The organism is Sutcliffiella halmapala (assembly GCF_050107295.1).
Classification (GTDB): domain Bacteria; phylum Bacillota; class Bacilli; order Bacillales; family Bacillaceae_I; genus Sutcliffiella_A; species Sutcliffiella_A halmapala_A.
On sequence record NZ_JBNIKR010000003.1, the window covers coordinates 288,357 to 346,027 of the forward strand.

At 46.9% G+C, this 57,671-nt stretch carries 57 protein-coding genes and 1 pseudogene (2 of these 58 cut by a window edge); 6 read left to right on the forward strand and 52 right to left on the reverse strand.

Features of this window, described 5'->3' with window-relative positions; genetic code table 11:
- The 30 genes and pseudogenes from nuoH to spoIIR form a co-directional block, all read right to left on the reverse strand.
- Positions 1-272: the start of an NADH-quinone oxidoreductase subunit NuoH gene (gene nuoH, locus ACQCT5_RS07230; RefSeq protein WP_499640448.1), read on the reverse strand. 742 nt of this gene lie to the left of the window's left edge; only the first 272 of its 1,014 coding nucleotides appear in the window; it begins with the start codon at positions 270-272; its stop codon lies off the left edge, out of view.
- Positions 272-1,372, reverse strand: a complete 1,101-nt coding sequence (locus ACQCT5_RS07235; protein ID WP_499640449.1) for an NADH-quinone oxidoreductase subunit D — start codon at positions 1,370-1,372, stop codon at positions 272-274. Before ACQCT5_RS07235 ends, nuoH begins: the two co-directional genes overlap by 1 nt.
- A gap of 3 nt (positions 1,373-1,375) precedes the next feature.
- A complete protein-coding gene (locus ACQCT5_RS07240; RefSeq protein ID WP_499640451.1) occupies positions 1,376-2,626 on the reverse strand; it encodes an NADH-quinone oxidoreductase subunit C in 1,251 nt (416 codons plus the stop codon).
- A 2-nt stretch (positions 2,627-2,628) separates the two neighbouring features.
- Positions 2,629-3,141 (reverse strand): NuoB/complex I 20 kDa subunit family protein, encoded by a 513-nt coding sequence (locus tag ACQCT5_RS07245; RefSeq protein WP_204413003.1) that lies wholly within the window; start codon positions 3,139-3,141, stop codon positions 2,629-2,631.
- On the reverse strand, positions 3,132-3,506 hold the full coding sequence (locus tag ACQCT5_RS07250) for an NADH-quinone oxidoreductase subunit A (RefSeq protein WP_499640454.1): 375 nt from the start codon (positions 3,504-3,506) through the stop codon (positions 3,132-3,134). Before ACQCT5_RS07250 ends, ACQCT5_RS07245 begins: the two co-directional genes overlap by 10 nt.
- Positions 3,507-3,962: 456 nt before the next feature.
- Positions 3,963-4,082 (reverse strand): annotated as a pseudogene (locus ACQCT5_RS07255) (endonuclease); the annotation flags it as partial.
- A gap of 549 nt (positions 4,083-4,631) precedes the next feature.
- Positions 4,632-5,735 (reverse strand): endonuclease, encoded by a 1,104-nt coding sequence (locus ACQCT5_RS07260; RefSeq protein WP_499640570.1) that lies wholly within the window; start codon positions 5,733-5,735, stop codon positions 4,632-4,634.
- Between the two features lie 241 nt (positions 5,736-5,976).
- On the reverse strand, positions 5,977-6,303 hold the full coding sequence (locus ACQCT5_RS07265) for a TM2 domain-containing protein (protein ID WP_417898644.1): 327 nt from the start codon (positions 6,301-6,303) through the stop codon (positions 5,977-5,979).
- A gap of 191 nt (positions 6,304-6,494) precedes the next feature.
- Complete coding sequence (locus tag ACQCT5_RS07270) at positions 6,495-6,896, reverse strand: F0F1 ATP synthase subunit epsilon (RefSeq protein ID WP_386642195.1); 402 nt, start codon at positions 6,894-6,896, stop codon at positions 6,495-6,497.
- A gap of 25 nt (positions 6,897-6,921) precedes the next feature.
- Positions 6,922-8,340 carry a F0F1 ATP synthase subunit beta gene (gene atpD / locus ACQCT5_RS07275; RefSeq protein ID WP_417898642.1) on the reverse strand — a complete coding sequence of 473 codons (1,419 nt, stop codon included), beginning with the start codon at positions 8,338-8,340 and terminating at the stop codon, positions 6,922-6,924.
- Between the two features lie 45 nt (positions 8,341-8,385).
- Positions 8,386-9,246, reverse strand: a complete 861-nt coding sequence (locus ACQCT5_RS07280; protein ID WP_204413008.1) for a F0F1 ATP synthase subunit gamma — start codon at positions 9,244-9,246, stop codon at positions 8,386-8,388.
- A 115-nt stretch (positions 9,247-9,361) separates the two neighbouring features.
- A complete protein-coding gene (gene atpA, locus ACQCT5_RS07285; protein ID WP_417898641.1) occupies positions 9,362-10,873 on the reverse strand; it encodes a F0F1 ATP synthase subunit alpha in 1,512 nt (503 codons plus the stop codon).
- An 18-nt stretch (positions 10,874-10,891) separates the two neighbouring features.
- Positions 10,892-11,434, reverse strand: coding sequence for a F0F1 ATP synthase subunit delta (locus ACQCT5_RS07290; RefSeq protein WP_499640458.1), 543 nt, complete (start codon positions 11,432-11,434; stop codon positions 10,892-10,894).
- Entirely contained in the window at positions 11,431-11,976 is a 546-nt protein-coding gene (atpF, locus tag ACQCT5_RS07295; protein ID WP_499640460.1) for a F0F1 ATP synthase subunit B, read from the reverse strand. The genes ACQCT5_RS07290 and atpF overlap by 4 nt, the downstream gene beginning before the upstream one ends.
- Positions 11,977-12,176: 200 nt before the next feature.
- Positions 12,177-12,392 carry a F0F1 ATP synthase subunit C gene (atpE, locus tag ACQCT5_RS07300; RefSeq protein WP_499640462.1) on the reverse strand — a complete coding sequence of 72 codons (216 nt, stop codon included), beginning with the start codon at positions 12,390-12,392 and terminating at the stop codon, positions 12,177-12,179.
- 58 nt (positions 12,393-12,450) lie between these two features.
- Entirely contained in the window at positions 12,451-13,203 is a 753-nt protein-coding gene (gene atpB, locus ACQCT5_RS07305) for a F0F1 ATP synthase subunit A (protein WP_499640572.1), read from the reverse strand.
- Between the two features lie 6 nt (positions 13,204-13,209).
- Positions 13,210-13,593 carry an ATP synthase subunit I gene (locus tag ACQCT5_RS07310; protein WP_499640464.1) on the reverse strand — a complete coding sequence of 128 codons (384 nt, stop codon included), beginning with the start codon at positions 13,591-13,593 and terminating at the stop codon, positions 13,210-13,212.
- A gap of 1 nt (position 13,594) precedes the next feature.
- Positions 13,595-13,816 (reverse strand): AtpZ/AtpI family protein, encoded by a 222-nt coding sequence (locus ACQCT5_RS07315; protein WP_499640466.1) that lies wholly within the window; start codon positions 13,814-13,816, stop codon positions 13,595-13,597.
- A 604-nt stretch (positions 13,817-14,420) separates the two neighbouring features.
- A complete protein-coding gene (locus ACQCT5_RS07320; RefSeq protein ID WP_499640468.1) occupies positions 14,421-16,736 on the reverse strand; it encodes a S8 family serine peptidase in 2,316 nt (771 codons plus the stop codon).
- A gap of 256 nt (positions 16,737-16,992) precedes the next feature.
- Positions 16,993-17,622, reverse strand: a complete 630-nt coding sequence (gene upp, locus ACQCT5_RS07325; RefSeq protein WP_386642163.1) for a uracil phosphoribosyltransferase — start codon at positions 17,620-17,622, stop codon at positions 16,993-16,995.
- Between the two features lie 174 nt (positions 17,623-17,796).
- A complete protein-coding gene (gene glyA, locus ACQCT5_RS07330) occupies positions 17,797-19,038 on the reverse strand; it encodes a serine hydroxymethyltransferase (RefSeq protein ID WP_499640471.1) in 1,242 nt (413 codons plus the stop codon).
- Positions 19,039-19,286: 248 nt separating this feature from the next.
- Positions 19,287-19,832 carry a TIGR01440 family protein gene (locus ACQCT5_RS07335; protein WP_499640472.1) on the reverse strand — a complete coding sequence of 182 codons (546 nt, stop codon included), beginning with the start codon at positions 19,830-19,832 and terminating at the stop codon, positions 19,287-19,289.
- 80 nt (positions 19,833-19,912) lie between these two features.
- A complete protein-coding gene (rpiB, locus tag ACQCT5_RS07340) occupies positions 19,913-20,350 on the reverse strand; it encodes a ribose 5-phosphate isomerase B (RefSeq protein ID WP_499640474.1) in 438 nt (145 codons plus the stop codon).
- A 194-nt stretch (positions 20,351-20,544) separates the two neighbouring features.
- Entirely contained in the window at positions 20,545-20,784 is a 240-nt protein-coding gene (locus ACQCT5_RS07345; RefSeq protein ID WP_499640476.1) for a hypothetical protein, read from the reverse strand.
- A 113-nt stretch (positions 20,785-20,897) separates the two neighbouring features.
- Entirely contained in the window at positions 20,898-22,187 is a 1,290-nt protein-coding gene (locus ACQCT5_RS07350) for a methyl-accepting chemotaxis protein (RefSeq protein ID WP_499640478.1), read from the reverse strand.
- 60 nt (positions 22,188-22,247) lie between these two features.
- Positions 22,248-22,676 (reverse strand): low molecular weight protein arginine phosphatase, encoded by a 429-nt coding sequence (locus tag ACQCT5_RS07355; RefSeq protein ID WP_499640480.1) that lies wholly within the window; start codon positions 22,674-22,676, stop codon positions 22,248-22,250.
- Between the two features lie 323 nt (positions 22,677-22,999).
- Entirely contained in the window at positions 23,000-23,554 is a 555-nt protein-coding gene (locus ACQCT5_RS07360; RefSeq protein WP_499640574.1) for a manganese efflux pump MntP, read from the reverse strand.
- Between the two features lie 101 nt (positions 23,555-23,655).
- Positions 23,656-24,705 (reverse strand): L-threonylcarbamoyladenylate synthase, encoded by a 1,050-nt coding sequence (locus ACQCT5_RS07365; protein WP_499640482.1) that lies wholly within the window; start codon positions 24,703-24,705, stop codon positions 23,656-23,658.
- 211 nt (positions 24,706-24,916) lie between these two features.
- Positions 24,917-25,357, reverse strand: a complete 441-nt coding sequence (locus ACQCT5_RS07370) for a GNAT family N-acetyltransferase (protein ID WP_499640484.1) — start codon at positions 25,355-25,357, stop codon at positions 24,917-24,919.
- A 66-nt stretch (positions 25,358-25,423) separates the two neighbouring features.
- Entirely contained in the window at positions 25,424-26,167 is a 744-nt protein-coding gene (spoIIR, locus tag ACQCT5_RS07375) for a stage II sporulation protein R (RefSeq protein WP_499640487.1), read from the reverse strand.
- 207 nt (positions 26,168-26,374) lie between these two features.
- Between spoIIR and ACQCT5_RS07380 the strand changes: the two genes are divergently transcribed.
- A complete protein-coding gene (locus tag ACQCT5_RS07380; protein WP_499640489.1) occupies positions 26,375-26,680 on the forward strand; it encodes a hypothetical protein in 306 nt (101 codons plus the stop codon).
- A 108-nt stretch (positions 26,681-26,788) separates the two neighbouring features.
- Here ACQCT5_RS07380 and prmC read toward each other — a convergent pair whose 3' ends face one another.
- The 13 genes from prmC to ACQCT5_RS07445 all read right to left on the reverse strand — a co-directional run bounded on the left by prmC (position 26,789) and on the right by ACQCT5_RS07445 (position 40,336).
- The gene (prmC, locus tag ACQCT5_RS07385) at positions 26,789-27,646 is read right to left on the reverse strand and encodes a peptide chain release factor N(5)-glutamine methyltransferase (RefSeq protein WP_499640491.1); all 858 of its coding nucleotides are present in this window, start codon (positions 27,644-27,646) and stop codon (positions 26,789-26,791) included.
- A gap of 8 nt (positions 27,647-27,654) precedes the next feature.
- On the reverse strand, positions 27,655-28,725 hold the full coding sequence (gene prfA / locus ACQCT5_RS07390; protein WP_499640493.1) for a peptide chain release factor 1: 1,071 nt from the start codon (positions 28,723-28,725) through the stop codon (positions 27,655-27,657).
- Between the two features lie 370 nt (positions 28,726-29,095).
- On the reverse strand, positions 29,096-30,667 hold the full coding sequence (locus ACQCT5_RS07395) for an alkaline phosphatase family protein (RefSeq protein ID WP_499640495.1): 1,572 nt from the start codon (positions 30,665-30,667) through the stop codon (positions 29,096-29,098).
- Positions 30,668-30,703: 36 nt separating this feature from the next.
- Positions 30,704-31,213 carry an undecaprenyl-diphosphatase gene (locus tag ACQCT5_RS07400; protein ID WP_499640497.1) on the reverse strand — a complete coding sequence of 170 codons (510 nt, stop codon included), beginning with the start codon at positions 31,211-31,213 and terminating at the stop codon, positions 30,704-30,706.
- Positions 31,214-31,319: 106 nt separating this feature from the next.
- The gene (locus tag ACQCT5_RS07405) at positions 31,320-31,754 is read right to left on the reverse strand and encodes a hypothetical protein (protein ID WP_499640499.1); all 435 of its coding nucleotides are present in this window, start codon (positions 31,752-31,754) and stop codon (positions 31,320-31,322) included.
- 95 nt (positions 31,755-31,849) lie between these two features.
- A complete protein-coding gene (locus tag ACQCT5_RS07410) occupies positions 31,850-32,455 on the reverse strand; it encodes a thymidine kinase (protein WP_499640501.1) in 606 nt (201 codons plus the stop codon).
- Positions 32,456-32,592: 137 nt separating this feature from the next.
- Positions 32,593-32,838 carry a type B 50S ribosomal protein L31 gene (locus ACQCT5_RS07415; protein WP_204413054.1) on the reverse strand — a complete coding sequence of 82 codons (246 nt, stop codon included), beginning with the start codon at positions 32,836-32,838 and terminating at the stop codon, positions 32,593-32,595.
- Between the two features lie 471 nt (positions 32,839-33,309).
- On the reverse strand, positions 33,310-34,581 hold the full coding sequence (rho, locus tag ACQCT5_RS07420) for a transcription termination factor Rho (protein WP_386642121.1): 1,272 nt from the start codon (positions 34,579-34,581) through the stop codon (positions 33,310-33,312).
- Between the two features lie 491 nt (positions 34,582-35,072).
- Complete coding sequence (glpX, locus tag ACQCT5_RS07425) at positions 35,073-36,041, reverse strand: class II fructose-bisphosphatase (RefSeq protein WP_204413056.1); 969 nt, start codon at positions 36,039-36,041, stop codon at positions 35,073-35,075.
- Positions 36,042-36,482: 441 nt separating this feature from the next.
- The gene (gene murA / locus ACQCT5_RS07430; protein ID WP_499640505.1) at positions 36,483-37,775 is read right to left on the reverse strand and encodes a UDP-N-acetylglucosamine 1-carboxyvinyltransferase; all 1,293 of its coding nucleotides are present in this window, start codon (positions 37,773-37,775) and stop codon (positions 36,483-36,485) included.
- Positions 37,776-37,961: 186 nt separating this feature from the next.
- Complete coding sequence (gene fsa, locus ACQCT5_RS07435) at positions 37,962-38,606, reverse strand: fructose-6-phosphate aldolase (RefSeq protein ID WP_386642112.1); 645 nt, start codon at positions 38,604-38,606, stop codon at positions 37,962-37,964.
- Positions 38,607-38,764: 158 nt separating this feature from the next.
- A complete protein-coding gene (locus ACQCT5_RS07440) occupies positions 38,765-39,622 on the reverse strand; it encodes a class II fructose-bisphosphate aldolase (protein ID WP_204413066.1) in 858 nt (285 codons plus the stop codon).
- A gap of 336 nt (positions 39,623-39,958) precedes the next feature.
- On the reverse strand, positions 39,959-40,336 hold the full coding sequence (locus ACQCT5_RS07445) for a response regulator (protein WP_204413068.1): 378 nt from the start codon (positions 40,334-40,336) through the stop codon (positions 39,959-39,961).
- Positions 40,337-40,604: 268 nt separating this feature from the next.
- On the opposite strand from ACQCT5_RS07445, the gene ACQCT5_RS07450 reads away from it, so the two are divergent.
- Together ACQCT5_RS07450 and ACQCT5_RS07455 are read left to right on the forward strand one after the other, a co-directional pair.
- Entirely contained in the window at positions 40,605-41,159 is a 555-nt protein-coding gene (locus ACQCT5_RS07450) for a DUF2529 domain-containing protein (RefSeq protein WP_499640508.1), read from the forward strand.
- A 51-nt stretch (positions 41,160-41,210) separates the two neighbouring features.
- Positions 41,211-41,735, forward strand: a complete 525-nt coding sequence (locus ACQCT5_RS07455; protein WP_499640510.1) for a GNAT family N-acetyltransferase — start codon at positions 41,211-41,213, stop codon at positions 41,733-41,735.
- A 63-nt stretch (positions 41,736-41,798) separates the two neighbouring features.
- Here ACQCT5_RS07455 and pyrG read toward each other — a convergent pair whose 3' ends face one another.
- Positions 41,799-43,415, reverse strand: a complete 1,617-nt coding sequence (gene pyrG, locus ACQCT5_RS07460) for a CTP synthase (RefSeq protein WP_499640512.1) — start codon at positions 43,413-43,415, stop codon at positions 41,799-41,801.
- Positions 43,416-43,737: 322 nt separating this feature from the next.
- On the opposite strand from pyrG, the gene ACQCT5_RS07465 reads away from it, so the two are divergent.
- Entirely contained in the window at positions 43,738-44,028 is a 291-nt protein-coding gene (locus ACQCT5_RS07465; protein WP_499640514.1) for a hypothetical protein, read from the forward strand.
- 45 nt (positions 44,029-44,073) lie between these two features.
- Here ACQCT5_RS07465 and rpoE read toward each other — a convergent pair whose 3' ends face one another.
- The 8 genes from rpoE to ACQCT5_RS07505 all read right to left on the reverse strand — a co-directional run bounded on the left by rpoE (position 44,074) and on the right by ACQCT5_RS07505 (position 55,790).
- Positions 44,074-44,631: a DNA-directed RNA polymerase subunit delta gene (gene rpoE / locus ACQCT5_RS07470; RefSeq protein WP_499640516.1), complete on the reverse strand. Its 558-nt coding sequence runs from the start codon at positions 44,629-44,631 to the stop codon at positions 44,074-44,076.
- Positions 44,632-45,029: 398 nt separating this feature from the next.
- The gene (gene icmF / locus ACQCT5_RS07475) at positions 45,030-48,275 is read right to left on the reverse strand and encodes a fused isobutyryl-CoA mutase/GTPase IcmF (RefSeq protein WP_499640518.1); all 3,246 of its coding nucleotides are present in this window, start codon (positions 48,273-48,275) and stop codon (positions 45,030-45,032) included.
- Positions 48,253-48,909: a TetR/AcrR family transcriptional regulator gene (locus ACQCT5_RS07480; protein WP_499640520.1), complete on the reverse strand. Its 657-nt coding sequence runs from the start codon at positions 48,907-48,909 to the stop codon at positions 48,253-48,255. Before ACQCT5_RS07480 ends, icmF begins: the two co-directional genes overlap by 23 nt.
- Positions 48,910-48,925: 16 nt before the next feature.
- Positions 48,926-50,065, reverse strand: coding sequence for an acyl-CoA dehydrogenase (locus ACQCT5_RS07485; protein WP_499640522.1), 1,140 nt, complete (start codon positions 50,063-50,065; stop codon positions 48,926-48,928).
- Positions 50,066-50,132: 67 nt separating this feature from the next.
- Entirely contained in the window at positions 50,133-51,269 is a 1,137-nt protein-coding gene (locus ACQCT5_RS07490; RefSeq protein WP_499640524.1) for an acyl-CoA dehydrogenase, read from the reverse strand.
- A gap of 25 nt (positions 51,270-51,294) precedes the next feature.
- Positions 51,295-52,149 (reverse strand): 3-hydroxybutyryl-CoA dehydrogenase, encoded by an 855-nt coding sequence (locus ACQCT5_RS07495; protein ID WP_499640526.1) that lies wholly within the window; start codon positions 52,147-52,149, stop codon positions 51,295-51,297.
- A gap of 21 nt (positions 52,150-52,170) precedes the next feature.
- Complete coding sequence (locus ACQCT5_RS07500) at positions 52,171-53,349, reverse strand: acetyl-CoA C-acetyltransferase (RefSeq protein ID WP_499640528.1); 1,179 nt, start codon at positions 53,347-53,349, stop codon at positions 52,171-52,173.
- A gap of 281 nt (positions 53,350-53,630) precedes the next feature.
- Positions 53,631-55,790, reverse strand: a complete 2,160-nt coding sequence (locus ACQCT5_RS07505; protein WP_499640530.1) for a (Fe-S)-binding protein — start codon at positions 55,788-55,790, stop codon at positions 53,631-53,633.
- 270 nt (positions 55,791-56,060) lie between these two features.
- Between ACQCT5_RS07505 and cls the strand changes: the two genes are divergently transcribed.
- Positions 56,061-57,263, forward strand: a complete 1,203-nt coding sequence (cls, locus tag ACQCT5_RS07510) for a cardiolipin synthase (RefSeq protein WP_499640533.1) — start codon at positions 56,061-56,063, stop codon at positions 57,261-57,263.
- Positions 57,264-57,362: 99 nt separating this feature from the next.
- Positions 57,363-57,671: the 5' portion of a UV DNA damage repair endonuclease UvsE gene (gene uvsE / locus ACQCT5_RS07515; protein WP_499640535.1), read on the forward strand. The gene runs 645 nt beyond the window's last position; 309 of the gene's 954 nt are visible here — the first part of the coding sequence; it begins with the start codon at positions 57,363-57,365; the stop codon falls past the right edge of the window.

The window sequence follows — 57,671 nt, forward strand, 5'->3', positions numbered from 1 at the left end:
GCCAAAATGTATAATGGTCGATCCGCATCCTTAGGGATGGTATCTTCCTTAATTAACAGTTTCAGGACGTCGGCCACAGTTTGCAGGAGGCCCCATGAACCCCCAACCTGGTTTGGTCCCATACGTCCCTGCATGAAACCCATTACTTTACGCTCAGCGAGGATTCCGTATGTAACGAAGCCAAGCACCGCAAGCAAAAGGGCCGTTGCGAGTCCGAAGAATATGAAAAAGTTCGTCCAGGACGGTGATGATTCCAGCAGATTTTGTATCATTAACCATCAACCTCCCCAAGAACGATATCAATTGCCCCCAAAATGGTGATCAGGTTCGCCATGTTCTCCCCTTCAAGCAGCTTCGGTAAAATCTGCAGGTTGTAGAACGATGGGCGGCGGAACTTCAGGCGGTAAGGCTCTTTTTTCCCATCGCTGGCAATATAGCAGCCGATCTCCCCACGTGGAGATTCGATTCGAACGTACGCCTCACCCTTTGGAGCCTTGATGATCCGCGGCACCTTTGCCATGATCTCACCTTCAGCCGGGAATTGCTCCACCGCTTGTTCAATGATCTTCAAGGACTCCTCGATTTCCTCCATGCGGCAATGGTAGCGTGCCCATGCATCCCCGCCATCACGGGTCGGCACGTCAAACTCAAAGCGGTCATAGATCGAATACGGTTCATCCTTGCGCAGATCCCATTTTACGCCGGTACAGCGCAGGTTCGCTCCACTAAGTGAGTATGCAAGTGCATCTTCCTTCGTATAGCGTCCTACTCCTTTTACACGGCTCATGAAGATCTCGTTCCCTGTCACCAGGTCGTGATAGCCCTTCAGCTGCTCCCTCATATAAGGAACAAACTCGGCAACTTTCTCGATCCAGCCCTCCGGTGCGTCCCACTTCACGCCTCCAACACGCATATAGTTGAAGGTCAGCCGGGCACCTGACAGCTCATTCAAAAGATTGATGATCATTTCGCGCTCACGGAACGCATACAGGAATGGACTTACTGCCCCGATATCGAGGAGGTACGTTCCATACCAGACAAGGTGACTCGCCACACGGCCAAGCTCCATCGCAAGCACGCGAAGGTACTCGGCACGGTCCGGGATCTCAAGCCCCATCATCGTCTCCACTGCGTGACAAAGCACATAGTTGTTTGTCATCGCAGACAGGTAGTCCATGCGGTCCGTATAAGGGATGATCTGTGTGTATTGCAGGTTCTCCGCTAGCTTCTCCGTCCCGCGGTGCAGGTATCCGACGACAGGTGTAGCCTCCTTGATGATCTCTCCATCAATCTTGACCACCAGACGGAACACCCCGTGCGTACTCGGATGCTGCGGTCCTACATTTAAAAGCATTTCCTCCGTGCGAATCATCTGCTACACCTCCACATCGTACGGCTCATAATCTTTTCGAAGCGGATGACCGACCCACTCATCCGGCATCATGATCCGCGTCATATTCGGATGACCGGTAAACTGGACCCCAAGCAGGTCATACGTTTCACGCTCCGGCCAGTTCGCTCCCTCCCACAATGGCACAAGGGATGGGATGACAGGATTGTCACGATCTATTTTCACCTTCAATGCCACTGACTGACGATTCTTATAGGAGTAAAAATGATTGTATATCTCCATATGCGTCTCAAAATCAGATCCGTGCATCTCCGACAAATATTCAAACGTCAGCTGTTCATTATATCTTAAAAATTCTGCTATTTTAAAATAGGTCTCCGATTTGGCAACCAAAGTCGGCACATCTTTGGAAAGAGCATTGATATAGGAATCTTCTAAAACGTCCTCGCCGAGATGGTCGTTTATTACTTTGACGTACTTGTCCAAGTACTTCTGGTTCGGGGATGGCTCTGCTGATGGTGCATCTGCATCCTCCGTTGCCCCTCCGCCCGCTTTAGCTGCTGCAGTCGCTTTCGCCTTTGCTGCCGCTGCTGCTTTGGCTTTCGCCGCTGCGATTGCTTTTGCTTTTTCTTTGGCTAGGTCATCGCCTTCAGCAGGCTGTTCTGATGCTCCACCTTCGCGGTTCTGCTTTGCGAGTGCCGCTGCCTTTGCCTTGGCGGCTGCCGCTGCTTTGGCTTTGGCTGCTGCGATCGCTTTTGCTTTTTCATCAGTTCCTGCGTCACTTGCGTCGGCGTTTTCACCGTTTTGCTTCGCTAGAGCGGCCGCTTTGGCCTTCGCTGCTGCTGCGGCTTTCGCTTTTGCAGCGGCTGCCGCTTTTTTCTTGGCGAGGTCGAGGTCGTCCGAGTCTCCTGCTGGTTCTGCTGGTTCAGCCGTTGCTTCCTGCTCTTTCGCTTTTTGCTTAGCTAGTGCAGCTGCCTTTGCTTTCGCTGCCGCTGCGGCTTTCTTTTTCGCAAGCTCTTTTGCGTCATCCTCAGCTGGTGCTACTGTTTCTTCCGGTGGTGTTGCTCCCTGCATTTCTTTCGCCTTTTGCTTCGCAAGTGCCGCTGCTTTGGCTTTTGCCGCCGCAGCCGCTTTCTTTTTCGCAAGGTCCACGTCATCGGCTGAATCGCCGCCCGCTTCTTGCTCCTGCTTCGCTTTCAATTTTGCCAGGGCTGCTGCCTTCGCTTTCGCCGCGGCTTCCCTCTTTTGTTCCTCTAGGCTTTTTTCATCGCTCACTACTAGATCACCTGCTTCCCTGTCTTAGCTTCGTGGCGAATTTTCTCTCTCAATTTATTGATTCCATAAATAAGAGCCGCTGGATTTGGCGGGCATCCCGGTATGTACACGTCTACAGGTACAATCTGGTCCACTCCTTTGACAACGGCATAGGATTTGATATATGGACCACCTGCAGTAGCACAGGATCCCATTGCAATGACCCACTTCGGCTCAGGCATCTGATCATATAGGCGTTTCAGGACTGGTGCCATCTTCTTCGTCACGGTTCCTGAAACGATCATACAGTCCGATTGGCGCGGAGATGTACGGAAAAAGGATCCAAAGCGATCCAAATCGTAATGAGAGGAACCTACCCCCATCATCTCGATCGCACAGCAGGCCAATCCAAATGTCATCGGCCACATCGAGTTGGAGCGCGCCCATGCTTTCAGCTCTTCTAAAGTTGTCAGGAAGACGGTCTGCTTGAGCTCTTCCATTTCCTCTGGTGATATACTCTCTAGATTTAGATCCATTTCAACACCTTCTTCTTCCAAGCATAGATTAATCCGATCAGCAGCATCACTACGAAAATAAGCATCTCAATCAATGCAAAGATACCTAATTTCTCATATGCCACCGCCCATGGATAAAGGAAAACTGTCTCTACGTCAAAAATGACGAACAACAGAGCAAATATGTAATAACGAACATTAAACTGGACACGTGAATCATGAAAGGGATCAATTCCGCTTTCATAGGTTGTCTGCTTAGCTGCACTCGGTTTATGCGGACGCAACACTCTTCCTATTGCCAGCGCAACGACCGGTAGTAAAATCCCTAGAGCCAAGAATACAACCACGATCAAATAGTTATTTTGATATAAGTTTAGTAGATTCATGCCCGCCCCCTCCGAAGCTTTCTATTTTTCAGACTGCTCTCAATATTTAAATTTGTAACCGATAACAATTATATCAAATACCAATATCTGTGTCACCATCATATATCCTTATTATGACTATTGCTTCGCGTGTGGAAATTTGTTGTTTGTTATTTCACATTTAATTGAAGTATGTAAGAAAAAAACGTTGAACGCCGCTGTTGATTTCCGCAATAGGCTGCGCTTTCCGCGGGGTGTTTGTTGAGCCTCCTCGGCTTCGCCTGTGGGGTCTCCACTAAACGCTGTCTTCCGCAGGACAAGGAAGGCTTTGGATGCGATACATCGCACGCAGAAAATGCTCGCATTTTCAAGGAGTCTTCGCCTATTGCTCCAATCAACAGCTAGCAACCTTTTTTACCGCTATTCTTAACAAAGCCATTGATAAAAGACGCTTGGGAGCTTCCAAGCGTCTCTTCTCTACCAAATCATATCCGCAAATTCCGGGTGGTCGATGAACGGGTTGCGGTTGCCCTGGTAATCTTCAAAAATAATGAGGTTCCGTCTGACTTTAAGGACATCAACTGGGTTTTTCACATTTAGTACGAAGTAAGGTATTGTTTTAGGAATTCATTTGAGACCACGATATTCTTTTTTAGCTCGGTCGTTGTCTCAATCTGTGGTTTTGAGACCACGATATTCTTTTTTGCTCTCGATCGTGGTCTCATTCCGCTTCTTTGAGACAACCATTTCCTGTTTTTCGCCCGATCGTGGTCTCATTCCACCTTTTTGAAACCGCGATATTCTGTTTTTCGCCCGATCGTGGTCTCATTCCACCTTTTTGAAACCGCGATATTCTGTTTTTCGCCCGATCGTGGTCTCATTCCACCTTTTTGAAACCGCGATATTCTGTTTTTCGTTCGATCGTGGTCTCATTCCGCTTCTTTGAGACCACCATTTCCTGTTTTTCGCCCAATCGTGGTCTCATTCCACCTTTTTGAAACCGCGATATTCTGTTTTTCGTTCGATCGTGGTCTCATTCAGCATCTTTAAAACCGCAATATCCTTTTTCGCGCTCTATCGTGGTCTCATAACCTTTTAATCTCAACAAATATAAAAGACGCTTGGGAGCTTCCAAGCGTCTCTTCTCTACCAAATCATATCCGCAAATTCCGGGTGGTCGATGAACGGGTTGCGGTTGCCCTGGTAATCTTCAAAAATGATATTATTCCGTCTGATTTCACGGGAATCAACTGGATCCTCCTCATGCCACTCTAGCAGGACGGACATTTTCCCGTGGTACGGGGCACTTCCATTGTTCACATTATTGTTCAACTCCAGGTCGAGTTCTCCGCTGTCCCCTTCATAACGAACTGCCATATAAAATAACATGCGAGCGACGTCGCCTTTCACTTCATCACGAGGCTCCCAGGAATCGCTGTCGTAAAAATTGCCAAGAGCCTCTGAATGCTCCCTGCCCCCGTTGTCAAAATCAAGGTTACTGCGTGAGGAGTTGACTGAAGCATCTGTCGGTCGCAAGTGATGGAGATCGGTGCCTGGCCCTCTCGCTGTCCCGAAGTCACCGTGGGATTTTGCCCAGACATGCTCACGGTTCCAATCATTCGCTCCTCCTCCATTTGAGGTTTTCGATTGAGAGCGTCCTGTATAAAGAAGGATGACGTTGTTTGGATTGTTAGGATCTTCATCTGTTTCTCGCAAGGCTGCCCATAACGCGGCATAGGAGAGAGTCTGATGGTCATCGATGATGTTGTGGAGTGCCGTTTTCAATGCTGAGCCTGTTTTGCCTTCTGCGTCGTTATAGTATTCTTCATAGGCCGGTGGAGGGTCAACCGGGTCTTCAGGGTCCGTTGGCGGCGGGTCAGTCGGATCATCCTCTCCTATCAATTCAAATGCTGTTGCCGACTTCAGGCCAGGGTGGGAAAAATAAGCCGTAAGAGAGCCTGTCACTTTAATTTTTTCCCCTAACAGGTCCGGATTGCTTTTTAGGCCGAAGCTTGTTCTGAATGATGAAGGAATTTGTACATATATCATTTTGCTAGTATTAGGTTCGGTGGAGGTGTCTGCCAATGCGAAAGCATAATCGTTGGGAAAATTGCCCGTGACGACCGTTGTCGTGGATGTCGGCTGCCCCACTATATACCCTTCCACTGTTTGCGTGGATCCATTTTGACTGGATATTGCCTGGTTGACTGTCAATGGTGATGTCCAGGAACCAGACCCATCTGCATTCATCTGACTTGGTGACACTTGGCCACATGCAATGGTAAAAGAGAAAAGAAGAGCAATGATGCTGAGGATTTTTCTGTTCAAATAATCCGCCTCCTTGAGTGTTCTGCATATTTAGCGTACAACATCCGGTGTAAAAATAGGATGAATTTTGTGTAAATGGATGAAAATGAGTCTAATGGAGTAGAAGGATTGGATATTTCAAAATGAAAAAAAGCCCCAATAAGGAGCTTCTTAGAATGGTTTATTATGCAGTTGCGTTGCCAGGTGCATTGGCATATAGCTTTACTTTTTCGATGATCTTTCTTTCAATCTCATCGTTTTTCTCTTCCAATCTACGACCAATGAAGAATACGTCTACTAGATTCCAAATGAATAAAGTAAAAATACCGAATAATAGCATGCAAACAGCGTAGCCCGTATCTCCAGCATAGAAGCGATGTCCTGCAAAAGTACCTGTAAACCACCATAAAACATAACCAAGCGTCTTCGATTTTTTCTTTTTATCCATCTCAGACTGTACCATGGCTAATTGCTCAGCCGTCAAACCTTGCTTTTGTAAAATTGAGCTCATTCTAAAAGATCCCCCTAATGGATTAGTTTTCCAACTAATTATAGTTTTTAACCAGTTAAAAGGCAATATGAATTTTCAATTTACTGGAATTGAATAGTCGTTAGGATCATTCTTCCGCTATATCACAGCAAACAAAAAACCCCCACTACCAAAAGTGGGGGTCATTCTATCTATACACGGGTCACCAAAAGTTACCCTCTTTTTGCTACATTGATGCGGTTGATTGCGCGTTGGAGTGCAAGCTCTGCGCGGCGGTAGTCGACGTCATCCTGTTTGGATTGAAGTCTTTGCTCCGCACGTTTTTTTGCTTCCTCAGCACGAGTAAGATCGATTTGCTCAGCTGCTTCTGCAGATTGGGCAAGGATCGTAACTTTATCAGGACGCACTTCTAGAAATCCTCCACTGACAGCCACTTGTTCTGTAACGCCGCCTTTTTTCATGCGGACGCCACCGATTTGAAGTGGGGCAACCATAGGAATATGTCCAGGTAGGACGCCAAGCTCTCCGCTTTGAGCTCGTGCTACTACCATCTCTACGTCTGATTCATAAACCGGGCCATCGGGAGTAACTACACTGACTTTTAACGTCTTCATTTCATTCCCTCCTAGGTCCCTTTAATTAAACTTCTACACCCATTTGCTTCGCTTTTTCCACTACTTCTTCGATGCGTCCGACTAGACGGAATGCATCTTCAGGTAGGTGGTCGTATTTGCCGTCAAGGATTTCCCTGAAGCCCTTCACAGTTTCTTGAACAGGAACGTAAGAACCTTTTTGTCCAGTGAACTGCTCCGCTACGTGGAAGTTTTGAGATAAGAAGAATTGGATACGGCGAGCACGTTGAACGATCAACTTGTCCTCATCCGTCAACTCATCCATACCAAGGATGGCGATGATGTCTTGTAGTTCTTTGTAACGTTGTAAAGTGGATTGCACTTCACGCGCTACTTTATAGTGATCTTCTCCAACTACTTCCGGTGATAGTGCACGGGAAGTGGAAGCAAGAGGATCCACCGCTGGGTAGATACCCATCTCAGAAAGCTTACGCTCAAGGTTCGTTGTTGCATCCAAGTGAGCGAAAGTTGTTGCTGGAGCTGGATCCGTGTAGTCATCGGCAGGTACATAGATCGCTTGGATCGATGTTACAGAACCTACGGATGTAGACGTGATACGCTCTTGTAATTGACCCATTTCAGTAGCAAGTGTCGGTTGGTAACCAACGGCAGATGGCATACGGCCTAGTAGCGCGGATACCTCAGAACCTGCTTGCGTGAAACGGAAGATGTTATCCATGAAGAAAAGAACGTCCTGACCTTGGTCATCACGGAAGAACTCAGCCATTGTAAGACCTGTTAGTGCAACACGCATACGTGCTCCAGGCGGCTCGTTCATTTGTCCGAATACCATGGCAGTTTTCTTGATAACTCCGGAATCTGTCATCTCGTGGTAAAGGTCATTTCCTTCACGAGTACGCTCACCAACTCCTGCGAATACGGAGATACCACCGTGCTCTTGTGCGATGTTGTTGATCAATTCCTGGATAAGAACTGTTTTACCTACACCGGCACCACCGAATAGACCGATTTTACCCCCTTTGATGTAAGGAGCAAGCAAGTCTACTACTTTGATACCTGTTTCAAGGATTTCAACAGCAGTTGACAATTGTTCGAATGTAGGAGCTTGTCTGTGAATCGGATCACGACGAGAACCTGCTGGGATTGGAGCATCCAAGTCGATGTTTTCTCCAAGTACGTTGAATACACGACCTAGTGTTACGTCACCTACTGGTACAGAAATAGGATGACCAGCATCTTCTACTTCCATGCCGCGAACGACACCATCAGTAGAAGCCATAGCGATTGTACGAACTGTGTTGTCCCCTAAGTGAAGAGCAACTTCAAGCGTTAGAGTAACATCAACTTCGTTAGCGCTACGAGCTTTATGATTAATATGAAGAGCGTTGTATATTTCAGGAAGATGCCCGCTGTCGAACTTAACGTCAACAACCGGACCCATGATTTGAGTAACGCGACCTTTCATCGTATTCCCTCCTAACTTACTTTTGCAATATTTGTTCGATACGTTCTATTCCAGAGCGGAAGCACCAGCTGTGATCTCGGTGATCTCTTGCGTAATCGCTGCTTGGCGGGCACGGTTGTAAGAAAGTGTAAGTCCATGGATAAGCTCTTTCGCGTTATCCGTTGCACTTTGCATCGCTGTCATACGAGAAGCGTGCTCACTTGCTTTTGCATCCAATAATGCGCCGTAAATCAGGCTTTCAGCATATTGTGGCAGTAGTACTTCCAAGATGCCCTCCTGGGAAGGCTCAAACTCATAGGATGTGATTTTTCCTGTTGTAGGAGCGATGTCTGTAAGAGGAAGGAGTTTCTTTTCCGTTACCTCTTGAGAGATGGCACTTACAAAGTGGTTGTAGTACACGTATAATTCATCAAACGTACCATCTGCAAACATGCTTACTGCACGGTTTGCGATGTCTTTGATTTCCGCAAAAGAGACTTGGTCCCCAAGGCCTGTGATTTCTGAAAACACAGGAATGTTGCGTTTTCTGAAGAAGTCGCGGCCAATACGACCGATGGCAATTACTGCGTATTCATCTTGAGACTTATGACGTTTTTGAATAGTTTGATGAACCGTACGTAAGATGTTGCTGTTGTATGCACCTGCAAGTCCACGGTCAGAGGAGATGACGATGTATCCAGTACGCTTGACCGGACGGGTCTGAAGCATTGGATGCGTCACATCTGTGCTTCCCAGTGCGATGCTTGCAACAACCTCTTGAATTTTATTCATATATGGACCAAAAGCTTTAGCATTTGTTTCTGCACGATTTAATTTCGATGCAGATACCATTTGCATGGCTTTGGTGATTTGACTTGTCTTCTTCGTCGAGGTAATTCTCGTTTTTATGTCGCGTAATGATGCCAAAGGTTCTCACCACCTTTTTTAACCCTATTCAGAGCGGTCAGACACATGGAAAGGAGGAATCGAAGGGAATTCGGTTTCCTCCATTACTATGTGCGAAACTCGCTTTGTCGATCTATTACTTTTCAGTAGCTACGAAAGTCTTTTTGAATGCAGTGATTGCTTCAGCCATCGCTTCGTCGCTTGGTAATCCTTTAGTTGTGCGGATTTCTTCCAATAGTTCTTTACGGTTGTGCTCCAACCAAGTCAACATTTCGTCCTCGAAACGAGTAACGTCCTGTACAGGAACATCATCGATGAAGCCTTTAGTCAGTGCGTAAAGAATCGCAACTTGCTTTTCTACTTTAAGCGGCTTGTTCAAACCTTGCTTCAGTACTTCTACAGTACGAGCACCACGGTTCAATTTCGCTTGAGTAGCTTTATCCAGGTCAGAACCGAACTGCGCGAACGCTTCTAGCTCACGGTAAGATGCAAGGTCAAGACGTAATGTACCTGATACCTTCTTCATCGCTTTGATTTGAGCGGATCCTCCAACACGTGATACGGAAAGACCAGCGTTGATCGCAGGACGAACACCGGAGAAGAATAGGTCTGATTGTAAGAAAATTTGTCCATCAGTGATGGAGATAACGTTTGTCGGGATGTACGCGGATACGTCACCAGCTTGTGTTTCGATGAACGGTAAAGCTGTCAGGGATCCAGCGCCTTTTGCATCACTAAGCTTCGCTGCACGCTCTAAAAGGCGGGAGTGAAGGTAGAATACGTCACCAGGGTATGCTTCACGACCTGGAGGACGTTTTAATAGTAGGGAAAGCTCACGGTATGCAGCAGCTTGCTTCGTTAAGTCATCATAGATAACAAGAACGTGCTTGCCGTTGTACATGAATTCTTCACCCATTGTTACTCCAGTGTAAGGTGCTAGGAATAGCATTGGAGCTGGTGCAGAAGCAGATGCCGTTACAACGATTGTGTAATCAAGGGCACCATTTTTACGTAGTGTTTCAACTACTCCACGAACTGTGGATTCTTTTTGACCGATTGCAACATAGATACACACCATGTCTTGGTCTTTTTGGTTAAGAATCGTGTCGATCGCAACAGATGTTTTACCTGTTTGACGGTCTCCGATAATTAACTCACGTTGTCCACGTCCGATTGGTACAAGCGCATCGATCGCTTTGATACCAGTTTGAAGCGGCTCATGAACGGATTTACGATCCATAACACCAGGAGCTTGTGCTTCGATTGGACGAGTTTTTGAAGTTTCGATAGGACCCAAACCGTCAACCGGTTGTCCTAACGCATTTACTACACGGCCGATAAGTGCTTCACCTACCGGTACCTCCATGATACGGCCTGTACGACGTACTTCATCGCCTTCGCGGATTTCTCGGTATGGTCCTAAGATGATAATACCGACGTTGTTTTCCTCCAAGTTTTGGGCAAGACCCATAACTCCGTTAGAAAATTCAACTAGCTCTCCAGCCATGACGTTGTCGAGACCATGAGCACGAGCGATACCATCACCAACCTGGATAACAGTACCAACATCGCTAACTTCGATTTCTGACTGATAGTTTTCGATTTGCTTTTTTATCAGTGCACTAATTTCTTCAGCTTTGATGCTCATGAATTTCACCCCTATCTACTATCTATTCGTTGTAAGTTGACGTCCTAGACGTTCTAATTTTCCGCTGACACTTCCGTCAAAAATGCGGTTCCCGATGCGAATCTTCACACCGCCGATTAATGAGGAATCTACAATATTGCTGATGTTCAAGGATGCTTTACCAACCTTCGCCGCGAAAACAGATGAAAGCGTCGCTTGTTCTGCTTCAGAAAGCTCACGTACAGAATACACTGTTGCGTTTGCCACATTGCGGGCTTCGTTGGAAAGCGTTTGGTACGCATCGATCATGTCGATCACGATGGATTGACGGTGACGATCTATTAAAAGCTTTAACGTATTGACGATAAATGGAGAAGCAGTTGCAAATGCTTCCTGGATGATCTGCTTTTTAGAATCTTTGCGGATCTTAGGATTGCCAAGCACCGTGATCAGATCATGGTTGCTTTCAAATACCTTTTTTACTTCCGCAAGCTCCAAATCGAATTGCCCATAAAGATTATGTTCTTTTGCAAGTTCGAAAAGAGCGAGTGCATAACGCTTTGCTGCTACGTTTTTGCTCATCGCGCTTCGCCTACCTGTTTCACATAATCATCGATAAGCTTCTGCTGATCTTTTTCGTTTAATTCTTTTTCGATTACTTTAGAAGCAATCAGTACAGACAAGGAAGCAACTTGCTCGCGTAATGCGATAACCGCTTGCTCTTTCTCTTGTACGATTTCTTTTCTTGCAGATTCTTTAAGACGTGCAGATTCCTCTTGTGCAGCTCTGATGATGTCTGCCTTCTGATCTTCTGCTACCTTCTTGGCATTCTCTACAAGCGCTTGGCCTTCAAGACGTGCTTCTTTCAATAATGCTCGTTGCTCTTCTACAAGAACGCGAGCTTCTTCATTGCTTCGTTCCGCTGCCTGGATTTCAGTTGCAATGTGATCTTCACGCTGCTTCATCATTCCGATAAGCTTATCCCAAGCAAATTTACGAAGTAAGAATAGTAAGATTAAAAATACAATCAGTTGGTATAGTGCGTCCCCCAAAGTAAGGGCTCCTGCACCAAGAACTAAGTGATCTAAGCTATACAATGCTTTCACTCCCTTCAAGGAATACATAAGAAAAGCGCAAGCACCTTAAGATGTTTTGCGATTGTTAAAGATTCAAAACATGGCGCTTTTGCTAAACGTTTTGCTTTTATCTAGAGTTACAATTAACTTTATTGATTTGAACATTCCTTCATAGTGATATAAAGGAAAGGCGAAGGTTCTCTACTGAGACGGACTTCGCCATTTTGAACCAAAAGATATTTGGTGTATTATTGCGCACCGATTACCATGAACGCGATTACTACCGCGATGATAGGAACAGCCTCAACTAGTGCTACCCCGATGAACATTGTAGTTTGTAGTACGGATTTAAGCTCAGGTTGACGAGCGATACCCTCTACTGTACGACTTACGATTAGACCGTTACCGATACCTGCACCTAGTGCTGCTAAACCAATTGCAATTGCTGCTGCTAAAGCACCCATTGATTATTTCCTCCTTATGTTTAAAAAAATTGTTTTTTTGTTATTGAAGATTTATAAATTAATGGTCATGACTCACTTTGTGTGCCATATAAACCATTGTTAACATGGTAAAGATAAATGCTTGGATAGTACCTACGAAAACACTGAATGCCTGCCATACCAGCATCGGTATGAAAGCTGCCAATGTTCCAAGAACCCCGGATAGGATGCCTGTTTCATAGCCTGTAACTGCTAGTCCTGCCAGTAACCCTAGCAAGATTTCCCCTGCGAAGATGTTACCGTATAAACGAAGACCAAGCGTTAAGGTGTTTGCAAATTCTTCTATGATCTTCAGTGGGAATAGGAAACTCATCGGTTTGAAGAAGTCTTTCCCGTATTCCTTGAAGCCTTTCAGCTTAATCCCATAATAGTGCGTCAAGGCAACAACCATTGCCGCGAGACTAAGTGTGATTACAGGGTCGGCTGTAGGGGATTTCCACCATAAAGTGTGTTCGTCGCCCAGGATGATTGCGAATGGCAGACCTAACATGTTTGAAACGAATACATACATTAATAGAGTCAATGCTAACGCAAGAAATCTTCCGCCTGTTTTGTAATCCATTGTACTGCTAATGATTCCTTTTGCGAAATCTACGAGCCATTCCATGAAGTTCTGCATGCCTGTAGGTCTCAACGCAAGCGTTCTTGTAGCCAGTACAGCTATCAGGAACACAATCGTTGCCGCAATTGTTGTCATTAAAATATTAGACAAATTGAAATGTAGGTCAAAGCCAAATATTTCAAGCGTCCGTATTGGAGCACTGTGATTCAACACTACTCACCTCTCTTCCCCACTGCTTGTAAAGAGTTTAACAAATGAATCTATGATAATGACAATATAGGATGTCATAATCCCTATGATGACACCGTAGAGATTCAGGTATTCCGGAAATCTCACAGCGATGACTACAGCAAGGACTGCAGCAGCCATTCTTGAAAATGATCCTAATGTGTAAGCCTTCGCTCCAGATGCAATTGCGTCTGTGAACTTTTTCACCTTCTGGTACAAAAGCCAGTGGTTATAGAAGCTTACCGCGGTCCCGAGGATCAACCCCAGAAACCAGTCCTGGTAAGGTGTAAACCCCCAACCGAGAACATACAAGGCCAATAAGAACAAAAAGTACTTTATGTGCCTTAAGAGATTTTCTTTTGATTCAGGCATATTATGACTCTCCTGAGAAGAATTGGCGGACTGCATACAACACGCCGTATACTCCGGCTGCTAGTCCTAATAGAAGTCCAATGATCAGAAATAATGGTTCTGTGCCTATTTTGCCATCCAGCCATCTTCCTCCAAATAATCCGACTAAGGTTGGGCCGACAAGGTAGGAAAGGATCGCGGACATCAAGGCCATTGCTTGGAATGGGCGGCGTTTATCATTCATAGAAAACACCCCGTTTTTCATGCGGTAAAATACTGAGGTCTTGCTTCAAAAACGATGCTAAATATGTATAAAAATGGTTGTAAAAGGTTTATGAAAACCTTATCATTTTATACCCTTTGTAAGCATACAATAGCCAAAATTCAATGTCAATGTGTTATACGGAAAAAATCGACAAAGTTTTCTTGGTAAGATTTGCAGGTGAAGCGCTTCAAAATCTCTCCTATTATTACCCAGAAAAAAACAGCCAAATGATGAACGTTTTCCTCATTCGGCTGTTGTATATCAATATTTTAACATAGATATTGTCGGGTTTAACTTTGTCGATTGTGAACATTATGTGACTATTCACGATTTTCAGGTCGGGTTGCTTGACCGGTTTGGGGAAATGTGTCCATGAATGAGGTGTAGCCATTAAACTCCCCTGTTGATTTCCGTTCCAGAGGTTCGCTCTCCGCGGGCGGTCTCGGGAGCCTCCTCGGCGCTATTGTGCCTGTGGGGTCTCCCTCGACGCGCTACTGCCGCATGAGCCTCACCCCTTGCACTACAATCAACAGGGGGCGAATAGGTTCATTCATACTTGCCCCTTTAAACCCCTATAACACCCTCATTCAAAATAAAGATCCGCTTCGACCGAGTCTTCCTTTTCACGCTTTTTCGCGAATACGACTGCCTTTACAAGCCCCTTTACCTTCACTTTATCGGCTGAGATCTGTTTTTTGAAGAGTCCTCTTGGCAGGTCGCGTTCCCAGTCGAGGTATTTGATGAAGTGGAGGGTGTCGGACTCATAGAGGGCAATTCCTAGCTCCTCCGCTCCCTCGGGTAGATACACTTCGTATTGATACTCCCCTTCCTTGTCGCCGTATCCGAACTGGAAGCCCATGATTCTTGGATAGTCAGGTTCTTCTATTATATAGAGGAAAGGCAGCCTTAGCTCCTGGTGGTTCGCTTTTACGATTACCGATCCTTCATGCATTCCGGTGCTCTGCTGATTAGGGGTGATATCGAGTGTTATGGTCGTTTTCTTTTTTTCATTAGGCTTTAGGGTAAAAGAGATCGGGACCTTCCACTGGATTCCTTTTGACGCTTTTGGTGGAGTAAACGTGTACTTTATATCGCGGTCCGATACGTTCTCCACCTGTATCTCGATCACCTTTTCCGTACGGGTATCTTTTTTCTCGAACATGCCGAAGTTGAGCGTACCAGGGTAGATGAGACTGTTGGTGTTCATGGCCTCCTCAAGCTGGATCCGCCCTGTCCCCTGTTCGAGGACGGAATATTGGGTGCCGTCCTCTTTTTCAAGCGGCTTGGTCGTATTCATGAGTGCGGCTTTGATTTGGCTCGGCGACCAGTCAGGGTGGGCCTGCTTGAGCAGCGCACTGGCACCTGCCACATGAGGCGCCGCCATACTCGTTCCCTGGAGCGCAAGATAGCCATTCGGAATTGTGCTGTCAATCGCGACACCAGGTGCGACCACATCGGGCTTTATCTCCCAGTTGTGCGTCACCGGCCCCCTCGAACTGAAGCTTGCGATGTCGTCCTTATGCCACTTATAGGTCGTCCTCACATAGGAAAACTTCCTGTTGATCTGCTTTTTTAGATAGAGGCCGTCCTCCCTTGAAATGGATACAACCGGCAGGTCCATCTCCACCTCGAGGGATCCTGTAAAATTCCCCTCGAGATTATTGTAGATAACAAGCGCCACTGCTTCTTTCTTCCGGGCATTCCACGCTTTTTCCGAAAAAGGGATCTTCCCCCGTTCCATGAGGACAATCTTTCCTTTCAGGTCAACGTCCTTCAAATCGTCATCTTCCCCAAGTCCGACATACTCCATCTTGACCGGTCTGTTGTTGAAAATCCATTTCGCCGACCCTTGAAGCGGAAGCATCTCGATTTCCTTCTTGGAAAAAAACGCTGAAAGATGCGGAATGTTCAAAGGCGGTGTCGAGGCACCTACCGAGATGGCCTGTGCCGAGGTTCCAGGTGACCCGACCGTCCAAAGATTCGGCCCAGAATTGCCGCTTGAGGTCACCGCCACGACACCATGCTCCACCGCTTTGTCGAGGGCCAGGCTTGTCGGCCAATCCGGACCGTTGATAGTATTGCCAAGCGACAGATTCAGCACATCCACCTTGTCATGGATTGCTTTTTCAATTGCGGCAATTACATGTTCACTCGTCCCATGACCACCTGGACCAAGCACCCGGTACGCATAGATCTTCGCTTCCGGCGCTACTCCCTTCAGATGGCCGTTCGCCGCAATGATCCCCGCAACATGCGTTCCATGGAGAGTGGGGATACCCTGTGACTTTTTCGTCTCCATCGGATCCTCGTCCTCATCGACAAAATCATAGCCTCCACCATAACTATGCTTCAAATCCGGATGAGTATAATCTATCCCCGTATCGATGATTCCGACCTTGACCCCTTCTCCGGTCAGCCTATGACCATCCTCATCGTAGAAGCTCCGCATGCGGTCTCCGCCGATGAACGGCACACTCTCATCAATCATCGGTGTATAGTTCGTAACCGGGGACACTTCCACCACGCCATCCTCCTGCTGCAGCCGCTCGAGATCTTTTGTGGGACCCTTGATGGCAAATCCTTTGAACACCGCGGTATAGGTCCGCTTGATATGGAGTTTCGGATAGTCGGTAGTTATCTTCCGCCGCATTCTTTCATGCTCGGACTCTTCCACTATAAGTATGACGGTCTGTTCTTCATCCTCTTTTTCTGATCCAGCTGCAGGTAGAGGCGGACGCTCCGGATATTGCGGCTGCGGCGCGGGCACCATCTGGGCCGGACTAAAGTTTTGTAATGCATCTATCTGCAGTCTATCTGAAGCAATCGTATATGTAGGCAGAGCGGTCGATATGATTCCGCTTGCTAAACAAACTGTCATCATAAAATTCCGTAATTTCACGTCCCTCACCTCTAACAAATAGCATTTGCTTAAGGGTCGGAAATATGCACGAGAAGGTACAGCAAACACCTTGATTTCCCTCTCGCCGAAAAATTCAATTTGTAAAAACAACAAAAAAGGCCTGACCCCCACCACTGTTTTTTTGCATAACAGCGGTGGGGGTCAGGCCCCGTTATTTTAACACTTTAAAGTGTTGAGGGTCAGGCCCCCATTGTTTTATCGCTTTAAAGCGCTGAGGGTCAGGCCCCCCTACCATTTACTTCGTTCCGTACAATCTATCTCCAGCGTCGCCGAGTCCAGGGACGATGTAGCCTTTTTCGTTCAGCTTTTCGTCGAGGGCTGCGATGTAGATGTCTACGTCTGGGTGAGCTTCTTTTACGACTTCAACGCCTTCTGGGGATGCGATGAGGCACATGAACTTGATGTTCTTGGCGCCGCGCTTTTTCAGGGAGTTGATGGCTTCTACTGCAGATCCGCCTGTTGCAAGCATTGGATCTACCACGATGAAGTCTCTCTCTTCCACATCAGAAGGTAATTTCACATAGTATTCAACAGGTTGTAATGTTTCCGGGTCGCGGTATAAGCCGACATGTCCAACTTTTGCAGCTGGGATCAGCTTCAGCATCCCTTCCACCATTCCAAGGCCTGCGCGAAGGATCGGAATGATCCCCAGCTTCTTACCGGAAAGAACATTGGATTTAGAGATAGATACAGGAGTTTCAATTTCTACTTCCTCAAGCGGAAGATCACGAGTAATCTCGAATGCCATTAAACTTGCTACTTCATCAACCAGTTCACGAAATTCCTTCGTACCAGTATTCTTGTCTCGGATGTATGTAAGTTTGTGCTGAATTAATGGATGATCAAAGACGTACACTTTTGCCATTCGAAATCTCTCCTTTTTATTCCATTATTATTGGTTTCATGAGCCGGCTCAAGGCCTGGCTTCCTAATCACACTTCCATTGATTCTACATAAAAAGGGTTGGCGATTCAAGTTAATCTTTCGTTTTTTTACGCAAAAAGAAGAGGTCTAACATCAGACCTCCTCCGTAAAGCTATTATCCTAGTGAAGGATATAATACATATTTTCCAGAAAGTGCTTCTACACGGGACTTCACTTCTTCAAGCTTCGCCTCGTCTTCATGGTTTTTCAGCGTGTAGGCGATTAAAGACGCAATCTCGTCCATATCCTCCAAGCCAAATCCGCGGCTTGTTACAGCAGCTGTACCGATACGGATTCCGCTAGTGACAAACGGGCTTTCCGTGTCAAAAGGGATCGTGTTCTTGTTCACTGTGATTCCCACTTCGTCGAGCACTTTCTCCGCGATTTTGCCTGTGATGCTCATTGATTTTACATCCACCAATAGCAGATGGTTGTCCGTTCCGTCAGAAACAAGGGACAAGCCTTCCTTTTTCAACGCTTCAGCCAGACGGTGTGCATTATCGATGATTTTTTGTGCATATTCCTTGAATTCCGGCTTCAATGCTTCCCCGAATGCTACCGCTTTTGCTGCGATTACATGCATTAATGGACCACCTTGAATACCTGGGAAAATGGATTTATCGATCTTTTTCGCCCATTCTTCACGGCAAAGGATCATTCCACCGCGAGGTCCGCGCAATGTTTTATGGGTAGTAGTCGTCACGAAATCAGCATAAGGAACCGGGTTTGGATGCAATCCTGCTGCAACAAGGCCGGCGATATGTGCCATATCGACCATCAGATACGCTCCCACTTCGTCCGCGATCTCACGGAATTTCGCAAAGTCGATGACACGAGGGTACGCGCTCGCTCCAGCCACGATCAGCTTCGGCTTATGCTGTCTTGCTTTTTCCGCCACATCTTCATAGTTGATCGTATGAGTATCCTTGTCCACTCCATACTCAACGAAATTATATTGAATTCCACTAAAGTTAACCGGGCTACCGTGCGTCAAGTGACCGCCATGGGAAAGGTTCATTCCAAGAACCGTATCGCCTTGCTCAAGGATTGTAAAATAAACGGCCATGTTCGCTTGGGCACCAGAGTGCGGCTGTACGTTCACGTGCTCCGCTCCGAAGATTTCCTTCGCGCGATCGCGAGCGATATTTTCCGCCACGTCCACGTGTTCACATCCACCATAATAACGACGACCTGGGTATCCTTCTGCATACTTGTTGGTAAGCACAGAACCCTGCGCCTCCATTACCGCTTCACTCACAAAGTTCTCAGAAGCAATCAGCTCAATCTTCGTACGTTGTCTTCCTAACTCATCTTGAATCGATTGAAACACTTGTTGATCCTGTTGCGCTAACTTCACTCCGGTATCCCCCTTTAGAAATAAACATCCTATTAATTAGTTTAAAATTGCCACAACTTCTTCTCATTCGGTTTTTCAACCATTACCTCTATCATTTTATCACGGTGTCCACACAATAGAAACAGAAAAGGAAGATTGGTAGCGCTTACTATGAAAAACTTTCGGTTTGGGACTGGGGACAGGTCCCGGGTCCCAAACCACTACTGAAAAAAGGCTCCACTGCTTGGGAGCCTTTCGGAATTGTACGATTATGTCCCCGTATACACCGCACGCGCTCCGCCAATCAGCTTCGGACGTGTTTTTGCCATAGTGACGTGTGCTTCGCCGATGGATTTGACATTGCTTCTGACCGGAACTGCGACATGCTTGATGTGCATGCCGATTAGCGTATCGCCGATATCGATGCCGGCGTCGGCTCTGATATGCTCGACCATAACCGCGTCGTCAAGATGATGATAGGCATGGGATGCCATGGCACCGCCAGCCTGGCGAACGGGAATGACGGTCACTTCATCGAGGTGGAGCCGCTCTGCTGTAGCCCGCTCCACGACAAGGGCACGATTCAAATGTTCACAGCATTGAAAGGCAAGCTCGACCCCAGTGCTGGCACGAAATTCTGCCAAGGCTGCAAAGATGGTCTCGGCAACATTTTCCGTACCCGCTGTACCTATTTTTTCGCCAATCACTTCACTCGTACTGCACCCGATCACAAGCACCTGCCCACTTCGCAACGATGCTTGGGCCTGCAGGTCAGCTAGCGCCTGACTTAATTGCTCTTTCCACTCTTTGTGCATAAGATCCCTCTCCTTTCACAATTAGGATAAACAAAGCAGCCCACGAATGTCCCTATCCTCTGACACCCATGGGCTCCTCATTACTTTTCGATATCGTGGATTTTTTGTACTCTGTTCGCGTGGCGGCCGCCTTCATATTCCGTAGTCAGCCAAACTTTTGCGATCTCCCGTGCTAGCCCTGGCCCGATTACGCGCTCGCCCATTGCCAGAACGTTGCTGTCATTATGCTCACGGGTCGCTTTTGCACTGAACAGATCATGCACCAACGCACAGCGGATGCCCTTCACTTTATTAGCTGCAATCGACATGCCGATCCCAGTTCCGCAAATTAAGATGCCGCGGTCGAATTCGCCGTTTGCCACTTTTTCCGCAACCGGTAATGCATAATCCGGATAATCCACGGACGTTTCACATTCACATCCAAAGTCTTCAAATTCTATATTCAACTCTTTTAAAAGTCCCTTGATCTCTTCACGAATATTGATTCCGCCATGATCTGACGCGATTGCCACTCTCATCTTTTCATCCTCCAAAATTGAAGATTTCGTATTATATGTACATCTTACCCTTGCTCTGCAAAAAAATCCATTGTTGTGGTTGGATTTTGCCTGAATCATAGTTAAAAAGAGATCAATTACCTGCTTTTAAAAGTACTTAATTTATGATGTTTGGGTACTTTTCTGTTTTCGGGCTGACCTTAGCAGCTTTTCAGCTATAAGGAGACAAGTGAAATCCGTAATCTATCCAAAACAGGTCTTAATCTATCCAGTTCATCCAATAATCTATCGACTTTTTGAATTAATTTATCCACTTTAAGACCTAATCTATCCACTTCCCTTGTTAATCTATCCACTTTACAAAAAGTTACAATTACCTTCACACGGAGCCACACCGCTAGACTACCACATGTAGATAATAAAGAAGCCGAAGAGAATGTTCTCTTCGACTCCATGCAACATGCTATCTATTGGTTTCGCCATCCTGCAGGTGCGTGGGACAAGAAAGCTGTCCCCACTGTCCCTTCATGCAGGCGCGCGGGACAAGGAACCTGTCCCACCGTCCCACCTAAACCCGAAACTTCGAAATCGTACGCTTCAGCTCACTCGCTTGCGCCGCCAGCTCTTGTGAAATTTTCTCCACATTTGCGATCATGCTGGCTTGGTCTTGGGTGGTGGCTGTTACTTCTTCGGCTCCGGCTGATGTTTCTTCTGCGATGGCTGCGACTTCCTGGGATTGTCGGGCTGTTACGCGGATACTATCCATCTGCTGGTCGACGAGGCTGGCAATCTGTTTGACCGCGGCTGCCACTTCGAGAACGGAATCTGTCATTTCGGCGATGACGGTGTTGGTGGCGGTTCCTTTTTCCGCTTCTACATTTGCCGCTTTTACCTGGCTTGTGATCTGCGTGACCACATTTTTTACTTCTTCCTGGATGTTCTTGATCAGCTCGGAAATGCCCTGAACCGCTTTGGCACTTTCATCAGCAAGGGAACGGACCTCTTCTGCAACAACCGCAAATCCTCGTCCATGCTCACCTGCACGAGCCGCTTCGATAGAAGCATTCAGTGCCAACAGATTTGTTTGTCCAGCAATGTCTCCAACAAGGGAGATGATATTTTCCACTTCTTTTGCATGCTTTTCCAAACGTTCTACAGAATCGAGCGATTGCTTATTTTCTCCTGCGAGACGTTGAATGCCGGAAACAAGGGAATGAATGACTTCTTTGCTTTCTTCAAGGTCATTTACCATTTCCTCGGACAAGGATTGGGAAGATGTTGCCTTCTCATGCACCTCGTCCGCGATCTTGATCACTTCTTCCACCGATTCAGCCGTATCCTGAATCGAGGCCGCGGAGCTCTCGGCACCTTTTGCAATTTCCTCGATGGTCATGGAGATATTATCAGCCTGCTCGGATGCTTGCATTGATACGTCTGAAATTTCTTCCACTTTACGGTTCGTCTGCTGGAAATGCTGGTCAATCGACGTGACCATTTCACGAAGATTGTGAAGCATCAGATTGAAAGCATCACCTACTGCACTGATTTCATCGCGTGAGCTTGTGACTGGTACATCCTCAGTGAGGTCGCCATTTGCCACCTTCTGCGCCACTTCCTCCAGCTGGTGCAGTGGTTTGGTGATAAACCGCGCAGCGAAAAACGCCAGAATACCTGACCATGCCACACCAAGAACGAGTGTAAGAATCGTGAACACACTAGCACCTATGTAATTTTCCACGTAATTGACTACCACATAAATAAAAATCCCACTTACTGTGTACGTTATTGCTGCCAGGATTGTCGCAAATAAAACCAGCTTATAGCGCAATCCAAACTTATACTTTCGCTTTTTCACCATGATGCTTCCTCCTCCCTTGCTGCTGCAGTCCAAAAGAAAGAAAGCATCACCAAGGTTTCTTTATATGATTTTTTTCATTACCAACTCAATCAGTTCCTGCAATTCTTCAAACGTGCTGCGATATGTATGGACACTGCCTCCATAAGGGTCGGATACCTCGCCGGTTTCGCCTACAAACTGCTTCAGCGAAAATGTTTTACCGGCAGCATGCGGATAACGCTCCTCCAACAACGCCCGGTGATGGCCAGTCATTGTCAAAATAAAATCGGCCCAGTCGATCGACTCCTCCGTCACAAGAGAAGAAGCATGATTGGATGGGATACCGTTTTCCTTCAGCACCTCTTGCGCATGATGGGACGCCGCACTGCCCTGCATGGCGAAAACCCCTGCAGAACGCACCTCTACATCGGTAAGCTTTTTGCTTGCCAAAATTGCCTCTGCCATCGGGCTCCGGCACGTATTTCCGGTACACACAAACAAAATATTCATGACCCCACTCCTCCTTTTTACCCCATTATAGACAAAAGGAAGGAGAAGAAAAATAGTTTACATGTTTTATTTCGGCTATCCTTCTCTAACCTTTAACCCAGAAATGAAAAAAGACCTATGAAAGGTCTCCATTAGTTATTAGCGGCTTTCGCAGAAATTGTTGTTTTTGACGAATACAACATAAACTCGTAAATTTACCTACCATCGTGCTCTTTTCTGTGTTTTAGTTTATTTACTATTCTAATTAAGCGAAGTTAATTGCAGTAAAAAATCCAAAAGCCGATTTTTTACCGTTGCAGGCAACAAAGCTTTACGAAAAGAGCCTAAGTAAAAAATAACAGCTTCAATCCAAACCCAAGCAAAATGCTCCCGCCGAGCGCCTCGCTATACGAACCGAGCCAGCCCTGAAGCTTTTTGCCAAAAAAGAGCCCCATCCAGGTGAGCAGCATGCTGACTGCGCCAAACATGAGAATCGTCAATAGTGTTCGCGCCCCATAAATGCCAAGGCTCAAGCCCACAGAAAAGCTATCGAGGCTGACGCTAAGCGCAAAGACGATCAGCCCCATTCCGACCGGTGTGATCAGCGGACCGTCCTCCTTCTTGAACGAGGAAAGCATCATTTGGACACCTAGCATGATGAGGAGCAGCCCTCCTATCAACGTGGCGATGGAGCCGAACTGCTCCGACAGCACTTTTCCGATACTCATGCCGATTAGTGGCATCACCACATGGAAAACCCCGATGGTGACGCCTATGTAAAAGATCTGGCGCACTCTCAGTTTGATCATCCCCATGCCGAGCCCCACTGAAAATGCGTCCATTCCAAGTGCTATTGCCATTAAAAAGAGTGTCATCCATTCTCCAACCATCACTGCCATCCCCCGCATATCCCTCCCTCAGGACTTGTCTACTTCCAAGATATGCACGGGAAATCCCGATTAGAAGGCAAAAAAAGAGGCAAGTTCCGCTAAATGGGAACCTACCTCTCACTGATGACTTTATGGCCTGCCGCCTTATCCAGGCGGTTCATGATCGCTGCCCCTACCCCGGTTTTCGGGAAGGTTTCGCTGAAAATGATATCCACATCGGTCGAATTGAACGCTCGGAGTGCATCATATAAGTTTGTGGCAACTGTGGATAAATCGCTTCTTGTTCCACAGGTCATCATCACATCGCCTGCTTCACCCATTTCGGATTTCGTCTCCTCTGTCACGAGCAGGCCGACCTTCTTTCCTTCGTTCTGTGCCGCCAGGACGGTTGCTTTCAGAAAATCCAACCCGCCTTCCACTAAAAAGACTGGTGCAAAGGGTGCGTAATGGTTATATTTCATCCCCGGTGATTTCGGCGCCTGGTCCTGCGAGGTCAAGGCAGGATCGACTTCGACCTGTCCGACGACCGCTTCGAGCTGCTCTTTTGTCACCCCACCAGGCCGCAGAATGACCGGAATTTCGGTTGTACAGTCCACCACCGTGGATTCCAGGCCGACTCCTGTTGGTCCGCCATCCACGATTCCGGCAATTTTTCCGTCGAGATCCTCGTCCACATGTGCGGCGGTTGTCGGACTCGGTTTTCCGGAAAGATTGGCGCTCGGTGCAGCAAGCGGAAGGCCTGCCACTTCCATCAGCGCTAACGCTACCGGGTGGTCCGGCATCCGGACAGCAAGCGTATCCAGACCAGCAGTCACAAACTCGGAAACACCATTCTTGCTTTTCAACACAAGCGTAAGTGGCCCTGGCCAGAAAGCCACCATCAATTTCTCCGCAACTTCCGGCAGGTTATCCACAAGGTCTGTAAGTTGTTCTTTTTTCGTAATATGCACAATCAACGGGTTGTCACCTGGACGTCCCTTCGCTTCAAAAATCTTTTGTACGGCCTTGTCTGACAAAGCATTTGCCCCAAGACCATATACCGTTTCAGTAGGAAAAGCCACAACCTCTTCCTGTTGGAGAAGTGCGGCCGCCTCTTTCAGCTGTGGATAATTCATTTTTAAAGGATCTGCGTTATCCACAGTCCATTTTTTCGTCAACATCTTATCTACCTCATTTAAAAATCTATCAACATGTGAATAGAAAAGGATTCATTCCATCAAATATAAACAAATTACCTACATTACACAATATTTATCCACAAATTGTGGATAAGGTATGTGTGTTCGGTGGATAACTTTGTGAATATCATAGGGGGCCTGACCCGCTCCGCATTAGCGTACTAAAGCAAATGGGGTCTGGCCCCTCCTCATTTTATAGTTTACACATCATAAATGTACAGGTTTGTTGTTCGAGTGTTTCTTTTAGGTGTGCTGATTGGGTGATTTCCTTCGGGACGTTGTGGATTTCTTGTGGAAAGAAGCCCAGGAGTTCGAAGAATTGTATGTAGTCCTTCTTGTTGGTCACCAGGAATAAGCGGTCGAGTTCTTTTCGGCGGGCATGCTGCTGGGTGTGCTCGAACAGCTGCAGCAGGTGCATCTTTTTGACAGAAGGACCGATGACAAGGGAGCGCAGCAGGCCGTCCTTTTCTATCTTTTCAATTCCGATGGTTCCACAGATGCCGGTTTCCTCTTCCTCAAGAATGATGTAATCCTCAATTTTCTCTTCCAACCCTATTGTACTAATATTTGCTTGTCTTAAAAAGACCTGCATGGCCCATTGATCTTCTTTTGTTGCAGCGCGCAATTTTTTCATCTCATCCACCTCTTCTAGTATTTTTTCTACTACTACTCTATTGAGGTGGATGAAAAAGTAGAACGATTATGCCGTGATTTTTTCCCATAGAGATGATAGAGCCTCGAATACGAAGAATTTCACTTCCACTTCCTCCGGCTCTTCATCGACAACAAATTCCCGTGGTTCCGCTGATGCGGCTGTTACGCTCATTTCTGTTTCATTTTCAAGGATGCTTGCTCCCGCTGATTTTTTGGACTTGCTTTTTTTTGGAGCAGCACCTGTTTCTTCCTCTTCAAAAGGTGTCGCAGTCGCTTCCCCATTGGAGAAGTCTAGGAAGCATAACGGCGGGAACAGCACACACCACCAGTTGGCTCCTGTTCCTTTACCGAGTGTGATCAGAATCGCTTCATAGTCACCGGCAGGATAGATGAACTTGCCGTACATTTTCGTCGGGAAATCCACTCTGCCAAAGTCTACATTATACTCCTGAACGATTCCTTCTTCCACCATGACTTCCTCTACAATCTTCTCGATCTCCGGGATGTTCCCCTGGATGACTTCACGGGCATTCTCCATGGACGTAAGGCCCTCCACCCAAACTGTGATCTCTTCGTTCACACGGTCGCGGATCTTTCTTTTCAGCTCCTGATCCTCTGTGCTGTCACTGTTGGCCAGGATGCGAAGCCTGATTGCCTCATCCGGAATGACCATTGCCCCGTTCTTCACTTCCACACCGGCTGCAGCCTGCTCCCCTGCCACCGTCACATATGCTCCCATAAACAACAATACTATATATAAAAAGATTACATTCTTTTTTAATGTTCTCATTTCAATTCCTCTCCCCTCTAGGAAACAGTCTGGTCAAAAGTTAAAAATCCTAAACTAGCAAATTTAATTTTTTGAGGAAGATTTTTCTTTTGATAGTTTGCTAGTTAGGAGGTTTTGTACCATGTATGAGGGGGTATAGAAATAGGACGTGCATCCCGTATTCCGGAGCACGATAAGAATACAACTCTCAGGAAAGGAAGACGCAATATGAGATCGTTTACGTGCAACATTGAATCTTTTCGCATTGGGGAAATGAAGAGTGCTTTTAACCATATTAGCATTCCTATTGATTTCGAAATCCTAGTAGGCGGCCGGTGGATGAATGGCAAGGCATTCTACCATCATTATCACCGCAGCATCTCTTACGACTCCAACCTATCCCAATTAATTAACTTTGCAAAAGCGGAGCAGAAGGAAGAAATCCGCCAAGCTATCGTCAGTTATGTGGAAGAAAAGACAAATAGGGGCCTGACCCTCGCCAGACCCCATACGGAAGAAGGAGCTATCATTTAAATCAAGCAATCCATCAACACCTTGCCCCACACCAAGCTGCAAGGTGCCGCTCCTTATTCCCATATATATAATGATGGCGATCGCATCGAAACGACTCGCCAACTCCCCTCATCCTATTTCCGCAAATACCATTCGATCTTTTCCGTTAATGTCCAGTACCACTTCCGCACGCGCTTCAGGGAAAGTCGCAAGCAGCAAGTTTTTCACCGCTTCCCCTTGTCCCATTCCCACTTCAAACGCAACAATGGCACGGTCCTTCAACACCTGTGGCAATTCCTCCATGAAACGCTCGTAGAATTCCAATCCGGAAACACCGCCGACAAGCGCACGATACGGTTCAAAGTCCTTCACTACTATTGACAGGCCTTCGTATTCCTTTTCCGGAATGTACGGCGGGTTGGAAACCACGATATCCACCTTGATGCCCTGCTCAATAAACGGCAAGAGCAGATCACCCTGCAAAAATTCCACATCTGCATGAAGAGCTTCTGCATTGTCCTTTGCAACTTCCAATGATTCACCGGCAATATCGGTTGCCATCACGTTCAGGTTGCTATTTTCAAGCGCAAGCGTCACCGCAATCGCGCCACTGCCTGTCCCAACATCGACGACACTCAATTTTTCTGTAGTGTCAGCAAAATGCCTCTTCACTCTATCCAACAAGCCGACAACCAATTCCTCCGTCTCCGGTCTTGGAATCAGCACCTCTTCACTGACAAAAAAGCTGCGGCCGTAAAACTCTTCTTTTCCCATCAGATACTGCACCGGAATTCCCGCAGCATGCTTATGGACATTGAAAACGAAGGAGCTTTGGGTGTCCATCGGCATCATTTCCTGCATCCGGCTGAAAAGCTGGGCCCGATCGAGCTTCATATGATGGCGCAACAATAATTCTCCCGCATTCTCGTCGCGCTCATTCTTTTTTAAAAAATAAGAAGCCCAGTTCAGGGCTTCGTAAACCTTCATGCTCTTCATCATTTCTCCATCTGTTCCATTCGCAGCGCTTGATCTTCCATGATCAAAGCGTCCACGATTTCCTGAAGCTTCCCTTGCAGGATCTGGTCGAGCTTCTGGATTGTCAAGCCGATGCGGTGGTCAGTAACACGGTTCTGCGGGAAATTGTACGTACGAATACGCTCGGAACGGTCACCGGTACCAACAGCCTGCTTACGGTTGGCATCATATTCAGCCTGGACTTCACGTTGAAACTTATCGTACACACGTGCACGAAGAACTTTCATCGCTTTTTCCTTATTCTTGATCTGTGATTTCTCGTCCTGACAGGAAACCACTGTGTTTGTCGGAATGTGAGTCAAACGGACCGCCGACATCGTCGTATTAACCGACTGTCCACCAGGGCCGCTGGATGCAAACGTATCTACACGGATATCCTTGTCATGGATCTCGATTTCCACTTCCTCCGCCTCTGGCAATACTGCAACCGTCGCTGTGGAAGTATGGATACGCCCTCCGGATTCCGTCTCCGGTACACGCTGTACACGGTGTGCGCCGTTCTCGAACTTCAGCTTGGAATAAGCGCCCTTACCGGTGATCATAAAGATGATCTCCTTATAGCCGCCGACACCTGTTGATGCTGCCTCCATCACTTCCGTCTTCCAGCCATGCGCTTCCGCATATCGGCTGTACATGCGGTAAAGGTCGCCTGCAAACAATGCCGCCTCGTCTCCGCCTGCTGCACCGCGAATCTCCATGATAACGTTCTTGTCGTCGTTCGGGTCCTTCGGCAAAAGAAGGATGTGCAAACGTTCAGCCAAAGCTTCCTGCTGCTCCTCAAGCTCCGAAATCTCCTCTTTCACCATCTCGCGCATGTCCGCATCCATCTTGTCCTCGAGCATCGCTTTCGCACCCTCTAATTGCTCTTTGACATCCTTATATTCACGGTATGCTTCCACGGTTTCCTGAATATCGGACTGTTCCTTCGAATACTCGCGAAGCTTTTTCGTATCACTGATAACTTCCGGGTCACTCAATAGCTCCGTTAATTTATCGTAACGCATTTCTACTGCCTGCAAACGATCAAACACGTGCATTCACCTCTATGTAATGTGTGCAAACCTGAATTAGTCCGCATCTGTATTTTTGTCCTTACCTATAACATTCTAATTATAGTATAGGTTAGGTGGTGCGTCAAAATCAAATAGATGGAAACGGAGTTTGGAAGGCGGTGTCCTGATGCGGCTTCTTGGAGGACTTCCGGCATTTACTGGCGGTTAAGACAATGTAACCCCCTACTTGTACAGGTACGTCACCCGAATTTCAGCAAAGAAACAAATCCCAACAAAAAATAAAAACCCGCCCCGACCTGGAGCGAGTCCTAACCTAACAATCCATTCGTAAAATTCACTTTAACACATTAGCACACTGCGGGTCAGGCACTACTTTTTCAGTCTGTCCTCATTTCCCACTCAAAACCTCCAGGACCCATTTTTTCAAGTCGACAATTCTCAGGTTTTCTATATTTTTATCGGTTCCTGCTACGATGATAGGGCTCAGGGAATCGATTTGGTGCATGGAGCCGTGCGCTCCGCCTCCTGCGTGTTCAGGAGAACTTTCGCCTATAAATTCGTAGCCCGGTTTTGCATCCGCAATGATGAATTCTCCTTCCTGGGAATACATAGCGCCGTAAAGTCTTGCAAGGGCATCAGGATATTCCCCATACCCTATATTGCCGTTTTCCATTTTCAAATCAAGGATGTCAGTATTGCCTTCAACCTTCCATTTTTGTTGATAGATGTCCACCAGGCTCCCACCGGTATCAAAAGAAAGCATTCCATCATGATATCCGGATATCACATGGACCATTTGGTTATCTTTCCACGCCACCCAAGCAATTCGCGGGTCGACTTCAAGATTTTGGGCTAATTTTTTTAAATTAGATTTATCACTCACTTTATAAATATATGCCATTCGTTCATTAGCTGTAATCACTAAGTCGTCCTTTTGACGGACAGGCTCACCTAGTTCAAGAATGTTGAAATCCGAATAAGGTTTTCTTAAATCAATCAATGCTTCCTTTTTCTTTTTCTTCACATAGGATTGATTGCTATCACTGATGATGACCCAGACAATGTCCTCAAGGGCCTGCTCCCAGGATGGGAAAGCATTCAGCACATCCTGAAGGTGCCGATCCATCTTTACAATTCCCTTGATGGAAGCTGGTTTTTTATGGGCGGTTCGGTCGTTCTCAGAAAAATAAACAATCGTAAACTCAGGAAGGATATTTTCTTTCAGCAAATAAATCAGTTCCTCAGTTGCAAAGGTATCATTTATTCCCAGCCTTTTGATTGTGTGCTTGTTTTCCGGATCAAGTCTGGCCAGTGAACCGATGGAGAGATATTTCGGTCCCATGGTCTGATATTCTTCCTTTAAATCGGTCATTTTTGATATGGCATCCGGTACATGAAGGGTATGAGCTTGATTGCCACGATAGATGAAGGTGTTGATGGATGCCGATTGCTTTTTCACTTTGTGGAGATCCTCATGAATGGTGGAAACTTCTTTCCCCAGATCCCTATTATTGAAGTGATTCAGACTGTTTACAGCCACATTGGACGGACCGAGCTTCAAAATCTCGAATAGGCCGTTACCATAACTGACAATCTGCTTGTTTTTTTCGTTGTACCAAATCAGGGCAGGTATTCTATGCTGATCTGGATAGGCCCCTGTAATGATCGAACTGTCGATTACGACAGACATGGTCGGATAGGAGCTCACCAGCTTGTCACTATAGCTGCCATGTTCCATCAGGAATTCCAATGCGGGGGCTTTTTCCTCCTCTATCGCTCTCTTTAAGGTGGTATCCATCAACGAGTCCATCATGATAAGCACCACTTTTTTTGAATCGGAATTCTTGAAAGCAATTGGATTTGCCTCATTTGCCTCTATTTTTTGCTGCCTTTCCTCGTGATTTGCACAACCTATCATCACTGTACTGATGAATAGGATAATTAAAGAACGTACCAACAACCTATCCACCTCCTTCCATCTAGGTATTTGAAAAAGTTATTCCTCCCATCCCTCCATTTCCCGACGTTGATGGAGCAATACACTTGTGAAGGTACCTATAAAAGCACTCCCTATAATATCAAATGGATAATGATGCCCTATCCATATCCGGGAAAAACCTGTTAACCATGACAATCCGTGCAGGATGATGCCAAGACCGCGGTGGTGAAGAAAGATGATGGTCGAGACAGCAAAGGCAAGAATGGTATGCTTACTTGGAAAGGACGAATCCATCAAGGAAGGGATAAGAATACCAATCCTTCTTTTCAAAAATGGCCTTGGCCTGAACCAGAGCAACTTAATCAAACGGTTTGAAACCAAGCAGATCAGAACGGAAATACCGGCATCTATCGCCATTTTTCTTTCTCGCCCCTTTCTCAGCCATAAAAAAAACAGAATAAAAAAATAAACATATCGCATTTTTTGCGAGACCAGTATCATACATCTGTCCAAAAACCACGAGCGGCCAGCTAGCTGATTAATTGCCAGAAACAGTTTTAAATCCATAGCGGAACTCCTCTTGTTTATAGAATGTTCCTATTAGTTTTCTAAAGTGGACAAATAAATATGTATGCAAAAAGAAAAGGTGCCTGACGACTCAGGCACCACTACACTACCGCTCCTTAATTGTTAAATGTACTCTGTATCTCGGGACGACATCAATGAATTTGCGCTTAAGCTTGGAGTGGAGTTTGTCTTTTTCTTCATCTGAAAGGGAGCCGTTCGAATAGGCGGTCACCCGGGCGTTGTCGCCGGTGACGAAGACGGGACCAGGTTCGAGGTTACTGTTCAGCGTGATGACCTCGGCGAATTTTTCCTGATCATCCCCGTAATCGGGCCGGTCTTCGGTTAAATCAAGGAAATTAGGGTTTTGGTTGGTATTGAAGTCATTGGAATCCTGGTGTTCTTCATATGCACCACCGTCGGCGTTAATTCCAATCAGCCTTGTTCCATTTTCCACTTCACGCTGGCCTGTGAGGTCTTTGTCCGCCCCGCATCCAGCTATAAAAAAAGAGCATACGACTATTGACAGGATTGCATGTTTCATGCAAACACCTCCTGCCTTTAGCGTATCCTCTTCTTCAAAATATCTTCGGACAAATTATAGGAAAAGTTGTTATTTTTAGCTAGTTCGCACAAGCTTTATTTTCTCACTTCTTGCAACACGGACACATTTAGAGGGACTTCATGATGATGACGACAGCGAGGTTCATAAGATTCAGAAGCGCCGACTAGAATAATTGGGTCATCGTAGCATGCTGGCTTTCCATTGATCAGACGTTGCGTACGGCTTGCAGGTGATCCGCATACGGCACATACAGCTTGCAACTTTGTCACCGATTCAGCGATCGCCAAAAGCTCCGGCATCTTACCGAATGGCTCTCCACGGAAGTCCTGGTCAAGTCCTGCAGCGATTACACAGTAGCCTCTGTTTGCTAATTCCTGAATTACTTCCACAATATGCTCATCAAAAAACTGCACTTCGTCAATACCCACCACTTCTGTCTGCTCCTCCACCTGATCGAGGATGGCTTGTGAAGATGGAACTGGCATCGCTATGATGGATGTCCCATTATGAGAAACAACTGCCTCATCGGCATAACGGTTGTCAATTGCTGGTTTGAATACTTGAATGTTCTGTTTGGCAAATTGGGAGCGTCGCATGCGGCGAATCAGTTCTTCTGATTTACCAGAAAACATGCTGCCACAAATCACTTCTACCCAACCCGAATGCTTCATTACGTACATGCACGGCCTCCCCCTTCTGATTATAAGCGTATAAAAAGTGCTTAGTCCAAGCAAGAGACATAAGCACATTTTTGAAATATGTAAGGTAAGTAAAAAAAAACAGGCAAGATATAGGATAACCTGCCTGTTTTACTTTATTACTTAAGGCCGTATTTTTTGTTGAAACGCTCAACACGTCCATCAGCAGCAGCATGCTTCTGACGTCCAGTGTAGAATGGGTGAGAATCAGAAGAGATCTCAACTTTGATTAGAGGGTAAGTAGTACCGTCTTCCCATTCGATAGTTTCGTTTGTTTTCATCGTTGAACCAGTGATGAATTTGAAACTAGTGTTGATGTCCATGAATACAACTTTACGGTAATTAGGATGAATTCCAGCTTTCATTCTTGTCATCTCCTTTTTGCCCTGAGTCTTTCGAAACAGAGTTAGATATGAAATGATACCAAACAAAGTTCGACATCATTTATCTTAAAAACACACTGATGAAATTATATCAAGTAATGTTTGGTTTTGCAACCTTACTTTTGGACTTATATTTACCAAATCGGTGCGCAATATTTTCCATGTAAAAGAAACGTGAGTGTCTACTTGTTACGCTTATAAAAATGAGTGTTAACATTAAACTCCCCTGTTGGTTTCCGCTCCAGGGGTTCGCTTATCCAGGGCGGCCTCGGGAGCCTCCTCGGCGCTAGTGCGCCTGTGGGGTCTCCCTTGACACGCTGCTCCCGCAGGACAAGGAAGGCTCCGACAGCGATACATCGCACGCAGAAAATGCTTGCATTTTCAAGGAGTCTCACCCCTTGCGCTCCAACCAACAGGGGGCGAAGTAAAGTAGATTATTTACCTTTTACAATCCTATCGCTTCGCTGTTCCTGCCTTTTGGTCTTCTTCGAGCATGTCGAAGAATTCTTGGTTGGACTTGGATTGGCGCAGGCGTCTTAGGAGCTTTTCTGCAAAGTCTGGTGTGTCGGACATCGTTTTGCGGATGGCCCATAGCTTGTCCAGATGATCTTTAGGGATAAGAAGTTCTTCTTTACGGGTACCGGAGCGACGGATATCGATCGCAGGGAAGATGCGGCGCTCGGCCAAGTTGCGATCAAGATGCAATTCCATGTTCCCGGTTCCTTTGAATTCTTCATAAATTACGTCATCCATACGGGACCCTGTTTCCACAAGCGCCGTTGCAAGGATGGTTAAGCTGCCGCCCTCTTCGATATTACGGGCTGCACCGAAGAAGCGCTTCGGACGGTGGAATGCTGCCGGATCGATACCACCGGAAAGTGTACGACCGCTTGGCGGAATGACCAGATTGTATGCACGTGCAAGACGCGTGATGCTGTCCATCAGGATGATGACATCGCGTTTATGCTCGACAAGACGCAATGCGCGCTCAAGTACTAGCTCAGCCACCTTGATGTGATTTTCCGGAACCTCATCAAACGTAGAGCTTACTACGTCTCCTGCTACAGAACGTTCGATGTCCGTCACTTCCTCAGGACGCTCATCGATTAGAAGGACAATCAATTCCGCTTCAGGGTGGTTGGTTGTAATGCTGTTGGCGATCTCTTTGATCAACATTGTTTTACCCGCTTTTGGAGGGGCCACAATCAGACCACGCTGACCGAAGCCGACTGGTGCGATTAGATCCATGATGCGTGTAGAAAGACCTTTAGGCTTTGTCTCCAGGACAATTTGTCTGTCCGGATATAAAGGAGTCAATGCAGGGAAATGGACGCGCTCTTTTGCCGATTCCGGATCGTCGCCATTCACCGCTTCTACATGTAAAAGTCCATAATAACGCTCGTTTTCCTTCGGAGGACGCACCTTACCCGATACCTTGTCCCCGTTTCTCAAGTCAAAACGACGGATTTGGGAAGCAGAAATGTAAATATCCTCAGAGCTTGGGGAGTAGTTGATCGGGCGCAGGAATCCGAAGCCCTCAGATTGGATTACTTCGAGTACCCCTTCCATGAACAGAAGGCCGTCTTTTTCTGCCTGTGCTTTTAAAATGGCAAAAATAAGTTCTTTTTTCGTCAGTTTGCTGTAGTAGGATACTTTATGCTGACGGGCAAATTCATATAATTCTTTTAGCTTTAAATTTTCTAAATGAGAAATAGTCAAATCCATAAAAAGAAAACACCACTCTATTCTTTTATTTAGTATCAATGGGAAAAAGTTTGTTCATTTGTCTTCCAGAACTGATTCAAGCTGAAATAAGTTCGAAGGATGGGAAATCCGGTAGTCGGATCTAATGTAAGTCCTGCACCATGATAAATTGGATGAATTGGATAAAGGTTGAGGACTTACTCCCGTTTTACATGTGGGATAAACTCTCCTTTTGAAGAAATTGTAGAAGAATCGCTAGGAAGAAAAGGATAGATTTTAACATAAAACGCGTAGCATATAATATTTTACCCACATTTTATACTTTTAAGCAACAACTTTCTATAGACAGGCTTAGTGCTATTCTATTATTTTCTGGGGAATATTCCACAATCCCCTCGATTTGTGTCGAATAAAAGCTCTACGCCCTATAGAATTCGTAACGAGGTGGATTTTTTTGACCTATCAAATAGAGGAAAACCGTAAACGGCATACGCGTTTACGGTTCAAGTTATTTATGGCTTGAATACAAGGTTCGGTTTTTTCTTGATATTATGCTGTCCATCGATGAAGCGCACTGTTCCGGACTTAGCTCTCATAACTACGGAATGAGTCGTTGCGTTGGTGCCTTTGAACTGGACACCTCGCAGAAGCTCACCATCTGTCACTCCAGTTGCTGCAAAAATGGCGTCATCCCCACGAACAAGGTCTTCCATTCTTAGAACCGCATCTATGTTTTCAATCCCCATCTTCTTGCAACGAAGCAGCTCTTCTTCGTTTTGTGGCAATAGCTTCCCTTGGATTTCCCCGCCAAGGCATTTAAGGGCAACTGCAGCGATTACGCCTTCTGGTGCTCCGCCTGAACCAAATAGAATGTCGACACCTGTGTGGTCAAATGCTGTGTTGATCGCCGCTGCAACATCACCATCATCAATCAGTTTGATACGTGCTCCTGCTTCTCTCAGCTCGGAGATGATCTTTTCGTGACGAGGTCTGTTTAAAATAACTGCAACTACGTCTTCAATCTCTTTATTTTTCGCTTCCGCTACCGCTTTCAGATTGTCCAAAACAGATGCGTTGATGTCAATTTTACCGACAGCCGCAGGACCTACTGCAATTTTGTCCATATACATATCAGGCGCATGCAGAAGATTGCCATGGTCCGCCACCGCTAAAACAGCCAGCGCATTCCAGCCTCCGGATGCCACGATGCTCGTTCCCTCCAGAGGGTCAACCGCAACGTCCACTCGCGGACCGTATCCTGTACCAAGCTTCTCGCCGATATAAAGCATCGGTGCTTCATCCATTTCACCTTCACCGATCACAACCGTACCCTTCATAGGAATGGTGTCAAATACATCGCGCATCGCAGAGGTTGCCGCTCCATCAGCACTGTCCTTGTCGCCTCTACCCATCCAACGTGCTGATGATAGAGCTGCCGCTTCTGTTACTCGAATTAATTCCATGGATAAACTTCTTTCCATTTTTCCCACTCCTTCTATTCACTATGAATCTAGTAATTTATTGTCAAGTCATCATTCGCATGTGCAAAAGATGGCATTGTGATATACTTTTCGTTAATAGTATATCACATTTGACGAAAAGAGAAAGTGGTTTCATGAAAAAAGCAGAACTCCCAGGTTAGTGGGGTTCTGCTTTAAGTATTTGGTAGACGGTTCTAAACCCGCTGGTGATTTCCGCAATAGGCTGCGCTTTCCGCGGGGCGATGCGAGAGCCTCCTCGGCTTCGCCTAGGGTCTCCACTAAACGCTCCCTCCCGCAGGACAAGGAAGGCTGCGGCAGCGATACATCGCACGAAGAAAATGCTCGCATTTTCGAGGAGTCTTCGCCAATTGCTCCAATCACCAGCTAGTCAACCTGTAAAAGAATTCACTTTGAATCAAACTGGAGAATCCGAACTATCCCTTACGAATTCTGCATCTGCTCGATTTCTTCTTCGGTCATGGACTCGCGCCAGATTGTTGCTCCAAGTCCCTCGAGCTTTTCTTCAAGATGGCTGTAGCCGCGGTCGATATGCTCTAGGCCTGTCACTTCGGTCAGTCCATCTGCCAGCAGGCCGGCTATGACAAGCGCAGCACCTGCACGCAGGTCACTTGCTTTTACCTTTGCCCCTTGCAGCTGTACAGGGCCATTGATGATGGCTGAGCGGCCTTCGACTTTGATCTGAGCATTCATGCGTCGAAGTTCATCCACGTGCTTGAATCGCGCAGAATAGATGGTGTCGGTAACGATGCTTGTCCCTTCCGCTTTAGTCAAAAGGGTCGTCATCGGCTGTTGCAGGTCTGTCGGGAATCCAGGGTGGACGAGCGTTTTCACGTCAACCGACTTCAGTTTTTCGCCTGGAACGATCAGTAGCTGATCCTGGTTGTCATTGACGTCAATGCGTACGCCCATTTCACGCAGCTTGGCAATCAATGGCTCTAAGTGAGTCGGGATAACGTTGTCGATAATCATTTCTCCACCGGTTGCAGCGGCCATAATCATATATGTACCTGCTTCGATACGGTCCGGGATGATGGTGTGCTTGCATCCATGAAGACTTTCGACTCCATCGATACGGATCACATCCGTTCCTGCTCCCTTGATTTTTGCACCCATGCTGCTCAGCAGGGTTGCAACATCAATGATTTCCGGCTCTTTTGCTGCATTTTCGATGAGTGTTCTGCCTTTTGCTTTTACTGCAGCAAGCATGATATTGATGGTTGCACCAACACTGACGACATCGAGATAGATGCGTGCGCCGCGAAGCTCATCGGCACGCAAATAAATTGCACCCTGTTCATTCGTTACTTCTGCCCCTAATGCTTCAAAACCTTTGATATGCTGATCAATCGGTCTTGGGCCTAGATGACATCCACCTGGTAAACCTACCACCGCTTTTTTGAATCTGCCGAGCATCGCTCCCATCAAGTAATAGGAAGCGCGAAGCTTTTTCACTTTACCGCTAGGCAGAGGCATGGCGATCATCTTGGAAGGATCGACTGTTAAGTCCTCCCCATCCATGGATACTGACCCACCAATCTCTTCAAGCAGGCTGCTTAGAATTTCTACATCTGATATTTTCGGTAAACCCTCAATTGTTACAGGTGAATCTGCAAGGATTGTTGCAGGAATAAGTGCAACTGCGCTGTTTTTCGCACCACTTACACGTACTGTTCCATTTAACTTATTGCCACCAAGAATTTTTAACTTTTCCATATAGGTCTCCCTTCAAGGCGAGGTTGGTTTCCAAGAGTGTTATTTTCATTATACACAATTATTACCAATCTTAAAATTTTCAATATACATTAGTTTACACGATATTTTTGAATACTTATATGGAAAAGCTTAATTCTTTATCGAAACGTAATATTTCGTACTTTATTCCTGATTTTTACACCAGGATTATTGTTGGCGGTTGTTCCAATCTGCAAGGAACTTCTCGATTCCCTGGTCTGTCAGCGGGTGTCCGAACAGCTGCATGATGACCTTGTAAGGAACTGTTGCAATGTGAGCACCTTTTAATGCTGCATCCGTGATATGCATCGGATGGCGGATCGATGCTGCAATGATTTCTGTCGGGATGTCATGAATCGCAAAAATGTCAGCGATGGTGGAAACCAGGTCCATCCCGTTCTGCCCAATGTCATCAAGTCTGCCAAGGAATGGGGATACATAAGTTGCTCCCGCTCTCGCTGCCATAAGTGCTTGGTTTGCGTTGAAAATGAGCGTTACGTTTGTTTTGATGTTCAGCTCGGAAAACACTTTTACCGCCTTCAAACCGTCCGGGGTCATTGGAACTTTTACCGTGATATTTGGAGCAATCGCAGCAAGCGCTTTGCCTTCTTCAATCATTCCTTCCGCATCAAGCGCGATAACCTCTGCAGAAACTGATCCTGTTACAAAAGAAGTGATTTCGCGAAGACGATCTTCGAAAGTGATGTTCTCTTTTGCAACCAGACTTGGGTTGGTTGTAACTCCCGAAAGGATTCCAAGTGCATGTGCCTCTTTGATTTCTTCCAGGTTAGCTGTATCGATGAAAAATTTCATGTTATTCTCTCCTTTTAATTTGCTGAATTTTTGGTTGTACTATATTGTGCGCGCTTTCATATAAGAAATAAACAAAACCGCCTGAGGTGGCGGTTTTGCACTATTGTTGCCTTGTTGTTGGTTGAATGGTTGTTGTTGTTGAAATGCGTTCTGTTGTCTTATGCTTTGTTGGAAGAACCGAATTCGCGCATTTTGCCTTGAACAGTTGCCTTGATTGCGTCACGAGCTGGTCCAAGGTATTTACGTGGATCATACTCTTCCGTTTTCACAGCCAATGTCTCACGCACTGCTTTTGCAGACGCAATTTGGTTTTCCGTGTTTACATTGATTTTCGCAGTTCCAAAAGAAATTGCTTTCTTAATGTCATGCGTAGGGATTCCAGTACCACCATGTAATACTAGAGGAACACCAGCACGGTTGTTGATGTCTTCCATCTCTTTGAAGCCTAGGTTCGGTTCGCCTTTGTATGGGCCGTGTACGGAACCTAATGCTGGAGCCAAGCAATCAATGCCAGTGCGTTTTACAAGCTCTTCACACTCAGCAGGGTCTGCATAGATTACTCCGTCAGCGATGACGTCGTCTTCTTGTCCACCTACTACACCAAGTTCTGCTTCAACAGATACTCCGTGGAAGTGTGCCAATTCTACTACTTTGGAAGTTGTTTCGATGTTTTCCTCAAATGGATGATGGGAAGCATCGATCATCACAGATGTAAATCCAGCGTGGATCGCTTTTGCACAAGATTCAAAGCTTGAACCGTGGTCTAAGTGAATCGCAACCGGTACTGTCACTTTATACTCTTCCATTAGCGCTTTAACCATTGCTACTACTGTTTTGAAGCCACCCATATAACGAGCTGCACCTTCAGAAACACCAAGAATGACCGGTGATTTTTCTTCCTGTGCCGCCTGTAGAATTGCTTGTGTGAATTCGAGGTTGTTCAAGTTGAACTGACCTACTGCATAGCCTTCTGCATTTGCTTTTTTCAGCATTTCTGTCATGGAAACTAAAGGCATGGTAAAATCCTCCTTCGTATTATACTCACTCCGAAAAGTTTTTCCCGTTCTTACAAGATGGCAAACCCATACTCAGAGGCAGAAAAACACTTGGAATTCCGCTCTTATTATGAGTACCCCTTCTTATATGTAACAGTTTCACCAATATCAAATCTAGCTTGACCAATTGAAAAACTAGTTATGTATGCGAGTGAAACAAACTGTAAAACTTGTCGGAAGATATTATCCAGTACCTAGCATACCAACTCTGAAAGAAAACTACAACTACCGAACATTCCCCTTTTTCGTTGTAAGCGGTAACACTCTCAATGTTTTAATTTTCAGTCACAAACCCGATTATTTTTCGGTAGACTGAGGCATATTTTTTCTAACGGCATCCCGTATTTCGTCAATATCGAAAGGCTTCGCAAAGTGCGTGATGGCACCCAGATCCTTGGACTCCTGGATCATGTCCAGTTCCCCATACGCTGTCATAATGATCACTTGGATATCTGCATTGATTGCCTTCAGCCTTTTCAAGATCTCAATTCCATCCATTCCAGGAATTTTCATGTCTAGCAAGACCAAGTCAGGTGAATGCTTTTCTACGATATCTAACGCTTGATATCCATTTGCTGCTTGGAACGTCTGGTACCCTTCTTTCTGAAACACTTCATTAAGCAGTATGCGTATCCCATACTGGTCATCCACTATCAGCAATTTTTGACCCATCATTCCACCTCATTCCTAGAAAATAGTAAATCCGTTTCCACCCATTCACCTATTTCTACTATAATAGACTTATTTCCTGCTTTCCCCCAACAATTATTTTAATTACGACTAAATATTAACGTATATCCAATACTATTTTAACTTTTAATGTAGGATTTTAATAAATTCTATCGCTGGGAATAATAAAAAAATATTTTTTAGGGGCCAGACCCCGGCAGGGATTTCCCGACTTGTGTCATACTGCAGGTAGTAAGTATAGGAGGTTGTTTTTATGTTGAAGATTTTTACGACGCAGCTTCAGGGTGTGTTCGGCCGGATTGCGGGCAATGAGGATTTTTCTTTTGAGGATGGTGCGCGGTTGCTTGCACAGGCTGTTGTCGGTGATGGGCGCATTTACATTCATGGGGTGAAGGAAATGAAGGGTGTGGAGTTTGAAGCGACACAGGGAGCGGAGCCGCTGCCAAAGGCGAAACTTCTTTCCGACCTGGACAGCTATCATGATCTTACCGATACGGACCGTGCATTGGTTGTGTCACGCTTTTCCACGGATGAAGAGGCAATCGATACGGCGAAGGCTTTAAAGGAGCTTGGAATCGAGATTGTCGGCATTTCCACTGTGATGGCAGCCGGAACTGAGGGCGAAGCGAATGAAACGCTGGATTCAATCGCGGATGTTCATATCGACATGAAGCTGAAAAAGCCGCTTATTCCGGGCGATGATGGAGAACGATTCGGTTTTCCGAGCAGCATGGCTGGCCTTTATGCTTATTACGGACTAGCTTTTACCATTAAGGAAATTTTGGATGAGCAAGAAGACGAATATTAAAGGTAATCCAGTCTCAAATAGCGAATCCATTTTCGTTGGAAGGTGTATAACATGGAACTGATAAAATCATTAGAGGTACAACGGGCAGTCGCGGGTGATAGTCCTGCCATATTAAAAATCTTGAAGGATCGTGCGGCATTGTTGAAGGAAAAGGGCTCTACGCAATGGAATTTCCTTTTGACCGACGAGGAAGATGAAGAAATCAAGGAGTATGTAGTGGAAGGTTTCTTTTTCAAAGTGATGGAGGGGCCTGACATCGTTGCAACCTTCCTCCTCTCGCCAAGTCAAAATGAATGGGACATCCATCTTTGGGGCCAGGAGGAATCTAAACCGTCCACTGTCTATCTGCATAAGCTTGCAGTTGCTCCAGATAGGAGGGGCGGGAAGATCGGGGACTTTGTCATGGGTTGGATTAAGGAATACACGGCACGGCAACAGATAGAAACAGTCCGATTGGATTGCGTCGCCTCGGACTTTTTGCGCAACTTTTATGAAAGTCATGGATACATTCTTTACAAAGATAAGCAGGGACAACTTTTATATGAATGGAAAAGAAAACATCATCCCCAAGCTTGAAGAATACAAAAAGGAGAAGCCGTTCCCAATTGAGACGGCTTCTCCTTTTTTCTATCTATAAAATTAAGCTAATACTGTTATGTTCTTGATTGCAGCTTCCACAAAGTCACGGAATAACGGCTGCGGACGGTTAGGTCGAGACGTAAACTCCGGATGGAATTGGGATGCAAGGAACCAAGGGTGATCTTTGATCTCAATCACTTCAACCAGGCGGCCGTCCGGGCTAGTACCGGAGAACGTAAATCCTGCTTCTTCCATCTGCTGGCGGTACTGATTGTTGAACTCATAGCGGTGACGGTGACGCTCGTATACAACGCCGTCGTTATATGCCGCTTGTGCTAGGGAGCCGTCGTTCAATTTACATGGATATAAGCCAAGACGAAGGGTACCTCCAAGATCTTCAATATCCTTCTGCTCCGGCAATAGGTCGATGATCGGGAATGGCGTTTCCGGGTTCAACTCGGCAGAGTGCGCCCCTGCCATTCCTAGAACATTACGTGCAAATTCTACAGAAGCAAGCTGCATGCCTAGGCAGATACCGAAGAATGGCACCTTATTGACACGGGCATAGCGGATCGCTTCGATTTTACCTTCGACACCACGGTCTCCGAATCCACCTGGAACAAGGATACCGTCTGCGTTTTGAAGCAGCTCGTCCACATTTTCAGCTGTCACGTTCTCTGCATTGATCCAGTCGATTTTTACATCTGTATCAAACTGGTAGCCTGCATGGCGAAGCGCTTCTGCAACTGAAAGATATGCATCCTGAAGTTCAACGTATTTACCGACCAACGCGATGGTTGTTTTGTTTGAAAGATTTTTCACCTTGTCGACAAGCTTCGTCCACTCCGTCATGTCCGCTTGAGGCGCTGCTGCATCAAGCTTCAAATGTTCGCAAACGATGTTGTCCATGTTCTGCGCCTGATATGCCAATGGAACCTCATATAGCGTTTCCGCATCGATGGATTCGATCACTGCCTTCTCATCGATATCACAGAACAAAGCGATCTTGTCCTTCATGTCTTGAGAGATCGGCATTTCAGAACGCAATACGATGATGTTCGGCTGGATTCCCAATCCGCGAAGCTCTTTTACACTGTGTTGAGTCGGCTTTGTTTTCAGCTCACCTGCAACACGGATGTAAGGAACAAGCGTACAATGAATGTACATAACGTTGTCGCGACCGATATCACTCTTGATCTGACGGATCGCCTCCAAGTATGGCAAGGATTCGATGTCCCCTACTGTTCCGCCGATTTCCGTGATGACAACATCCGCATTCGTTTCTTTGCCGGCACGGAATACGCGCTCTTTGATTTCATTCGTGATATGTGGAATAACCTGCACTGTACCACCAAGGTAATCGCCGCGACGCTCTTTTTTCAAGACCGTGGAATAGATTTTCCCAGTAGTCACGTTGCTGAATTTGTTCAGGTTGATATCGATGAAACGCTCATAGTGACCTAGGTCCAAATCCGTCTCAGCGCCATCATCTGTTACGAATACTTCCCCATGCTGATAAGGACTCATTGTACCCGGGTCCACGTTAATGTATGGATCGAACTTCTGGATCGTCACACTCAATCCTCTGTTTTTTAGGAGTCTTCCTAATGATGCTGCTGTAATCCCTTTACCTAGAGATGACACAACCCCACCTGTTACAAAAATATACTTTGTCATGCTGTCTCCCCCTCGATTAAATGTATTTTACTGATATTTACATAACTACCCTGATTCTAGAGAGGCATTTAATGTTTTTATCATTAGTCAAAAGTGCGAAAATCATTTACTAAAAAATGAAGCTGTTCCTAATATTGTTTAGGTACAGCGTGGAATTTCCGTCTTCTGTTTTTGACCAATAAAATAAAAAAACGCTCCTCCTGCCAGTGTTTCTGGCAAAGGGAGCGTGTATCTGATATACCGAATCATTCATGTCCTTTTAAAAGGAGCCCAAAAAAGATTCTACTTAGTTTGAGGGGAAAAGTCAAGGAGGATTTTTGGGTTGGCTTACAGCTGGCGAAATTTGTCGAAATATGTCATTCGGGCGAAACCACTGGATTTTCGGGCGCAAACTTCCATTTCCGGGCGTATTTTTTATTTTTCGGGCGCAAATCTTAATTTCCGGGCGTGTTTTTTATTTTCCGGGCGAAAGCCTCAATTTCTGGTGAAAAATGGAGCAAGAGACCCCTCCGTAAAGTGCACTATGACGCAAAGTGAACGAATTCTCCCCTTTATTGCAAAAAAAATGAGGCCCGTCCCCATCAATAACCTGCCATCAGCAGACCAAAAATAAAAACCCCCTCAAACAACAAGGGGGTTCAGCAAGGATGAGAATCTGTTACAGCTTTTCCTCGTCATCCTCTTCGTCTTCTTCTTCCTCATCGTCTTCAAGGTCGTATTCCTCGTCTTCGATAAGATCCTCTTCGAATTCTTCGTCATCGTCATCGTCGTCAGCATCATCTTCATCGACGTCGTCAAAGTCTTCTTCGGCTTCATCCTCTTCGTAGTCGTCAAGGTCGTCGAACTCAAGCTCTTCTTCATCCAGCTCCTCGAACTCGTCCGCATCAAGATCGTCATCGTCGGATTTCTTCGCCTTCTTCTTCTTCGTTTTAACCTGAGGAGTCGTTTCCTCTTCTATTTGATCATAAGGATACCATGCACGAAGTCCCCATTGGTTTTCTCCAATACAAATAAAACGGCCGTCAACGTTTAAGTCCGTGTAGAATTGTGATAATTTGCTGCGAAGATCTTCATCTTTGAAGCCAGTAAGCTTCTTGATCTCCGTAAGTAGTTCACCAAATGTCACAGATTGCTTCTGTTCTTGGAATAAAGCGTACGTGATTTCGATTAGCGACATTTCTTTTACTTCTTCTGCCGTTAGGTGGTTTAATGCCAATGTCTGCACATCCTTTCTGTATATGTAAAAGGTATATAATATTAAAGATTTCTAGAAAAATCCATACCATTCATTATAAACAAATCCTTTGTGTTTAATCCAGTATAAATTAATTCTTTGGGGAAATTTTTGAAGTTGTGTTGTTATGCAACCTGGAAAATAAGGTGTCAACATTGAACACCCTGTTGGTTTCCGCTCCAGGGGTTCGCTTTCCGCGGGGCGTTTTGTGGAGCCTCCTCGGCTTCGCCTGTGGGGTCTCCCCTAAACGCTTTCTCCCGCAGGAGTCTCACCCCTTGCGCTGAAACCAACAGGGGAGAGTATGAAAATACTACTGGCCTTTCTAACAAATTCCTATATAAAAGGACAGGAAACTTTCCTCCTGTCCTCTTACAAAACTATTACATATTCCGTCTAAACTGCCCGCCCACTTCATAAAGCGCAGTTGTGATCTGCCCTAGGCTCGCGACTTTTACTGTTTCCATCAGTTCTTCGAAGATGTTTTCTCCGTTGATGGCTACTTGTTTGAGGCGGTTCAGGGCTTCTTGGACACTGTCTGAGTTGCGGTCCTGGAAGGCGCGCAGGTTTTTGATTTGTGTTTCTTTTTCCTCTTCCGTGGAACGGGCGAGTTCGATGTCGTTGAGCTCGTCTTCGGATGGAGGATTTGGATTCTTGTATGTGTTCACGCCGATGATCGGCAGTTCGCCGGTGTGCTTTTTCATTTCGTAGTACATGGATTCGTCCTGGATCTTGCCGCGCTGGTATTGTGTTTCCATCGCACCAAGTACGCCGCCGCGGTCGTTCAGGCGTTCGAATTCCTGGAGTACCATTTCCTCGACAAGGTCTGTCAGCTCTTCCACAATGAAGGATCCCTGTAGCGGATTTTCGTTTTTCGCTAATCCGTGCTCTTTTGTGATGATCATCTGGATGGCCATCGCGCGGCGAACAGATTCCTCTGTCGGTGTTGTGATTGCTTCATCATAGGCATTTGTGTGAAGCGAGTTGCAGTTATCCTGCAATGCCATCAAAGCCTGAAGCGTCGTCCGGATATCATTGAAGTCGATTTCCTGTGCATGCAGGGAACGGCCGGATGTCTGGATATGATACTTCAGTTTTTGGCTGCGCTCGTTGGCCTTGTATTTATTTTTCATGACGGTCGCCCAGATGCGGCGCGCCACACGGCCGATTACGGTGTACTCTGCATCCAGTCCGTTGCTGAAGAAGAACGACAGATTCGGTGCAAAGTCGTTGATGTTCATGCCGCGGCTCAAATAGTACTCCACATAGGTGAAGCCGTTCGCAAGCGTAAATGCCAATTGCGTGATCGGATTCGCACCCGCTTCGGCAATATGATAACCGGAGATCGAAACGGAATAGTAGTTTCGCACCTTTTTATCAATAAAATACTGCTGGATATCGCCCATCACACGAAGTGCGAACTCGGTTGAGAAGATACACGTATTCTGGCCCTGGTCCTCTTTTAAAATATCGGCCTGAACGGTTCCGCGTACGGTCTGCAACGTTACCGCACGAACCTCGGCAAATTCCTCCACTGTCAAGACGCGGCCAAGCTCTTCCTCACGCTTTTGAACCTGCTGGTCGATGGCCGTGTTCATGAACATTGCCAGGATGACAGGTGCCGGTCCGTTGATGGTCATGGATACGGAGGTGCTTGGTGCGCACAGGTCAAAGCCTGCATAAAGCTTTTTCATGTCATCAAGCGTACAGATGCTGACACCGCTGTTTCCGACTTTTCCGTAGATATCCGGACGTGGTGCCGGATCTTCGCCGTAAAGAGTAACCGAATCGAATGCGGTACTTAAGCGTTTTGCGTCGTCATCCTTACTTAAATAATGGAAACGGCGGTTAGTACGCTCAGGTGTACCCTCCCCAGCGAACTGGCGCTTCGGATCCTCGCCTTCACGCTTGAACGGGAATACGCCGGCCGTGTAAGGGAATTCGCCTGGAACGTTCTCCTTGTACACCCACTTCAAAATCTCCCCGTAGTCTACATATTTCGGAAGGACCACTTTTGGAATAGCAAGGCCCGATAAGCTTTTGGTCGTCAATTTTGTGATGATTTCCTTGTCGCGGATCACCGTGACAAACTGGTCGCCGCTGTACTTTTCTTTCTTTTCAGCCCAGCCTGCCAAAATCTTGCGGGAGTCGGCGGTCAGCTTTTCTTCGTATTCGTTGCGGATGGTCTGCAGCGCTTCTACCAGCTCCGATTTATCGGAAGCTGCTTCCATTGCACCGTCAAGTTGGAACAGCTTGCGCGCCAGTTCCACCTGCTCCTGTGCCTCTTTATGGTAGTTGCGGACGGTGTCGCTGATCTCTCGTAAATAGTAGCGGCGGTCGTTCGGGATGATGACGTTCTGCTTTTCCACGTCTTTGGATGTCGGCAGGTTCGTTGTATGGCTGGAGCCTGTTTTTTCGTTGATCAGATTAAGCAGCGCCGCAAAAAGCGTGTTCGTGCCCAAGTCGTTGAACTGGCTCGCGATTGTTCCGAATACAGGCATTTCGTCGAGCTCTTTATCCCATAAAAGACGGCTGCGCTGGTACTGCTTTTGCACCTGGCGTTTTGCGTCCTCGGAGCCCTTGCGCTCGTACTTGTTGATGACGATCAGGTCGGCATAGTCGATCATGTCTATTTTCTCAAGCTGGGACGGTGCCCCGAATTCGCTTGTCATCACATACATGGAGATGTCACAGATTTCGGTGATTCCTGCATCCCCTTGCCCGATACCGCTTGTTTCGACGATGATCAGGTCAAAGCCTGCCGCCTTCGTAACAGAGATCGCGTCTTGGATTGCCAAGGACAGCTCGGAACGGGAACCGCGGGTTGCAAGAGAGCGCATATAGACACGAGGATTGAATATCGCATTCATGCGGATTCGGTCCCCAAGCAGCGCGCCGCCTGTTTTCTGTTTTGTCGGGTCGATGGAAAGAATCGCGACCTTGTTGTCCGGAACTTCGTTGATGAAGCGGCGGATCAGTTCATCGGTCAACGAGCTTTTCCCTGCTCCCCCAGTACCTGTTATCCCTAAGACCGGTACCGTTTTCTGCATTTCTTTTACCTTGCTTAAAGCAGCCTGTGCGGTTGCTGCCACCTCTTCATTCGTTGTCACCTGAAGCTCGGCAAGCGTGATCAGCTTGGCGATTGCCTGGTGATTGTCGGCAGTTAAGCGCTCGACTTCATCGCCCAAGCTTTTGGCTGTCACAAAATCGCATTCCTTCAGCATCGAATTGATCATGCCTTGAAGACCGTGCTCGCGGCCGTCCTCCGGTGAGAAGATGCGGGCAATCCCGTACTCATGCAGTTCCTTAATTTCACTCGGGATGATTACTCCCCCGCCACCGCCGTAAATTTTTATATGAGAAGCTCCTTTTTCTTTCAGCAAATCAAACATGTACTTGAAATACTCGACATGCCCGCCCTGGTAAGATGAAATCGCAATTCCCTGGACATCCTCCTGGATTGCTGCGTTGACGATCTCCTCCACCGAACGGTTATGGCCAAGGTGGATCACCTCTGCCCCGCTCGCCTGCAGAATGCGTCTCATGATGTTGATCGATGCGTCATGCCCATCGAATAGACTTGAAGCCGTGACAAATCGGATATGGTTAGTTGGACGATATACTTCCATGCTTCACGTTCTCCCCCTTTGTAAGTCCGTTTAATAACAGTTCGATCTGGCCTGCAATATAATCCTCGAGCCGGAAATGCTTATGGAGCACCCAGCGCCTGAAGCCCCACATCTGTCCCTGGACAAAGATGTTATGGGCCATCAGCTGGATTTCCTGTTCCGGAAGCTTCATCCCCTCCGCCTCCATGCAGTTGCGGATCACCTGCTCGAACATCGCGACCATTTCAAGCTCTTTATTCAAAACATACGGCAATGCATCCTTTGATAGCGATTTTGCCTCCTGATACATCACCAATACTTCATCCTGCATGTCATCCATGACACGAAAATAGAAGGAGATGGCAGCCTTCAAACTTTCAAGATTGCCACGCTTCATATCAAGCTCCTCCTGCAGCCGCTCCCCCACCTGGTCATAGATGCGGTCGCACACAAGGTAGAGCACATCCTCCTTCGTGCGGATATATTCGTAAAGCGTACCGATCGAAAAGCCCGCTTCCTTTGCAATTTCGCGGGTGGTCGTGCGGTGGAAGCCTTTTTCCTTAAAAAGGCTCACCGCACCCTTGATCATCTGGTCGCGCCGTTTTTCAATCAGCTTTTCATCTTTGACGGATGCATGTACTTGACGTTTTTTCATCCCTTTTTCCACCTACTTACTTGGTAAGCATTCTGGAGATGACGAGACGTTGGATTTCTTGTGTTCCTTCATAGATTTGCGTGATTTTCGCATCTCTCATATAACGCTCGACCGGATAGTCCTTCGTGTAGCCATAGCCACCGAACACCTGGACTGCCTCTGTTGTCACCTTCATCGCCGTGTCCCCTGCAAAAAGCTTCGACATCGCAGACTCTTTTCCGTAGCTTAAGCCTTCTGACTCGCGCCAAGCAGCCTGATAGGTCAATAGTCTGGAAGCTTCAACCGTTGTCGCCATATCTGCCAGCTTGAAGCTGACACCCTGCTGTGCGGCAATCGGCTTGCCGAACTGAACGCGCTCTTTTGCATATCCTACAGCCGCATCCAAGGCACCCTGTGCAATTCCTACAGCTTGAGCGGCAATTCCGTTACGGCCGCCGTCAAGTGTTGTCATTGCGATCTTGAAGCCTTCCCCCTCTGCACCAAGCATGTTCTCTACCGGCACACGGCAGTCTTCAAAGATGATTTCCGTTGTCGGTGAGGAACGGATCCCGAGTTTCTTTTCCTTCTTCCCGACGCTGAAGCCTTCAAAGCCGCTTTCAATAATGAAGGCACTTGTACCCTTATGCTTGCTCGATGAGTCAGTTACTGCGAACACCACATAGATATCGGCAATGCCACCATTTGTGATGAAGATTTTCGAACCGTTCAGCACATAATGATCGCCATCGAGCTTCGCCGTCGTTCTCATTCCGCCCGCATCCGATCCGGAGCCTGGCTCAGTCAAGCCGTAACCGCCGATGCTCGTTCCCTGCGCAAGTGGCACCAAGTATTTCTGCTTCTGCTCTTCTGTACCGTATTTATAGATCGGCCAGCTCGCAAGTGACGTGTGAGCGGATAATGTAACTCCAGTTGATGCACATACGCGGGAAAGCTCTTCGACCGCGATGCAATACGCCAGGTAGTCACTGCCGATTCCGCCATACTCTTCCGGAAAAGGGATTCCCGTAAGTCCAAGATCAGCCATCTTGCGGAAGATCTCCATGTCAAAGCGCTCTTCCTCGTCACGCTCCGCTGCTGTCGGCTCCACTTCATTCTTGGCAAAATCGCGCACCATTTTACGAATCATTTCATGTTCTTCGCTAAGTAAAAAATTCATCTGTTCCATCCCCCAAGTTTGTTAGTTTTAGCTGTTTTCGCATACATTGTTGCCTTCGAAAAGAGCTTTAGTTTAATAGGTGTTTTCCGATAACCATACTCTGTATCTCACTTGTACCCTCATAGATCTCACATACCTTCGCATCGCGGAAATAGCGCTCGACCGGATAATCCTTCGTGTAGCCGTAGCCGCCGTATACCTGGACCGCCTCTGTCGCAACATTCATTGCCGTCTGTGACGCGAAAAGCTTTGCCATCGATGCTTCCTTGCCGCAAGGTTTTCCTAGTGCACGCAGGTTCGCTGCACGGTAGGTCAACAGCTTTGCACCTTCTACCGCCGTTGCCATATCAGCCAGTTTGAATCCGACACCCTGCTGAAGTGCGATCGGCTTGCCGAACTGCTCGCGTTCTTTTGCATAGGCGGTTGCATGCTGCAGGGCCGCTTCTGCGATTCCAAGGGACTGCGCCGCAATCCCGATCCGGCCGACGTCAAGGTTGGCCATCGCGATTTTGAATCCTTCGCCTTCCTGGCCAAGCAGGTTTTCTGCCGGCACTTTCGCATCTTCAAATGTCAGCTGCACCGTTTTGGAGCCATACAAGCCCATTTTGTGCTCGTCTTTTCCGATGATGAAGCCTGGAGTGTCCTTTTCCACGATGAATGCACTGATGCCCTTCGTTCCAAGCTCAGGATTTGTCGAGGCAAATACGATATATGTATCTGCTTCGCCGCCGTTTGTGATGAACACCTTCGAACCGTTCAACACATAATGGTCATCCTTTTTCACCGCACGTGTCTTCAGGCTCCCTGCATCCGAACCGGCACTTGGCTCGGTAAGTGCGAATGCGCCAAGGTACTCACCTGAAGCAAGCTTTGTGACGTATTTCTGCTTCTGCTCTTCTGTTCCAAAATAAAGGATCGGATTCGTCCCGACGCTTGTATGAACCGATAAGATGACGCCGACTGTCGCACTGACACGTGACAGCTCATTTATTGCAATGATGTAGGATGGAAAGTCCATCCCTGCTCCGCCGTACTCTTCCGGGATGGTCATTCCCATCAAGCCAAGGTCGGCCATCTTTTTCAGAATCTCCCTCGGGAACTCGCCGTCCTCCATTTTTTCCACAAAAGGTGCGATTTCCGTTTCCGCAAAATCCTTCACCATTTTCCGTACCATTTCCTGTTCTTCCGTGAATCTCAAGTTCATCCCGTTCGACCCCTTTCCTGCTGCCTTAAGTCTCGTATGTGTAGAATCCGCGTCCTGTTTTGCGTCCGAGCCAGCCTGCTTTTACATATTTACGAAGCAACGGGCATGGGCGGTATTTGTCATCGCCGAAGCCTTCGTGCAAGGTTTCCATAATGTATAGGCAAGTATCAAGCCCGATGAAGTCAGCCAATGTCAACGGCCCCATCGGATGGTTCATGCCAAGCTTCATCACTTCATCGATCGCTTCCGGTGTTGCCACCCCTTCATATACCGTGAAGATCGCTTCATTGATCATCGGCATGAGGACACGGTTGGACACGAACCCAGGGAAGTCATTCACCTCGACCGGCACTTTGGAAAGCTTTTTCGTCATATCTTCAATCGCGCCATACACCTCATCCGCTGTTTGCAGGCCGCGAATGATCTCGACCAGCTTCATCACCGGTACCGGGTTCATAAAATGCATCCCGATCACTTTTTCCGGCCTGTTTGTCGCCGCCGCGATTTCCGTAATTGGTAAGGACGATGTGTTGGTAGCCAAAATCGCATGTGCCGGAGCGAGAGTGTCCAATTGTGCGAAAATCTTTTTCTTGATGTCCATGTTCTCCACTGCCGCTTCGATGACAATATCGACATGCTTTGCGTCTTCAAGCGTGGTTGTCTGGGTCAATCTGCCAAGCACCTGCTCCTTCTCATCCGCTGTCATGCGGCCCTTATCAACGCTTCTTGAAAGGTTCTTCGTGATGCCTGCAAGCCCGCGATCCAGGAATTCCTGCTTCAAATCGTTCATATATACGTGGAAGCCAGCCATCGCACAAACCTGCGCGATGCCAGATCCCATTTGTCCTGCTCCGATTACCATTACCTTTTGAATTGTCATGTCTTGCGTCCCCCTCTTCATTTAAACTCGGATCAAGATTGCATCGCCCTGGCCTCCGCCTGAGCAAATTGACGCGATGCCAAGTCCGCCGCCACGGCGCTTCAACTCATGAATCAGCGATACGATGATGCGTGCGCCGCTTGCTCCGATCGGGTGGCCCAATGCAACTGCCCCACCATTTACATTCACCTTTTCCAAATCCAGCCCGGCAAGGTTGGCAGATGCCAATGCCACCGCTGCAAAAGCTTCATTTATTTCAAAAAGATCGATCTCTTCCAGTGTTGTTCCTGTTTTCTTAAGAAGCTCGTTGATTACCAGTCCAGGCGTTTTAGGAAAATCCTTTGCTTCCACGGCGATGGATGCATGCCCAATGATCGTTGCGATCGGCTGCTTGCCTTCCCTGTTCGCACGGTCCTCACTCATCAGGACAAGCGCACTTGCTCCATCATTCACTCCTGGTGCGTTTCCAGCTGTGATGCTTCCATCATGGTCAAATGCCGGTCTAAGGCTTGCCAGCTTTTCAATGGACGTGTCCTTACGCGGGGATTCGTCCTTGCTTACCACAACCGGCTCCCCTTTGCGCTGAGGCACCTCGACAGGCACGATTTCCTCTGCAAAATAGCCCTTCTCCATCGCTTCGACCGCACGCTGGTGACTTCTGTATGCCCAAGCGTCCTGATCCGCGCGGGAGATTTCCATTTCCTTCGCGACACTGTTACCGTATGTTCCCATATGCACGCCAGTAAAGGTACAAGTCAATCCGTCATGTACCATCAGATCCTTTACGCTGCTGTCGCCCATGCGAAGTCCCCATCTTGCTTTTGGCAGGATATAAGGGGCATTGCTCATGGATTCCATTCCACCCGCTACGATGACTTCCTCTTCACCGGAACGGATCAGTATATCGCCAAGCGCTACGCTTCTCATTCCTGATGCACATACTTTGTTGATGGTTTCTGTTTTGACGTTCCAAGGAAGCCCCGCCTTTTGCGATGCCTGACGGGAAGGAAGCTGTCCCTGTCCGCCCTGAAGGACGGTTCCGAAAATCACTTCACCGACTGTATCGCCAGTTACATTGGCTCTTTTCAGCGCTTCCTTAATGGCTACAGCTCCCAAGTCCACTGCAGTCAAGGAACTTAATCCTCCCGCAAACTTCCCGATTGGCGTACGTACTCCACTGACGATCACTGTTTTTCCCATTTTTGTTCCTCCTCTATATTTTATGGCTCAGTTTAACACCGCTGTTGATTTCCGCAATAGGCTGCGCTTTCCGCGGGGCGTTTTGTGGAGCCTCCTCCCGCAGGAGTCTTCGCCTATTGCTCCAATCAACAGCTAGCAGTCCCTAAAGTCAAACACTCACCAATTGACAACGCTTTCAAATTAGCGACTGAACGCTCGCTCAGTTTCGTAAAAAGGGTATGGTGTACGCAATTGACATATCACGTACACCCATTTATTTTTCTATGAAGCTAGTAATCTCTTTATGCTACAGTTTCTTTTATATCTCCGAAAATGGATTTCTCGAGGAGCTCAGCAACGTCGTAGGTGCTGACTTTCTCTTCGACTTCCTTCGCTTTTGTACCGTCGGATAGCATCGTCAGGCAGTACGGACAGCCTGAGCTGATGACGCTTGGTGCCACTTCTAGTGCCTGTTCGGTACGGGCGACGTTGACGCGCGTTCCTGCATCCTCTTCCATCCACATGAGTCCTCCACCTGCTCCACAGCACATGCCTGTTTCGCGGTTGCGCTTCATCTCGACTAGTGTCACACCAGGGATGCTCTTCAGGATTTCACGAGGCGGCTCGTAGACTTCGTTGTATCTTCCCAGATAACAGGAATCGTGGAAGGTGATGGTTTCATTTACCGCGTGCTGCGGCTTCAGACGGCCTTCTTTTACAAGCTGAGCCAACAGTTCTGTATGGTGATATACCTCTGCCTCAAGTCCGAAATCCGGGTACTCGTTTTTGAAAATGTTGTAGGCATGAGGGTCGATTGTGACAATCTTCTTCACTTCGTTTTTCTCGAACTCGGCGATATTGCCTGTCGCAAGCTCTTGGAACAGGAATTCGTTACCAAGGCGGCGCGGCGTATCTCCGGAGTTTTTCTCTTTGTTCCCGAGAATCGCGAATTTCACGCCTGCTTCATTCAGCAATTTTGCAAAAGAGATCGCGATTTTCTGGGAGCGGTTGTCGAAGGATCCCATGGAGCCGACCCAGAATAGGAATTCGAACTCTTCTCCTGCTTTTTTCACTTCTTTTACCGTAGGAATAGTCACTTCCGGTGCCGCTTCACGCCAGTTTTCACGCTCTTTGCGGTTCAAGCCCCATGGATTTCCCTGACGCTCGATGTTTGTCATCGCACGTTGTGCATCTGCATCCATTTTCCCTTCCGTAAGTACAAGATAACGGCGCAGGTCGATGATTTTATCAACGTGTTCATTCATAACCGGACACTGGTCCTCACAGTTACGACAGGTCGTACATGCCCAGATTTCTTCTTCCGTGATGACATCGCCGATCAAAGAAGGGCTGTACTCGATCGTTGCCGCACTTTCCTCTGCACCTTTTCCGGCAGAAGCGAGTGCCAGCTGATTGCCTTGCGTATTGTTGAACGCGAACGTCGGTACCCAAGGGGACTTGGACGTAATCGCCGCTCCTTTGTCTGTCAAATGATCACGGATTTTTAAAATAAGATCCATCGGAGAAAGCATTTTCCCCGTTCCGGTTGCCGGACACATATTCGTACAGCGTCCACATTCCACACAGGCATACATATCGATCAACTGGTATTGGGTGAAGTCCTCGACCTTTCCGACCCCGAAGGATTCCTGTGTTTCATCTTCAAAATCGATCTTCTCAAGCTTTCCTGGGGTCGTCGTGCGGTGGAAAAACACGTTCGCAGGCCCTGCAATCAAATGCGCATGCTTGGACTGCGGTACATAAACAAGGAATGCAAGCAGGAATAATAAGTGAATCCACCAGCCGACATAGAACAGGGCGATGGAAGCTGTCGTATTGATCCAGCCGAACAGGAATGCCACGCCGCTTGCAACAGGCTCACTCCAGGTCAGGCCGTGGTCGTGCCAGATAAGTCCCATACCGTTGGAGAAAAGTACGGAAACCATCAATCCTCCGATAAAAATAAGGACAAGACCCGATTTAAAGCCGCGCTTCAATCGGACAAGCTTTTCCACATAACGGCGATGGAACGCCCAGAGCACTGCAACCAGGATCATCAAGGTTACAAGCTCCTGAAAAAACGTAAACGCCGGATAAAGCGGTCCCAGCGGCAGGTGCGATCCCGGGAACAGCCCTTTGATGATCAGGTCGATCGCGCCAAGCTGAACCATCAGGAACCCGTAGAAGAACATAACATGGATGATTCCACTCTTCTTATCCTTCAACAGCTTCTTCTGGCCAAAAACATTGACCCAGACCTTATCCAATCTTTCTTTTACCTTTTTATCAAACTCGACCTTCTTGCCGAGCTTGATGAATTGTATTCTTGTTCTGATCAAATAAACAAATAGCGATACTGCGTAAGCGGTTACAATTATCGTTAAAATCCAATTGGCTATTAACAAACCGTTCCCCACATCTCTCCACTCCTTTCGTATGTCCCTTTTTGATGTCGGCTGCATTCGCGAAAACCATTGTTTGTTTTATGCGAAGAGCCTCAATGTTTGGAAAGAATCTAATTTTCAGAACTTTATTTTAACTCTATTCTATTTGTGAATGAGCATTCAGTCAACACATTTGATGAAAATTTTGCTTACGCTTATCCCCCGGTGGGTATGGATTGGAGATGGCATTAGTAACTTGGGCCTAACCTGTACCAATGGACCTGTAAAAAGGATAAGTCAGGTCTGTTCGGTAGAAACTAGAAACAGTCGGATGACGGAGGGGTAAACATGACTATCGCATTATATATCGGTTTAGCAATTCTTCTTATTCTTATTTGGATTGTCATTGATTTTCAGCTGGGACGCAAGATGCATCTAAAGAAAGTTACAAGACTCGAGTTCCCTAAAAGAAGGAGTGACTTCCACCTCTATTCCGACGGCAACAAGCTGTTTGAGGATCTTTTTGCGGAGATGAAGGAAGCCACCCATCACATCCATTCCCTCTTTTACCTCGTTAATGGGGACCATGTCAGCGAGGAATTCTTCACCATCCTGAAACAAAAGGCCCAGGAAGGAGTTGAGGTTCGCCTTCTTCTGGATTACCTAGGTTCCCATAAGATGAAAAGAAAACAAGTGAAAGAACTGCGTGAACATGGTATCGAGGTGGAATACTGCCGCAAGCCGTCCTTCCCCTTCATTTTCTTCAGCATCAATCAGCGCAACCACCGCAAAATCACCGTTGTTGACGGGAAAATCGGCTATGTCGGCGGTTTTAATATCGGCAAGGAATATTTAGGCCAGGATCCGGAGTTCGGGGTCTGGCGCGATTACCACCTGAAGCTAAAAGGCGAAGGGGTGCAGGATCTGCAATCGCAGTTTTTCGAGAACTGGGATGATTGCACGTCAAAACCCCGCTCGGAATCAGCTGCCTACTATCCTCCGTTGGAAACGGGAAAAAGCTTGCACCAATTCGTTCCGACAAACGGCGGCTTTCTGAAGGAAACATTCATCGAGCTGTTGAAGAAGGCACAGCGGTCCGTGATTATATGTACGCCTTATTTCATTCCGGATAAGCAGCTTTTTGACGAGCTGATGAAGGCGCTTGGTCGCAGTGTAAAGGTAACAATCCTTCTGCCAGACAAAGCAGATCACGTGCTTGTCCGGGACGCTGCATTCCTGTACTTCCCATCCCTTTTGGAGGCTGGTGCAGAGGTTTACAGATTTTATATAGGCTTTTATCATGCAAAAGTGATAGTCATTGACGAGGAAATGTGCGATATTGGCACAGCCAATTTTGACAAACGCAGTCTCTTTTTAAATAATGAAATCAATTGCCTGATTTTCGATCCCGAGTTCGTAAAGGCGACGATCCACGAAATTCAGAAGGATATTCAACATTCCGAGAAGCTGACGCTTGAATACATCCGGGAGCGGTCCTTCCTAGATAAAGGGCGGGAACAGTTAGCTAAGCTAGTCTCACCATTGCTGTAAGAAGGCTGTTTTCGCATACATTGTTGTTTATGCAGTTTTTTTACGGACAAAAGCAACAAACTTTATGAAAAGAGCCTAAAAGAAAGGGGTGTATTCCCATTGCGAATACGTTTTGGCTTTGTTTCACAATCATGGACCCTTTGGGACGCCTCCCCTGCCAAGACTCTGACCTATACAAGATACAAGCAGATGTCGCCTGAGGACGGCCGTGCCAAGCTACTGGAGGTGACTCGCCAAAACCTGGAGAGTACACTGCGCACCATTCACCTCTGCATCGCGAATGAGATTAAAGTGTTCCGTTTCTCCTCCTCCATCGTGCCGCTTGCGACCCATCCTGAGGTAAAATGGGATTTCGTTTCGGAGTTTGGAGTGGAGTTCAGGGAAATCGGCGACCTTGTGAAACGGTAC

What these genes read in the sequence shown, in the direction of transcription:
- ACQCT5_RS07235 (WP_499640449.1), bottom strand. Translation starts at nt 1,372, where the DNA reads ATGATTCGCACGGAGGAAATGCTTTTAAATGTAGGACCGCAGCATCCG.
- ACQCT5_RS07245 (WP_204413003.1), bottom strand. Translation starts at nt 3,141, where the DNA reads ATGGATCTAAATCTAGAGAGTATATCACCAGAGGAAATGGAAGAGCTC.
- ACQCT5_RS07250 (WP_499640454.1), bottom strand. Translation starts at nt 3,506, where the DNA reads ATGAATCTACTAAACTTATATCAAAATAACTATTTGATCGTGGTTGTA.
- ACQCT5_RS07260 (WP_499640570.1), bottom strand. Translation starts at nt 5,735, where the DNA reads ATGAATGCAGATGGGTCTGGTTCCTGGACATCACCATTGACAGTCAAC.
- ACQCT5_RS07265 (WP_417898644.1), bottom strand. Translation starts at nt 6,303, where the DNA reads ATGAGCTCAATTTTACAAAAGCAAGGTTTGACGGCTGAGCAATTAGCC.
- ACQCT5_RS07270 (WP_386642195.1), bottom strand. Translation starts at nt 6,896, where the DNA reads ATGAAGACGTTAAAAGTCAGTGTAGTTACTCCCGATGGCCCGGTTTAT.
- atpD (WP_417898642.1), bottom strand. Translation starts at nt 8,340, where the DNA reads ATGAAAGGTCGCGTTACTCAAATCATGGGTCCGGTTGTTGACGTTAAG.
- atpA (WP_417898641.1), bottom strand. Translation starts at nt 10,873, where the DNA reads ATGAGCATCAAAGCTGAAGAAATTAGTGCACTGATAAAAAAGCAAATC.
- ACQCT5_RS07290 (WP_499640458.1), bottom strand. Translation starts at nt 11,434, where the DNA reads ATGAGCAAAAACGTAGCAGCAAAGCGTTATGCACTCGCTCTTTTCGAA.
- atpF (WP_499640460.1), bottom strand. Translation starts at nt 11,976, where the DNA reads ATGTATTCCTTGAAGGGAGTGAAAGCATTGTATAGCTTAGATCACTTA.
- atpE (WP_499640462.1), bottom strand. Translation starts at nt 12,392, where the DNA reads ATGGGTGCTTTAGCAGCAGCAATTGCAATTGGTTTAGCAGCACTAGGT.
- ACQCT5_RS07310 (WP_499640464.1), bottom strand. Translation starts at nt 13,593, where the DNA reads ATGCCTGAATCAAAAGAAAATCTCTTAAGGCACATAAAGTACTTTTTG.
- ACQCT5_RS07315 (WP_499640466.1), bottom strand. Translation starts at nt 13,816, where the DNA reads ATGAATGATAAACGCCGCCCATTCCAAGCAATGGCCTTGATGTCCGCG.
- upp (WP_386642163.1), bottom strand. Translation starts at nt 17,622, where the DNA reads ATGGCAAAAGTGTACGTCTTTGATCATCCATTAATTCAGCACAAACTT.
- ACQCT5_RS07335 (WP_499640472.1), bottom strand. Translation starts at nt 19,832, where the DNA reads ATGCACAAAGAGTGGAAAGAGCAATTAAGTCAGGCGCTAGCTGACCTG.
- rpiB (WP_499640474.1), bottom strand. Translation starts at nt 20,350, where the DNA reads ATGAGAGTGGCAATCGCGTCAGATCATGGCGGAATCAATATTCGTGAA.
- ACQCT5_RS07345 (WP_499640476.1), bottom strand. Translation starts at nt 20,784, where the DNA reads ATGGAGTCGAAGAGAACATTCTCTTCGGCTTCTTTATTATCTACATGT.
- ACQCT5_RS07350 (WP_499640478.1), bottom strand. Translation starts at nt 22,187, where the DNA reads ATGGTGAAAAAGCGAAAGTATAAGTTTGGATTGCGCTATAAGCTGGTT.
- ACQCT5_RS07355 (WP_499640480.1), bottom strand. Translation starts at nt 22,676, where the DNA reads ATGAATATTTTGTTTGTGTGTACCGGAAATACGTGCCGGAGCCCGATG.
- ACQCT5_RS07360 (WP_499640574.1), bottom strand. Translation starts at nt 23,554, where the DNA reads ATGGCAGTGATGGTTGGAGAATGGATGACACTCTTTTTAATGGCAATA.
- ACQCT5_RS07365 (WP_499640482.1), bottom strand. Translation starts at nt 24,705, where the DNA reads ATGTTGACGAAAAAATGGACTGTGGATAACGCAGATCCTTTAAAAATG.
- ACQCT5_RS07370 (WP_499640484.1), bottom strand. Translation starts at nt 25,357, where the DNA reads ATGAAAAAATTGCGCGCTGCAACAAAAGAAGATCAATGGGCCATGCAG.
- spoIIR (WP_499640487.1), bottom strand. Translation starts at nt 26,167, where the DNA reads ATGAGAACATTAAAAAAGAATGTAATCTTTTTATATATAGTATTGTTG.
- ACQCT5_RS07380 (WP_499640489.1), top strand. Translation starts at nt 26,375, where the DNA reads ATGAGATCGTTTACGTGCAACATTGAATCTTTTCGCATTGGGGAAATG.
- prmC (WP_499640491.1), bottom strand. Translation starts at nt 27,646, where the DNA reads ATGAAGGTTTACGAAGCCCTGAACTGGGCTTCTTATTTTTTAAAAAAG.
- ACQCT5_RS07400 (WP_499640497.1), bottom strand. Translation starts at nt 31,213, where the DNA reads ATGGATTTAAAACTGTTTCTGGCAATTAATCAGCTAGCTGGCCGCTCG.
- ACQCT5_RS07405 (WP_499640499.1), bottom strand. Translation starts at nt 31,754, where the DNA reads ATGAAACATGCAATCCTGTCAATAGTCGTATGCTCTTTTTTTATAGCT.
- ACQCT5_RS07410 (WP_499640501.1), bottom strand. Translation starts at nt 32,455, where the DNA reads ATGTACGTAATGAAGCATTCGGGTTGGGTAGAAGTGATTTGTGGCAGC.
- ACQCT5_RS07415 (WP_204413054.1), bottom strand. Translation starts at nt 32,838, where the DNA reads ATGAAAGCTGGAATTCATCCTAATTACCGTAAAGTTGTATTCATGGAC.
- rho (WP_386642121.1), bottom strand. Translation starts at nt 34,581, where the DNA reads ATGGATTTGACTATTTCTCATTTAGAAAATTTAAAGCTAAAAGAATTA.
- glpX (WP_204413056.1), bottom strand. Translation starts at nt 36,041, where the DNA reads ATGGAAAGAAGTTTATCCATGGAATTAATTCGAGTAACAGAAGCGGCA.
- murA (WP_499640505.1), bottom strand. Translation starts at nt 37,775, where the DNA reads ATGGAAAAGTTAAAAATTCTTGGTGGCAATAAGTTAAATGGAACAGTA.
- fsa (WP_386642112.1), bottom strand. Translation starts at nt 38,606, where the DNA reads ATGAAATTTTTCATCGATACAGCTAACCTGGAAGAAATCAAAGAGGCA.
- ACQCT5_RS07440 (WP_204413066.1), bottom strand. Translation starts at nt 39,622, where the DNA reads ATGCCTTTAGTTTCCATGACAGAAATGCTGAAAAAAGCAAATGCAGAA.
- ACQCT5_RS07445 (WP_204413068.1), bottom strand. Translation starts at nt 40,336, where the DNA reads ATGATGGGTCAAAAATTGCTGATAGTGGATGACCAGTATGGGATACGC.
- ACQCT5_RS07450 (WP_499640508.1), top strand. Translation starts at nt 40,605, where the DNA reads ATGTTGAAGATTTTTACGACGCAGCTTCAGGGTGTGTTCGGCCGGATT.
- ACQCT5_RS07455 (WP_499640510.1), top strand. Translation starts at nt 41,211, where the DNA reads ATGGAACTGATAAAATCATTAGAGGTACAACGGGCAGTCGCGGGTGAT.
- pyrG (WP_499640512.1), bottom strand. Translation starts at nt 43,415, where the DNA reads ATGACAAAGTATATTTTTGTAACAGGTGGGGTTGTGTCATCTCTAGGT.
- icmF (WP_499640518.1), bottom strand. Translation starts at nt 48,275, where the DNA reads ATGGAAGTATATCGTCCAACTAACCATATCCGATTTGTCACGGCTTCA.
- ACQCT5_RS07480 (WP_499640520.1), bottom strand. Translation starts at nt 48,909, where the DNA reads ATGAAAAAACGTCAAGTACATGCATCCGTCAAAGATGAAAAGCTGATT.
- ACQCT5_RS07485 (WP_499640522.1), bottom strand. Translation starts at nt 50,065, where the DNA reads ATGAATTTTTTACTTAGCGAAGAACATGAAATGATTCGTAAAATGGTG.
- ACQCT5_RS07490 (WP_499640524.1), bottom strand. Translation starts at nt 51,269, where the DNA reads ATGAACTTGAGATTCACGGAAGAACAGGAAATGGTACGGAAAATGGTG.
- ACQCT5_RS07495 (WP_499640526.1), bottom strand. Translation starts at nt 52,149, where the DNA reads ATGACAATTCAAAAGGTAATGGTAATCGGAGCAGGACAAATGGGATCT.
- ACQCT5_RS07500 (WP_499640528.1), bottom strand. Translation starts at nt 53,349, where the DNA reads ATGGGAAAAACAGTGATCGTCAGTGGAGTACGTACGCCAATCGGGAAG.
- ACQCT5_RS07505 (WP_499640530.1), bottom strand. Translation starts at nt 55,790, where the DNA reads ATGCAGCCGACATCAAAAAGGGACATACGAAAGGAGTGGAGAGATGTG.
- cls (WP_499640533.1), top strand. Translation starts at nt 56,061, where the DNA reads ATGACTATCGCATTATATATCGGTTTAGCAATTCTTCTTATTCTTATT.